54 protein-coding genes and 4 tRNA genes (1 of these 58 only partly in view) are annotated in these 56,104 nt (G+C 61.7%); 42 read left to right on the top strand and 16 right to left on the bottom strand.

Features of this window, described 5'->3' with window-relative positions:
• The 4 genes in view from KHO31_RS03740 to KHO31_RS03725 are tightly spaced (at most 33 nt apart) and all read left to right on the top strand, a layout consistent with a single transcriptional unit that may run on beyond the window.
• Window positions 1-646, top strand: partial view of an RluA family pseudouridine synthase gene (locus KHO31_RS03740; RefSeq protein ID WP_201071090.1) — the 3' portion only. Its footprint begins 389 nt before the window's first position; 646 of the gene's 1,035 nt are visible here — the last part of the coding sequence; the start codon falls outside the window, past its left edge; its stop codon occupies window positions 644-646.
• Window positions 639-1,298: an HAD-IIIA family hydrolase gene (locus KHO31_RS03735; RefSeq protein ID WP_201070176.1), complete on the top strand. Its 660-nt coding sequence runs from the start codon at window positions 639-641 to the stop codon at window positions 1,296-1,298. The genes KHO31_RS03740 and KHO31_RS03735 overlap by 8 nt, the downstream gene beginning before the upstream one ends.
• A complete protein-coding gene (locus KHO31_RS03730; RefSeq protein ID WP_201070173.1) occupies window positions 1,295-1,699 on the top strand; it encodes a Rieske (2Fe-2S) protein in 405 nt (134 codons plus the stop codon). The genes KHO31_RS03735 and KHO31_RS03730 overlap by 4 nt, the downstream gene beginning before the upstream one ends.
• A 33-nt stretch (window positions 1,700-1,732) precedes the next feature.
• Window positions 1,733-2,737 carry a S49 family peptidase gene (locus KHO31_RS03725; RefSeq protein ID WP_201070169.1) on the top strand — a complete coding sequence of 335 codons (1,005 nt, stop codon included), beginning with the start codon at window positions 1,733-1,735 and terminating at the stop codon, window positions 2,735-2,737.
• A 109-nt stretch (window positions 2,738-2,846) separates the two neighbouring features.
• On the opposite strand, the gene KHO31_RS03720 is transcribed toward KHO31_RS03725, so the two are convergent.
• Together KHO31_RS03720 and KHO31_RS03715 are read right to left on the bottom strand one after the other, a co-directional pair.
• Window positions 2,847-3,566 (bottom strand): SAM-dependent methyltransferase, encoded by a 720-nt coding sequence (locus tag KHO31_RS03720; RefSeq protein ID WP_201070166.1) that lies wholly within the window; start codon window positions 3,564-3,566, stop codon window positions 2,847-2,849.
• A complete protein-coding gene (locus KHO31_RS03715; RefSeq protein ID WP_201084674.1) occupies window positions 3,563-4,180 on the bottom strand; it encodes a Maf-like protein in 618 nt (205 codons plus the stop codon). The genes KHO31_RS03720 and KHO31_RS03715 overlap by 4 nt, the downstream gene beginning before the upstream one ends.
• Before the next feature lie 247 nt (window positions 4,181-4,427).
• Here KHO31_RS03715 and KHO31_RS03710 point away from each other — a divergent pair, with 247 nt between their 5' ends.
• From KHO31_RS03710 to nagZ, 22 genes are all read left to right on the top strand, one after another.
• Entirely contained in the window at window positions 4,428-5,072 is a 645-nt protein-coding gene (locus KHO31_RS03710; RefSeq protein WP_201070160.1) for a DUF177 domain-containing protein, read from the top strand.
• 101 nt (window positions 5,073-5,173) lie between these two features.
• On the top strand, window positions 5,174-5,353 hold the full coding sequence (gene rpmF / locus KHO31_RS03705) for a 50S ribosomal protein L32 (protein ID WP_006051932.1): 180 nt from the start codon (window positions 5,174-5,176) through the stop codon (window positions 5,351-5,353).
• 172 nt (window positions 5,354-5,525) lie between these two features.
• Window positions 5,526-6,632, top strand: a complete 1,107-nt coding sequence (gene plsX / locus KHO31_RS03700) for a phosphate acyltransferase PlsX (RefSeq protein ID WP_201070158.1) — start codon at window positions 5,526-5,528, stop codon at window positions 6,630-6,632.
• On the top strand, window positions 6,632-7,621 hold the full coding sequence (locus tag KHO31_RS03695) for a beta-ketoacyl-ACP synthase III (RefSeq protein ID WP_201070156.1): 990 nt from the start codon (window positions 6,632-6,634) through the stop codon (window positions 7,619-7,621). The genes plsX and KHO31_RS03695 overlap by 1 nt, the downstream gene beginning before the upstream one ends.
• 111 nt (window positions 7,622-7,732) lie before the next feature.
• Window positions 7,733-8,668 carry an ACP S-malonyltransferase gene (fabD, locus tag KHO31_RS03690; protein WP_201070155.1) on the top strand — a complete coding sequence of 312 codons (936 nt, stop codon included), beginning with the start codon at window positions 7,733-7,735 and terminating at the stop codon, window positions 8,666-8,668.
• Between the two features lie 72 nt (window positions 8,669-8,740).
• The gene (fabG, locus tag KHO31_RS03685) at window positions 8,741-9,490 is read left to right on the top strand and encodes a 3-oxoacyl-ACP reductase FabG (RefSeq protein WP_201084673.1); all 750 of its coding nucleotides are present in this window, start codon (window positions 8,741-8,743) and stop codon (window positions 9,488-9,490) included.
• A 151-nt stretch (window positions 9,491-9,641) separates the two neighbouring features.
• The gene (gene acpP / locus KHO31_RS03680) at window positions 9,642-9,881 is read left to right on the top strand and encodes an acyl carrier protein (RefSeq protein WP_004197638.1); all 240 of its coding nucleotides are present in this window, start codon (window positions 9,642-9,644) and stop codon (window positions 9,879-9,881) included.
• A 327-nt stretch (window positions 9,882-10,208) separates the two neighbouring features.
• Window positions 10,209-11,447, top strand: a complete 1,239-nt coding sequence (gene fabF / locus KHO31_RS03675) for a beta-ketoacyl-ACP synthase II (protein WP_172173055.1) — start codon at window positions 10,209-10,211, stop codon at window positions 11,445-11,447.
• Between the two features lie 118 nt (window positions 11,448-11,565).
• A complete protein-coding gene (locus tag KHO31_RS03670) occupies window positions 11,566-11,949 on the top strand; it encodes a protein YgfX (RefSeq protein ID WP_201071088.1) in 384 nt (127 codons plus the stop codon).
• Between the two features lie 101 nt (window positions 11,950-12,050).
• Window positions 12,051-12,650, top strand: a complete 600-nt coding sequence (gene rpoE, locus KHO31_RS03665) for an RNA polymerase sigma factor RpoE (RefSeq protein ID WP_006051939.1) — start codon at window positions 12,051-12,053, stop codon at window positions 12,648-12,650.
• An 84-nt stretch (window positions 12,651-12,734) separates the two neighbouring features.
• Window positions 12,735-13,361 (top strand): sigma-E factor negative regulatory protein, encoded by a 627-nt coding sequence (locus tag KHO31_RS03660; RefSeq protein WP_201084672.1) that lies wholly within the window; start codon window positions 12,735-12,737, stop codon window positions 13,359-13,361.
• Window positions 13,362-13,365: 4 nt separating this feature from the next.
• Window positions 13,366-14,409, top strand: a complete 1,044-nt coding sequence (locus KHO31_RS03655; RefSeq protein ID WP_201070152.1) for a MucB/RseB C-terminal domain-containing protein — start codon at window positions 13,366-13,368, stop codon at window positions 14,407-14,409.
• Window positions 14,410-14,446: 37 nt separating this feature from the next.
• Window positions 14,447-15,964 carry a DegQ family serine endoprotease gene (locus tag KHO31_RS03650; protein WP_201070150.1) on the top strand — a complete coding sequence of 506 codons (1,518 nt, stop codon included), beginning with the start codon at window positions 14,447-14,449 and terminating at the stop codon, window positions 15,962-15,964.
• Window positions 15,961-16,224, top strand: coding sequence for a glutaredoxin family protein (locus KHO31_RS03645; protein ID WP_201070147.1), 264 nt, complete (start codon window positions 15,961-15,963; stop codon window positions 16,222-16,224). Before KHO31_RS03650 ends, KHO31_RS03645 begins: the two co-directional genes overlap by 4 nt.
• Window positions 16,225-16,428: 204 nt before the next feature.
• The gene (gene lepA / locus KHO31_RS03640) at window positions 16,429-18,222 is read left to right on the top strand and encodes a translation elongation factor 4 (protein WP_201070144.1); all 1,794 of its coding nucleotides are present in this window, start codon (window positions 16,429-16,431) and stop codon (window positions 18,220-18,222) included.
• Window positions 18,223-18,240: 18 nt separating this feature from the next.
• Window positions 18,241-19,134 (top strand): signal peptidase I, encoded by an 894-nt coding sequence (lepB, locus tag KHO31_RS03635; RefSeq protein ID WP_201084671.1) that lies wholly within the window; start codon window positions 18,241-18,243, stop codon window positions 19,132-19,134.
• Window positions 19,135-19,298: 164 nt separating this feature from the next.
• Complete coding sequence (gene rnc / locus KHO31_RS03630; protein ID WP_201070138.1) at window positions 19,299-20,432, top strand: ribonuclease III; 1,134 nt, start codon at window positions 19,299-19,301, stop codon at window positions 20,430-20,432.
• Between the two features lie 55 nt (window positions 20,433-20,487).
• On the top strand, window positions 20,488-21,387 hold the full coding sequence (era, locus tag KHO31_RS03625) for a GTPase Era (RefSeq protein ID WP_120303335.1): 900 nt from the start codon (window positions 20,488-20,490) through the stop codon (window positions 21,385-21,387).
• Window positions 21,374-22,294: a DNA repair protein RecO gene (gene recO, locus KHO31_RS03620; protein ID WP_201070135.1), complete on the top strand. Its 921-nt coding sequence runs from the start codon at window positions 21,374-21,376 to the stop codon at window positions 22,292-22,294. The genes era and recO overlap by 14 nt, the downstream gene beginning before the upstream one ends.
• A complete protein-coding gene (gene pdxJ, locus KHO31_RS03615) occupies window positions 22,291-23,055 on the top strand; it encodes a pyridoxine 5'-phosphate synthase (RefSeq protein WP_201070132.1) in 765 nt (254 codons plus the stop codon). Before recO ends, pdxJ begins: the two co-directional genes overlap by 4 nt.
• Window positions 23,056-23,071: 16 nt before the next feature.
• Window positions 23,072-23,515: a holo-ACP synthase gene (acpS, locus tag KHO31_RS03610; RefSeq protein ID WP_201070129.1), complete on the top strand. Its 444-nt coding sequence runs from the start codon at window positions 23,072-23,074 to the stop codon at window positions 23,513-23,515.
• 70 nt (window positions 23,516-23,585) lie between these two features.
• Entirely contained in the window at window positions 23,586-24,614 is a 1,029-nt protein-coding gene (gene nagZ / locus KHO31_RS03605) for a beta-N-acetylhexosaminidase (protein ID WP_201070127.1), read from the top strand.
• Window positions 24,615-24,731: 117 nt separating this feature from the next.
• On the opposite strand, the gene KHO31_RS03600 is transcribed toward nagZ, so the two are convergent.
• The 4 genes from KHO31_RS03600 to earP all read right to left on the bottom strand — a co-directional run bounded on the left by KHO31_RS03600 (window position 24,732) and on the right by earP (window position 29,072).
• A complete protein-coding gene (locus tag KHO31_RS03600; RefSeq protein WP_201070124.1) occupies window positions 24,732-26,114 on the bottom strand; it encodes a sigma-54-dependent transcriptional regulator in 1,383 nt (460 codons plus the stop codon).
• 311 nt (window positions 26,115-26,425) lie between these two features.
• Complete coding sequence (locus KHO31_RS03595; RefSeq protein ID WP_176105468.1) at window positions 26,426-26,632, bottom strand: CsbD family protein; 207 nt, start codon at window positions 26,630-26,632, stop codon at window positions 26,426-26,428.
• A gap of 283 nt (window positions 26,633-26,915) precedes the next feature.
• A complete protein-coding gene (gene efp / locus KHO31_RS03590; protein WP_201070122.1) occupies window positions 26,916-27,473 on the bottom strand; it encodes an elongation factor P in 558 nt (185 codons plus the stop codon).
• Between the two features lie 405 nt (window positions 27,474-27,878).
• Window positions 27,879-29,072 carry an elongation factor P maturation arginine rhamnosyltransferase EarP gene (gene earP / locus KHO31_RS03585; RefSeq protein ID WP_201108087.1) on the bottom strand — a complete coding sequence of 398 codons (1,194 nt, stop codon included), beginning with the start codon at window positions 29,070-29,072 and terminating at the stop codon, window positions 27,879-27,881.
• A gap of 232 nt (window positions 29,073-29,304) precedes the next feature.
• Between earP and uvrC the strand changes: the two genes are divergently transcribed.
• The 5 genes from uvrC to KHO31_RS03560 all read left to right on the top strand — a co-directional run bounded on the left by uvrC (window position 29,305) and on the right by KHO31_RS03560 (window position 33,003).
• A complete protein-coding gene (gene uvrC / locus KHO31_RS03580; RefSeq protein WP_211622790.1) occupies window positions 29,305-31,521 on the top strand; it encodes an excinuclease ABC subunit UvrC in 2,217 nt (738 codons plus the stop codon).
• Between the two features lie 210 nt (window positions 31,522-31,731).
• Complete coding sequence (pgsA, locus tag KHO31_RS03575) at window positions 31,732-32,325, top strand: CDP-diacylglycerol--glycerol-3-phosphate 3-phosphatidyltransferase (RefSeq protein WP_201070120.1); 594 nt, start codon at window positions 31,732-31,734, stop codon at window positions 32,323-32,325.
• 287 nt (window positions 32,326-32,612) lie between these two features.
• Window positions 32,613-32,688, top strand: a tRNA-Gly gene (locus KHO31_RS03570).
• Window positions 32,689-32,750: 62 nt separating this feature from the next.
• Window positions 32,751-32,826 (top strand) — tRNA-Gly (locus tag KHO31_RS03565).
• 103 nt (window positions 32,827-32,929) lie between these two features.
• Window positions 32,930-33,003: transfer RNA gene (locus tag KHO31_RS03560), tRNA-Cys, on the top strand.
• Between the two features lie 180 nt (window positions 33,004-33,183).
• On the opposite strand, the gene KHO31_RS03555 is transcribed toward KHO31_RS03560, so the two are convergent.
• Window positions 33,184-34,200: a hypothetical protein gene (locus KHO31_RS03555; protein WP_236071072.1), complete on the bottom strand. Its 1,017-nt coding sequence runs from the start codon at window positions 34,198-34,200 to the stop codon at window positions 33,184-33,186.
• 563 nt (window positions 34,201-34,763) lie between these two features.
• On the opposite strand from KHO31_RS03555, the gene KHO31_RS03550 reads away from it, so the two are divergent.
• From KHO31_RS03550 to KHO31_RS03540, 3 genes are all read left to right on the top strand, one after another.
• Complete coding sequence (locus KHO31_RS03550) at window positions 34,764-35,168, top strand: hypothetical protein (RefSeq protein WP_201070116.1); 405 nt, start codon at window positions 34,764-34,766, stop codon at window positions 35,166-35,168.
• Between the two features lie 47 nt (window positions 35,169-35,215).
• Window positions 35,216-35,974 carry a TraB/GumN family protein gene (locus tag KHO31_RS03545; protein ID WP_211622786.1) on the top strand — a complete coding sequence of 253 codons (759 nt, stop codon included), beginning with the start codon at window positions 35,216-35,218 and terminating at the stop codon, window positions 35,972-35,974.
• A 94-nt stretch (window positions 35,975-36,068) separates the two neighbouring features.
• Window positions 36,069-36,572 (top strand): GNAT family N-acetyltransferase, encoded by a 504-nt coding sequence (locus KHO31_RS03540; protein WP_201070113.1) that lies wholly within the window; start codon window positions 36,069-36,071, stop codon window positions 36,570-36,572.
• A 75-nt stretch (window positions 36,573-36,647) separates the two neighbouring features.
• Here KHO31_RS03540 and KHO31_RS03535 read toward each other — a convergent pair whose 3' ends face one another.
• Genes KHO31_RS03535 through KHO31_RS03525 form a run of 3 tightly spaced genes read right to left on the bottom strand, consistent with a single transcriptional unit; the run spans window position 36,648 to window position 38,582 of the window.
• A complete protein-coding gene (locus KHO31_RS03535; protein ID WP_201070111.1) occupies window positions 36,648-37,532 on the bottom strand; it encodes a cytochrome c oxidase assembly protein in 885 nt (294 codons plus the stop codon).
• Window positions 37,533-37,541: 9 nt separating this feature from the next.
• Window positions 37,542-38,003, bottom strand: coding sequence for a copper chaperone PCu(A)C (locus tag KHO31_RS03530; RefSeq protein ID WP_201070109.1), 462 nt, complete (start codon window positions 38,001-38,003; stop codon window positions 37,542-37,544).
• Between the two features lie 18 nt (window positions 38,004-38,021).
• Window positions 38,022-38,582: an SCO family protein gene (locus KHO31_RS03525; RefSeq protein WP_201071084.1), complete on the bottom strand. Its 561-nt coding sequence runs from the start codon at window positions 38,580-38,582 to the stop codon at window positions 38,022-38,024.
• 475 nt (window positions 38,583-39,057) lie between these two features.
• Here KHO31_RS03525 and otsB point away from each other — a divergent pair, with 475 nt between their 5' ends.
• Together otsB and otsA are read left to right on the top strand one after the other, a co-directional pair.
• Entirely contained in the window at window positions 39,058-39,807 is a 750-nt protein-coding gene (gene otsB / locus KHO31_RS03520; protein ID WP_201070107.1) for a trehalose-phosphatase, read from the top strand.
• A gap of 55 nt (window positions 39,808-39,862) precedes the next feature.
• Complete coding sequence (gene otsA / locus KHO31_RS03515; protein WP_211622784.1) at window positions 39,863-41,323, top strand: alpha,alpha-trehalose-phosphate synthase (UDP-forming); 1,461 nt, start codon at window positions 39,863-39,865, stop codon at window positions 41,321-41,323.
• Between the two features lie 100 nt (window positions 41,324-41,423).
• Here the strand turns inward: otsA and KHO31_RS03510 are convergent, their stop codons facing one another.
• On the bottom strand, window positions 41,424-43,259 hold the full coding sequence (locus tag KHO31_RS03510; RefSeq protein ID WP_201070103.1) for an ABC transporter ATP-binding protein: 1,836 nt from the start codon (window positions 43,257-43,259) through the stop codon (window positions 41,424-41,426).
• Window positions 43,260-43,952: 693 nt separating this feature from the next.
• On the opposite strand from KHO31_RS03510, the gene KHO31_RS03505 reads away from it, so the two are divergent.
• From KHO31_RS03505 to KHO31_RS03495, 3 genes are all read left to right on the top strand, one after another.
• Window positions 43,953-45,017 carry a glycosyltransferase family 4 protein gene (locus tag KHO31_RS03505; protein ID WP_201070100.1) on the top strand — a complete coding sequence of 355 codons (1,065 nt, stop codon included), beginning with the start codon at window positions 43,953-43,955 and terminating at the stop codon, window positions 45,015-45,017.
• Between the two features lie 275 nt (window positions 45,018-45,292).
• Window positions 45,293-46,147 carry a hypothetical protein gene (locus tag KHO31_RS03500; RefSeq protein ID WP_201070097.1) on the top strand — a complete coding sequence of 285 codons (855 nt, stop codon included), beginning with the start codon at window positions 45,293-45,295 and terminating at the stop codon, window positions 46,145-46,147.
• A 156-nt stretch (window positions 46,148-46,303) separates the two neighbouring features.
• On the top strand, window positions 46,304-46,768 hold the full coding sequence (locus tag KHO31_RS03495) for a DUF2214 family protein (RefSeq protein ID WP_201070094.1): 465 nt from the start codon (window positions 46,304-46,306) through the stop codon (window positions 46,766-46,768).
• A gap of 194 nt (window positions 46,769-46,962) precedes the next feature.
• On the opposite strand, the gene KHO31_RS03490 is transcribed toward KHO31_RS03495, so the two are convergent.
• The 5 genes from KHO31_RS03490 to KHO31_RS03470 all read right to left on the bottom strand — a co-directional run bounded on the left by KHO31_RS03490 (window position 46,963) and on the right by KHO31_RS03470 (window position 51,589).
• Entirely contained in the window at window positions 46,963-48,840 is a 1,878-nt protein-coding gene (locus KHO31_RS03490; RefSeq protein WP_211622782.1) for an ABC transporter ATP-binding protein, read from the bottom strand.
• Window positions 48,841-49,343: 503 nt separating this feature from the next.
• Window positions 49,344-49,418, bottom strand: a tRNA-Val gene (locus KHO31_RS03485).
• A 48-nt stretch (window positions 49,419-49,466) separates the two neighbouring features.
• The gene (dnaQ, locus tag KHO31_RS03480; RefSeq protein WP_201070090.1) at window positions 49,467-50,201 is read right to left on the bottom strand and encodes a DNA polymerase III subunit epsilon; all 735 of its coding nucleotides are present in this window, start codon (window positions 50,199-50,201) and stop codon (window positions 49,467-49,469) included.
• A gap of 81 nt (window positions 50,202-50,282) precedes the next feature.
• Window positions 50,283-50,729 (bottom strand): ribonuclease HI, encoded by a 447-nt coding sequence (gene rnhA / locus KHO31_RS03475; protein WP_169485743.1) that lies wholly within the window; start codon window positions 50,727-50,729, stop codon window positions 50,283-50,285.
• A complete protein-coding gene (locus KHO31_RS03470; protein ID WP_201070088.1) occupies window positions 50,726-51,589 on the bottom strand; it encodes a class I SAM-dependent methyltransferase in 864 nt (287 codons plus the stop codon). Before KHO31_RS03470 ends, rnhA begins: the two co-directional genes overlap by 4 nt.
• 19 nt (window positions 51,590-51,608) lie before the next feature.
• Here KHO31_RS03470 and gloB point away from each other — a divergent pair, with 19 nt between their 5' ends.
• From gloB to KHO31_RS03455, 3 genes are all read left to right on the top strand, one after another.
• Window positions 51,609-52,400, top strand: coding sequence for a hydroxyacylglutathione hydrolase (gloB, locus tag KHO31_RS03465; RefSeq protein ID WP_201070086.1), 792 nt, complete (start codon window positions 51,609-51,611; stop codon window positions 52,398-52,400).
• 157 nt (window positions 52,401-52,557) lie between these two features.
• Entirely contained in the window at window positions 52,558-54,252 is a 1,695-nt protein-coding gene (locus KHO31_RS03460; RefSeq protein WP_201084613.1) for a transglycosylase SLT domain-containing protein, read from the top strand.
• Window positions 54,253-54,454: 202 nt separating this feature from the next.
• Window positions 54,455-55,696, top strand: coding sequence for an MFS transporter (locus KHO31_RS03455; RefSeq protein WP_201070081.1), 1,242 nt, complete (start codon window positions 54,455-54,457; stop codon window positions 55,694-55,696).
• Window positions 55,697-56,104 lie beyond the last annotated feature (408 nt).

The following is a 56,104-nucleotide window of genomic DNA, read 5'->3' as shown; positions in this document are numbered from 1 at the left end:
CGAACAGATGCGCGAAGCGCGGCCGCAGGCGAAATTCCTCGAATTGGTGCATCGGCTGGATCGTGAGACGTCCGGTATCTTGATGCTCGCCAAGAAACGCTCCGCGCTGGTCAATCTGCACGAGCAGATTCGCGAGAACAAGATGGATAAGCGCTACTATGCGTGCGTCCACGGCGAGTGGGCGAGCGACTGGGGTCGTCGCCGCGCAGTCAAGGAGCCGCTGCATAAGTATTTGACCGCGGACGGCGAACGGCGTGTGCGCGTCCAGGCCGATGGACTTGCGTCGCACACGGTCTTCAATCTGATCGACCGCTGGCCGGAGTACGCGCTGCTGGAGGCGGAACTGAAGACCGGTCGGACGCATCAGATTCGCGTCCACTTGCAGCATCTGGAGCTGCCGATCGTCGGCGATGCCAAATACGGCGACTTCGCGCTGAACAAGGCGCTGGCCCGCGCCAACGCCAAGCCTGGCCTGAAGCGCATGTTCCTGCACGCCTACCGTCTTAAGCTGACGCACCCGGCAACCGGCGCGCCCGTGCAGTTCGAGGCACCGCTGCCGGCCGAATGCCGCAGTTTCGTTGCACAGCTCAATGAATTACGTGAATTACGAAGTGGGTCAAACCCGGAGACGACACCGCATGGCTAGAGAGCAATTTGATCTGATCGTCTTCGACTGGGACGGGACGCTGATGGATTCGACCGCGCACATCACGCGCAGCATCCAGTCGGCATGCCGCGATCTCGGTCTGCCGGTTCCCGCCGATGAGGCCGCCAGCTACGTAATCGGCCTCGGCCTGCGCGACGCGCTGCAAATCGCTGCGCCCACGCTCGATCCGGCTGATTACCCGCGTCTGGCGGAGCGCTATCGCTTTCACTATTTAGTGAAGGACCAGACCACCGAACTGTTCGTCGGCGTGCGCGAGATGCTGCAGGAATTGCGCGATCAAGGTTATTTGCTGGCGGTGGCGACCGGCAAGAGCCGCGTCGGGCTGAATCGCGCGCTTGACCAGTCGCGCCTGACCAGCCAGTTCGACGGCACTCGCTGCGCCGACGAAACCTTTTCGAAGCCGCATCCGGCCATGCTGCACGAACTCACGCGTGAACTGGGGCAGGATCCGGCGCGCACGGTGATGGTCGGCGATACGACCCACGATCTGCAGATGGCGATCAATGCCGGCGTCGCGGGTATCGGTGTCACATACGGCGCGCATCCTGCTGGCTCGTTGACGGCTTTGTCGCCGAAATTCGTTGCGCCGAGCGTGAGCGCGTTGTCCGGCTGGCTGCGAGAGAACGCATGAGCACGGCCACGACCGAAGCGGTGGCTCAGGCCGTTCGCATTTGTGCGTCCGAAGAGCTGGTCGACGGCGGCGCGGGCGTGCGGCGCGCGGCGAGGCTTGGTGGTGGCGACGTCGTGGTATTTTTTGTTCGCTATGATGGTCGTGCGTACGGCTATCTGAATCGCTGCGCTCACGTGCCGATGGAGCTCGACTGGGCTGAAGGGCAGTTCTTCGAATCGTCCGGTTTATACTTGATGTGCGCTACACATGGCGCGATTTACGCGCCTGATACGGGCAAATGCGTTGGCGGTCCGTGCCGCGGCGGCCGGTTGCGCCCCGTCCAGGTTGACGAGCGGGATACACCTGAAGGCCGCGCCGTGTTCTGGCTGCCGGACGGCGAACTGCGCCCGGCCACGCCCTGATTTTTTCTCTCTTCGATCTTTCCACTGCACCGCATGTCCGACAATTTGACTCCCGATCCGAAGGAACCGTCCCTGACAGGCCGCCCCCGCACGCCTGCCGATGAGCCGGGCTGGGAGCGCGCCGCGCTCGAGCGCATCGCGCTTGCGGCAATCACCGAGCAGCGCGCGGCACGCCGCTGGAAGATCTTCTTCCGCTTTGTGTTCCTGATCCTCGTGCTGCTGGCGGTATGGGGCGCCTTCGATTTCTCCGGCGACAAGGTTTCGACCACCGGCCGGCATACAGCAATGATTACGCTTGACGGCGAAATCTCCGCTGATACGAACGCGAACGCGGAAGATATCAACACTGCGCTGGAAAGCGCTTTCGACGACGCGGGTACGGCAGGTGTGATCCTGCGCTGTAACAGCCCGGGCGGCAGCCCGGTGCAGGCGGGCATCATCTACAACGAGATTCGCCGGCTGCGCGCTAAGTATCCGTCGATTCCGTTGTATGTCGTGGTCGGCGACATGTGTGCGTCGGGCGGCTATTACGCGGCCGCGGCGGCCGACAAGATTTACGTGGACAAGGCGAGCATCGTCGGTTCGATTGGCGTGCTGATGGATAGCTTTGGCTTCACCGGTTTGATGGATAAGCTGGGGATCCAGCGCCGTCTGCACACTTCGGGTGAGAACAAGGGATTTTTCGACCCGTTCTCGCCGGAAACGCCGAAGATGGACGAACATGCGCAGGACATGCTCGATCAGATCCACGCGCAGTTCATCGACGCCGTGCGTGAAGGCCGTGGCAAGCGCCTGCACGAAACGCCGGACATGTTCTCGGGCCTGTTCTGGACCGGACAGAAGAGTGTCGAACTGGGACTCGCAGACGGTTTCGGTGACGCGGATTACGTCGCGCGCGACCTGTTCAAGGCGCCGGATATCGTCGACTACACGGTCAAGGAGAGTATTACGGACCGCGTGGCGCGCAAGTTCGGTGCGGCGGTCGGCAGTGGCGCCGTTCACGCGATGGCGCTCGGCGGGAAGATGAGCCTGCGGTGATCTGATGCAAGAAAAGCCCCGTGCGGTCGAAAGTCGATCGCACGGGGCTTTTTGCTTTTTGCCGTTAAATCATGATCGGTGTGTCGATCAATTTGAGGCGCATCAGCGATCAGACGGCGAGGATCAGGAAAATTGCCGGCCGCTTGTGCAGATCAATAGCGGTTTTCTTCCTCCAGTCGGCCACGGTCCGGCTGGCAATGGTTTCCGTCTCCAGCGTCAGATCGACGGCGACGCATACCAGCGTGGACGGCGCGCACGTCGCCAGCAACGTGTCGAGCAGCGCGCGATTCCGGTAGGGCGTCTCGATAAAGATCTGCGTTTGCTTTGCTTTGCGCGACTGCTGCTCGAGGTCGCGCAGCCGCTTGGCTCGTTCAGTGGCGTCGACCGGCAGATAGCCATGGAACGCAAAACTCTGGCCATTCAGGCCGGAAGCCATCAACGCCAGCAGAATCGAACTCGGTCCGACAAACGGCACGACCTTCACGCCGCGCTCATGCGCGCGGCGCACTAGCAGGGCGCCCGGATCGGCGACTGCCGGGCAGCCCGCTTCGGATACCAGACCCGCATCGGTGCCGGCCAACAGCGGTGCGAGCAGTTTGTCGATCTCACCGGCCGGTGTATTGACATTCAATTCGCGAATTTCGATTTCCTGGATCGGCTTTTCGGTGCCGACCTTCTTCAGGAAAGCGCGGGTGGTTTTCGCGTTTTCGCCGATGTAATAGTCGAGCGACGCCGCGCGGGCGCGCACCGGCGCTGGCAGGACGGCGTCGAGCGCGTCGGCATCGCCTTCGCCGAGCGTGTTCGGGATCAGATACAAAGTACCGCTCATAGCGTCCTCAGGAGTGGGTAGCCGGCGGCGAGCAGCATGCGCGACAGCGCGATCAGCGGCAGGCCGACCAGCGCGGTCGGGTCGTCGGAATGAATCGCCTCGAGCAGGGCGATGCCGAGGCCTTCGGATTTGGCGCTGCCCGCGACGTCGTACGGTGTTTCGGCGCGCAGATAGGCATCCAGTTCCGCGTCCGGCAAATCCCGGAACTGCACGCGCGTAATGACATCGGCCGATTGCGCCGCCCCCGAGCGGCTGTCGAACAGGCACAGTGCACTATGAAACAGGACTTCGCGGCCGCGCATTGCCTGCAACTGGGCGAGCGCCTTGTCATGCGTGCCGGGTTTGCCGAGCTGCAAGCCGTCGTAGGTGGCAACCTGATCGGAGCCGATGACGAGTGCAGCTTCGCCAGCGCCAAGCTTGTCCGTCACCGCTCGGGCTTTGGCCTCGGCGAGTCGCAGAGCGGTCACTTCGGGCGTTTCGCCGGCGAGCGGCGTCTCGTCGATCGCCGGCACGATGACATCGAATGGAACACGCAGTCGCTCGAGCAACTCGCGACGATAGGGCGAACTCGACGCCAGAATCAGGCGTGGCGGGCGATTGGGGGAATCTGGCATGGTCAACCAACGGCTAGAGAGGCGGGTCGTACGGGCTTGTGCGAAGTTCGCACGTGTACGGGCTTAAGTGTTTGACTCGAAAAGACAAAACGGATATGATTTCGGGCTTTTCATCGGTATGCTATTGCGCATGCGGTTCTGCCGTGTGGGCAATGGTATGGGCAATACATAGCAGCGCACGAGTTCCGCGGGCTACTTTGCAAACCGGTTTACTCTCGGCGAAATCCTTGCCGACGCAGGAGCGCACATGACTCAACATCCTGGCAACCCTGCAGGTCTATCCGACCCGCATGATCTCGATCTTTTCGAATTTGCGCGGAGTGGGCGTCAGGCCGCGGGTGTCGTGCGCGTCTCGCAACTGCCGCGCATGTTAAACGAAGTCCCGGCAGAAGCGCCAGACCGCGATGCCGCGTTCACCTGGCAAGCCGAAGGGGCGACGCAGCCGGAATTGCAGGACGACGGCACCGAGGGTCCGCAGCCTTATCTGAGGCTCGCGATTCACGGCGCTGCATGGCTCGAATGTCAGCGGTGCATGACACCGTATTTGCAGCCGTTCAATGTCGATGCAACTTACCGGATCGTCAACACTGAGGCGGAAGCCGAAGAGTTTCCGCTCGACGAGGATGAAGTCGAAGTGATCGTGGGCTCACGCCAGTTCGATCTCATCGACTTGATCGAAGAAGAGTTGCTGCTTTCCTTGCCGCTCGTGCCCAAGCATGAGATTTGTCCCGAAGTGCACGAGAGCCTCGTCTCTGGTGTGGCCGGAGCAGAAGGCGAGGGCGACGAGGCTGCGCCGGACGAAGCTGGTGAGGGCGGTGAGCCCGAGCGGCCCAATCCGTTTGCGGCGCTCGAAAGTCTCAAGCGCGGTGAGCCGGACGACAAGAAGCATTGAACAGTTGCATGGGAGCGCGAAGCGGGCGCATTGGCCATTCGGTCAATGGCGGACACCGGGTCGGGCTGTGTTAGAATTCGGAAAATTTTTAGGAGTTAGTTATGGCAGTTCAACAAAATAAGAAGTCGCCGTCGAAGCGCGGCATGCACCGTTCGCACGATTTCCTGACGGCAGCACCGCTGGCCGTGGAACCGAGCACGGGCGAAGTGCATCTGCGTCACCACGTTAGCCCGAACGGCTACTATCGCGGCAAGAAAGTCGTCAAGACGAAGAACGACTAATCGTTCCACTGCGTTGCGCCCCTTGGCGTTTCGCGTGGCGATCGGCTCGCTTGACATTTTCCCGGCTCGGCAAAAAGGCGGCATTTAACTGCCGCTTTTTTGCGTCGATCGCGGTTGACGCTTTTGCGCTTACTGCGGTCCCATGCAGGGCGCCTGAAATTCGTCGCACTCCATGACAGTAAAGCTCACGATAGATTGCATGGGAGGCGACCACGGCCCGTCCGTGACCGTTCCCGCTGCCGTCAACTTCGTTCGTTCGCATCCCGATGCTGAGTTGCTGCTCGTCGGCATTGAAAATGCGATTCGTGCGCAGCTAAAGAAGTTGAAGGCTCAGGACCTGCCGGCGCTGACCGTCGTGCCTGCTTCCGAGATCGTCGCCATGGACGATTCGGTCGAAGTCGCGCTGCGCAAGAAAAAAGACTCATCCATGCGCGTGGCGCTGAATCGCGTCAAGGAAGGCGAGGCGCAAGCCTGCATTTCCGCTGGCAACACCGGCGCGCTAATGGCGGTTTCGCGCTATGTGCTGAAAACGCTGTCGGGCATCGAACGCCCGGCCATCGCGTTCGCCATGCCCAATCCCACTGGCTACACGACGATGCTCGACCTGGGCGCCAACGTCGACTGCGAGCCGCAGCATCTGCTGCAGTTCGCGGAGATGGGGCACGCGCTCGTGTCCGCGCTCGAGGGCAAGGAGCGGCCCACCATCGGCCTGCTCAACATCGGCGAAGAAGTCATCAAGGGCAACGACACCATCAAACGTGCCGGCGAACTGCTGCGCGCGAGTACACTTAACTTTCACGGCAACGTTGAGGGCAACGACATCTTCAAGGGCACGGTCGACGTGATCGTCTGCGACGGTTTTGTCGGCAATGTCGCGCTGAAGACGTCGGAAGGCCTCGCGCAGATGCTCTCCGATATCATCAAGGAAGAGTTCGGCCGCTCGTGGCTCACCAAGGTGATGGCGGTGCTCGCATTGCCGGTATTGATGCGCTTCAAGAAGCGCGTCGATCACCGGCAATACAATGGCGCCGCACTGCTGGGCCTGCGTGGGCTGGTGATCAAAAGCCACGGCTCGGCGGATGCCTACGCGTTTGAGTGGGCTATCAAACGCGGGTATGATGCCGTCAAAAACGGCGTGCTGGAACGCCTTGCGCGAGCAATGGAAGAGAACGCAGGTTCTCTCGAACAGGCGGCGCGCGACGCAAGCGGTGCGGGTCACGCAAGCCCGATCGCAGGCCAGCCAGCCGAGCCCTACGCTGCGCAATCCTCGAAGGCATAATGGCTCAATCGACAATTTATTCCCGCGTGTTGGGCACCGGCAGCTACCTGCCACCCGGACGCGTCACCAATCAGGATCTGGCTGAACGTCTTGCCAAGCAGGGCGTCGAGACGAGTGACGAATGGATCGTTGCCCGCACGGGCATCCATGCGCGCCACTTCGCCGAACCGGATGTCACCACCAGTGATCTGGCGCTGATCGCATCGCAACGCGCGATCGAAGCGGCGGATATCGATCCGCAATCCATCGACCTGATCATCGTTGCAACCTCCACGCCCGACTTTGTGTTCCCGAGTACGGCGTGCCTGTTGCAGAACAAGCTCGGCATCAAGAACCACGGCGCGGCATTCGACGTGCAGGCCGTCTGTTCGGGCTTCGCTTATGCGGTGGCGATGGCAGACAGCCTGATTCGCGGCGGTCAGCATCGCACAGCGCTCGTGATCGGCGCGGAAACCTTCTCTCGCATTCTCGATTTCAAGGACCGCACCACCTGCGTGCTGTTCGGCGACGGCGCGGGCGCGGTGATCCTGCAGGCGTCGGAAGAACCGGGTGTGTTGGCGAGCGCATTGCACGCCGACGGCAGTCATTCGAACATTCTCTGCACGCCGGGCAATGTGAACGGCGGTGTGATCGAGGGCAGCGCGTTTCTGCATATGGACGGGCAGGCTGTGTTCAAGCTCGCGGTCAATGTGCTCGAAAAGGTTGCGATCGAGGCACTCGCAAAAGCAGATCTGTCGGCCGACCAGATCGACTGGCTGATTCCGCATCAGGCCAATATCCGCATCATGCAAAGCACCTGCCGTAAGCTCGGCTTGCCGCAGGAACGCATGGTCGTCACGGTGGGCGAGCACGGCAATACGTCGGCTGCGTCCATTCCGCTCGCATTTGACGTCGCAGTGCGCGACGGCCGCATCAAGCGCGGCCAGAACGTGCTGATCGAAGGCGTCGGCGGCGGCTTTACGTGGGGCGCGTCGGTTATCCGCTACTGATAGCGGCGACGTTATGGCGAGCGCTCTTCGCAGCGCTCGGATACGCTTGAGCGCGCTCGCCATCAACTGGGCGCTCCACCCACATCTGACAACATCGATTTTGGGGACGATATGAAATTTGCGTTCGTTTTTCCCGGGCAAGGTTCGCAGTCGGTCGGCATGCTCAACGCATTCGCCGATCACGCAGTCGTGCGTGAGACGGTTCAGGAAGCGTCCGATGCACTCAATCAGGACCTCGGCAAGCTGATCGCCGAAGGCCCCGTCGAAGATCTGAACCTCACTACCAATACCCAGCCGGTCATGCTGACCGCCGCGTATGCGATTTACCGTGCGTGGCAGCAGGCGGGCGGCCCGAAGCCGGCCATCGTCGCCGGCCATAGCCTCGGCGAATACACCGCGCTGGTCGCGGCGGGCGCGATCGCGTTTCGCGATGCTGTGCCGCTCGTGCGTTTTCGCGCGCAAGCCATGCAAACGGCGGTGCCGGTCGGCGTCGGCGCCATGGCCGCGATTCTCGGCCTCGATGACGACACGGTGCGCGCGGTTTGCGCCGAAGCGTCGGTCGCGGGTGTCGTCGAAGCGGTGAATTTCAACGCGCCGGCGCAAGTCGTGATCGCCGGTCACAAGGCTGCGGTCGAAAAGGCTTGCGAAGTCGCGAAGGCGAAGGGCGCCAAGCGCGCGTTGCCGCTGCCGGTATCGGCGCCGTTCCACTCGTCGCTGCTCAAGCCGGCGTCGGATCAATTGCGCGAGTATCTTGCCAGCGTCGACGTGCAAGTGCCGTCGCTTCCGGTGATCAACAACGTCGACGTCGCGGTGGTCAACGAGCCGGCAAAGATCAAGGATGCGCTGGTGCGTCAGGCAGCCGGTCCGGTGCGCTGGGTCGAAAGCGTGCAGGCGATGGCGGCGCAAGGCGTCACGCACGTGATCGAATGCGGTCCTGGTAAGGTCCTTGCGGGTTTGACAAAGCGCATCGACGGCAATCTGATCGGCGCTTCGGTGTTCGACCCGGCTTCGCTCGAAGAAACGCTCAAGCTGGTGCCGGCGGGCTGAACAGCCCGCCATTGGCTGCAAGCCTGACATCAAGAATCAATCAGCCCTCCGAAAGGGCATCCGGACTGACAGATGGAAAAGACTCTCGACAAGCAAATCGCAATCGTAACGGGCGCGTCGCGCGGCATTGGCCGTGCAATCGCGATGGAGTTGGCGCGCCAGGGCGCGACGGTGATCGGCACGGCGACCAGCGAAAGCGGCGCGGCAGCGATCAGTGAAGCCCTTCATGCGGCTGGCGTGAACGGTCGCGGCGCGGTACTCAACGTCAACGACGCCGCCGCAGTCGAAGCGCTGATCGACGGCACCGTGAAGGAATTCGGCGCGCTGCATGTGCTCGTGAATAACGCCGGCATCACGCAAGACCAACTCGCGATGCGCATGAAGGACGACGATTGGGATGCGGTGATCGACACCAATCTCAAGTCAGTCTTCCGTCTGTCGCGCGCGGTGCTGCGTCCGATGATGAAGGCGAAGGGCGGCCGTATCATCAACATCACGTCGGTGGTCGGCTCGGCCGGCAACCCGGGGCAGGTCAACTACGCAGCCGCGAAAGCGGGCGTAGCAGGCATGACGCGCGCACTTGCACGTGAGATCGGCAGCCGCGGTATCACCGTCAATTGCGTCGCGCCGGGCTTCATCGACACCGACATGACCAAGACCCTGCCGGAAGAGCAGCAAGCCGCACTGAAGACGCAGATTCCGCTCGGCCGCCTGGGCAGCCCGGACGATATTGCGCACGCTGTTGCATTCCTGGCGTCGCCGCAAGCGGGTTATATCACCGGTACGACACTACATGTGAACGGCGGAATGTACATGTCGTAACCAAATTCGGTTACTATCCGCGCCTTGATGCGTTTGCAAATGCGTAAGGCGCATGCCTTGACAGGAACCCGATGCGCCGCTTTTTTGCCGGGTCAAACCTGATAAAATGCGCGCACCTGTATTTTTGAACTTCTTTTCCCTTGGAGGGGTAATGGACAATATCGAACAGCGCGTCAAGAAGATCGTCGCAGAACAACTGGGCGTCGCAGAAGCTGAGATCAAGAACGAAGCTTCGTTCGTGAACGACCTCGGTGCCGATTCGCTCGACACCGTTGAACTCGTGATGGCCCTCGAAGACGAATTCGGCATGGAAATTCCGGATGAAGAAGCCGAGAAGATCACCACCGTTCAGCAAGCGATCGACTACGCTCGCGCGAACGTCAAGGCCTAAAGTCATTCGCGCCTGCGTTTCTGCGTTGGCGGAGTATGACGCCCTGCCGTGTCGGTTTCCGACGCCAGCAGGGCTGGCGCTTTTTGCCGTGCAGGAGCCAGCGATGCTGACAGCGCAAATTTCCGCGCGATTGCCGATTTTCAAGAAAACGCCGGGCCGCCCCGCGTTTTCCGCCCCGAAGGAAATCCCCTTGGGGGATTGCCCCCCTCGGGGGCGCCTGGTGCGAAGCGCCGGGTGTGGGGGCGGCTAACAGCCACAGGGCACACAGGGCAGGTTCCTGTGGCCGCTGTGGCTTTTGCTTTTGTCATCTATGAAAAAGGGGTTACCGTGAGCCGCCGTCGTGTTGTTGTTACAGGCCTGGGGCTGATTTCGCCTGTTGGCAATAATGTTGCCGACGGCTGGGCCAATCTGGTCGCCGGCAAGTCGGGTATTGCCAATATCACGAAGTTCGATGCGTCGAACTTTTCGACTCGTTTCGCCGGCGAGGTGAAGGGCTTCAATATCGAGGACTACATCCCCGGTAAGGAGGCGCGCCATATGGATACGTTCATCCATTACGGCGTCGCTGCGGGCATCCAGGCGATGCAGGACAGCGGCCTCGAAGTCACCGACGAGAATTCGGAGCGCATCGGCGTGGTGGTCGGTTCGGGCATCGGTGGCCTGCCGATGATTGAAAACACGCAGACCGAACTGCTGAATCGCGGCCCGCGCCGTATTTCGCCGTTCTTCGTGCCCGCCTCGATCATCAACATGATCTCGGGCCACCTGTCGATCAAGTTCGGCATCAAGGGTCCGAATCTGGCGATCGTGACCGCATGTACCACGGGTCTGCACTGTATCGGCGAGGCTTCGCGCCTGATCGAATACGGCGACGCCGACGTGATGATCGCCGGCGGTGCAGAATCCACCGTGTCGCCGCTGGGTGTCGGCGGCTTTGCGGCGGCGCGTGCGCTGTCGCAACGCAACGACGATCCGGCAACGGCGAGCCGTCCGTGGGACAAGGATCGCGACGGTTTCGTGCTGGGCGAGGGCGCCGGCGTGATGGTGCTTGAAGAGTACGAACACGCGAAGGCACGCGGCGCGAAGATTTACGCCGAAGTCAGCGGCTATGGGATGAGCGGCGACGCCTATCACATGACCGCTCCGCTGGAAGACGGTGACGGCGCGCGCCGTTGCATGCTGGCCGCGATGAAGAACGCTGGCATCAATTCGGATCAGGTGAACTACCTGAACGCGCACGGCACGTCCACGCCGCTCGGCGACCTGGCTGAAACCACCGGCATCAAGCGCGCTTTCGGTGACCACGCCAAAGACATGGTCGTGAATTCGACCAAGTCAATGACAGGTCACCTGTTGGGCGGCGCTGGCGGTCTGGAATCGGTGTTCACCGTGCTGGCCGTGCATCATCAGGTGTCGCCGCCGACGATCAACATCTTCAATCAGGATCCGGCCTGCGATCTCGATTACTGCGCAAACACCGCGCGGGAGATGAAGATCGACGTCGCGCTGAAGAACTCGTTCGGGTTCGGCGGCACGAACGGCACGCTGGTCTTCAAGCGCGCCTGATCGCCCGATCGCGTTGGTGACACGCCAGTCGAAAACGCCGGCTTGCCCGCCGGTTTCCCTCGAATCGGCAACGCCCGGTGGGGCGCCGCAACGGATTACGTTGCGGCGCTCCGTCTTCATGCGCGCTGCTTTGGGGGCATTCGTCCTGATTGCGACGCTGGCCGCCTACACCTGCTTCACGTCGCATCTGGGCGCCTGGCAGGCGGTTCCGTTGACGCTTGCCGTGTGGGCGCTACTCATGCTCTGTGCGGTAAAACATGAGCATGCGCAGCCCGTTGCGCTGAAAATCGGCCCGGACGGACTGTCTGCCTGGAGCCGGGGCGGCAATTTGCTGGCGCAGGGTCGCATTGCCGGCTGTTCGCAATGGAGCGGTCGCCTGCTCGTTCTGGCGCTGATGCCGGACCATGGGCGCTCACGCACGCTACTTCTTGCCGCTGACGCGCTTCCAGCGTCTGTCTTTCGCGAGCTGGCCGTGCTGGGCCGGCGTGGCGCCGGCGCCTGACTGTAACGACTGTAACCGCTGTTACCGGAGTAACGTGCCGAGATGATGGGGACGCTACAATGGTCCCCCGCCATGCGCCCTATAGTTAACGGATTTATCAGGTGAGCGAAAAAGAAATTGATCAGGTGCTGGTCGAGCGCGTCCAGAAGGGCGACAAGGCCGCGTTCGAGCTTCTGGTCTCCAAATACCACCGCAAGATTCTCCGGCTGATCTCCCGCCTTGTGCGGGATCCGGCCGAAGTGGAAGACGTCGCTCAGGACGCCTTTATCAAGGCGTACCGGGCGTTGCCGCAGTTTCGCGGTGAATCGGCCTTTTACACGTGGTTGTACCGGATTGCGGTCAATACCGCGAAGAACTACCTTGCGACCCAAGGGCGGCGCGCACCGACTTCGACCGAAGCAGATGCTGAAGAAGCTGAAACTTTCTCGGACGCCGACCAACTAAGGGATATCAACACGCCTGAGTCGATGTTGATGAGCAAGCAGATCGCTGAGACGGTCAATGCTGCAATGGCGGTTTTACCGGAAGAGTTGCGCACCGCCATTACTCTTCGTGAAATTGAAGGTTTGAGCTATGAGGAAATCGCTGAGATGATGGGTTGCCCAATTGGCACAGTCAGATCACGAATTTTTCGCGCTCGCGAAGCCATTGCGGCAAAATTGCGTCCGTTGCTTGACACACCTGAAGGCAAGCGCTGGTAAATATATCGGCCCGCCGGGCGGGGCACGGGTGCAATATCTGGATTAGTGGTGTCACTACGGGGTATTTGTAAGATGGGGAGCATCATGGGGTCGGTCTCGATGCAATCGCAAGCCAGCTCGCGCGGCGAGCGTCTGTCCGCTTTTGTCGACGGTGAGTTGTTCGGCGAAGAGCATCTGAACACGTTTGTTTCCGAACTGGACGGCCAGGATCGTGCCGCCTGGTCGTGCTATCACCTGATCGGCGACGCCCTGCGTTCCGACGATCTGGCGGTCAGCCCGGCGGCGAGCAGCGCGTTCCTGAGCGGCTTTGCCGCACGTTTCGACAACGAGCCGCACGTGCTCGCGCCTGCCGCAATGCCGGTCGCGCGCCGTTTGCTGGCACTGCGTCGCCGCGTCGTGCCGGCCTTTGCCGTCGCCGCTGCCGCTGCCACGTTGACGTGGATCGTCGTGCCGCAGTTGCAAGGCGTGCCGGGCGGCCCGGGCATGGCGCAAGTCGCATCGCTCCAGTCGCACGGCGATTCGCTGCAACGCGTGGCCATGGCATCTGTGCCCGTCGCTACGGTCCAGCCGGTCGCGCAGGACGCCAACATCATCCGTGACGCAAGTCTCGACCAGTATCTGGAAGCTCACCAGCAATTCGCGCAACAACCGGTCATGCCGGGCTCGATGCCGCTGATTCGCGCTGCCGCAGTTTCTACGCAAGGCCAATAGTTTGATGCAGACTCCGCGGTTGAATAAAACGACTATCTGGGGGCGGCTGCCGGCATTTCTGTTCTGCGCAGCCGTATTGTTGTCCGCTACACCGCGGGTCTTTGCACAAACCGACGATCCCCTCGTCGCCCGTCGCACGGCCGCGGAGCTGCTCGATCGAATCCATCAGGCCGCCCAGCAGCAGAACTACGAAGGCGCGTTCGTCTATCAGCGCGGCAGTTTCGTTCAGACGTCGCGGATCGCGCATTACGCGACTCGCACGGACGGCGAATTCGAGCAACTCGAAAGTCTCGACGGCAAGCCGCGCAAAATGCTTCGCCACAACGAAGAGCTCTACACGTTCGTGCCTGAGCGGCATCTGTGCGTGGTCGAAAAGCGCCAGAACAAAGATTCGTTTCCCGCGCTGCTGGCTGTGAGCGGGGAGCAGGTGCTGTCTGTGTACGAGCCGAAGTTACTCGGCGATGACCGTGTCGCGGGAATCGACAGTCAGGTGATCGAGCTCGACCCGAAAGACGCATATCGCTTTGCTTACAAGCTGTGGGCCGACAAGAAGACCGGTCTACTGCTGCGCGCGCAGACGCTTGATCCGAACGGTCAGGTGCTCGAACAGTTGTCGTTTTCGCAGATTCGCATCGGTGTGCCGGTCGACAAGACCGCCATTGTCAACGGCATTCGTAATACGACAGGCTGGACGGTGGTGCGCCCGCCGGTCGAGCCGGTCGACATGGCTGCGCAAGGCTGGCAGATCACGCCAACGGTGCCGGGCTTCCGCATGATTCGCGAACTGCGCCGCCCAATGGCTGCGCGTGAGGCGGGCCAGCCGACCATTCCGGTCGATCAGGCGGTATTCTCCGACGGCCTCGCGGCCATTTCGGTGTTTGTCGAGCCGGTCGAGAACAACACTCGCAAGGAAGGCGCGGGCAGCAGCGGCGCCACGCACGTGTTGGTCAAGCGGCGCGGCGACTTCTGGATTACTCTGCTTGGTGAAGTGCCCCAGACCACATTGCAGCAATTTGCGTCTGCCATAGAATATAAAGCTCCGAAGTAATCCTCCGAATCACTCGAATCCCTCGGCTTGCTACGATATGACGACTTTCTCGGTGCGCAAATTCCTCGCGGCCGCGGTGGTAGCGGCGTGTTTGCCGCTTGTGCCGCACATGGCGTCGGCCGCTCCCGCCGCCGCCAATCTGCCCGACTTCACTGACCTCGTCGACAAGGTCGGCCCAGCCGTCGTCAACATTCGCACGACCACGCGCGTGTCGAACAGCAGTGCCCGCGGCGGGTTGCCGCCAGGCATGGACGACGGTGACATGTCGGAGTTTTTCCGCCGCTTCTTCGGCATCCCGTTGCCGCAGTCGCCGCAATCTCCCGGTACGCCGCGCGGTGGCGATAACGGTGGGAGCGGTAGCGGCGGCAGCCAGGATTCGCCGGATAACAGCGATCCCGAGCAGAACAGTGGCGTCGGCTCAGGCTTCATTCTGTCGGCGGATGGCTACGTGATGACCAACGCGCACGTCGTGGACGACGCGGATACCATTTACGTCACCCTCACCGACAAGCGCGAATTCAAGGCGAAGCTGATCGGCGTGGACGATCGGACCGATGTTGCCGTCGTGAAGATTAGCGCTGCCAATTTGCCGACCATCACGATCGGCGACTCGAACAAGGTGCGTGTGGGTGAGTGGGTGGTCGCGATCGGTTCGCCATTCGGTCTCGAGAACACGGTGACGGCCGGTATCGTCAGCGCCAAGGGGCGCGATACGGGCGACTATCTGCCGTTCATCCAGACCGATGTGGCCGTCAATCCGGGTAATTCAGGCGGTCCGCTGATCAACATGCAGGGCGAAGTGATCGGCATCAACTCGCAGATCTACAGCCGTACCGGCGGCTTCATGGGCATCTCGTTCGCCATCCCGATCGACGAGGCGATGCGCGTGGCCGACCAGCTGAAAACATCGGGTAAGGTCGTGCGCGGCCGGATCGCGGTGGCGATCGGCGAAGTGACGAAAGACGTGGCCGATTCACTCGGTCTGCCGAAGGCGCAGGGCGCGCTGGTCAGCAGCGTCGAGCCGGGTGGCCCGGCAGACAAAGCCGGCGTGCAGCCGGGCGACATCATCCTGAAGTTCAACGGCCATCCGGTCGATACGGCTACGGATTTGCCGCGCATGGTCGGCGATACGAAGCCCGGCACCAAGTCGACTATTACGATTTGGCGCAAGGGTCAGACGCGTGATCTGCCGGTCACGATTGCCGAGATGCAGCCGGACAAGACCACCAAGGCGGATGATAAAAAGCCGCCGGTGCCGAAGCAGCGCGCCACGAACATGTTGGGTCTTGCCGTTAGCGATATCCCTGCTGACCAGATGAAAGCGCTGAAACTGCACAACGGTGTGCAGATCGACGCGGTAGACGGGCCGGCAGTGCGCGTCGGACTGCAAAAGGGCGACATCGTCCTGCGCGTAGGCGACACGGATATCACGAGCGCGAAGCAGTTCGACGACCTGACCGCGCACCTCGACCCGCAGAAGATGGTCGCGTTGCTGGTCCGTCGCGGCGAGAACACGCAGTTCGTGCCGATTCGCCCGCGCAGCGCGCAGAAATGAAGGTGGTGGCGCCGCTCACGCTCTACGGGCGCGCGTGGTGTCACTTGTGCGACGACATGCGCGCCGCGCTCGAGCCTTTGCTGGCCGAGTTCGGCGCACAGGTCGTCGTGATCGACGTCGACACCGATCCCTTGCTGGAAGCACGTTATAACGAACTTGTGCCGGTTCTGGTCTGCGACGGGGTCGAACTGTGTCACTATCACCTGGACGCGGCACGGGTTCGTGCCGCGCTAACTGCTCGCGTTGCGGCGACGCCCTGAGGTCGCACAAGGGCCCGAACAAAGCCGCTAACGCGCAGCGTTCACCCCAGGTTTCACGTCTCTCCTGAGCCGTCTTTTCCGCCCGAGCCTCGCAAGATGCGCCGGGCGATAGCCTTTTCGGCTAAAATAGATAGGTTTTTCACCTACTTACAAGGCGTGCTCCGCTATTGTCCGAGCGCGCCTTTTTCGCTTGATCGGTACTGAATGGATCATATTCGTAACTTCTCGATCATTGCGCACATCGACCATGGCAAGTCGACGCTCGCCGATCGCATCATCCAGATCTGCGGTGGCTTGTCCGACCGCGAGATGGAATCCCAAGTGCTCGACTCGATGGATCTCGAGCGCGAGCGCGGCATTACCATCAAGGCACAAACCGCCGCACTGACGTATAAGGCCCGTGACGGGCAGATCTACAACCTGAACATGATCGACACGCCGGGCCACGTCGACTTCTCGTATGAAGTCAGCCGCTCGTTGTCCGCATGTGAAGGGGCGTTGCTGGTCGTCGACGCAAGCCAGGGCGTGGAAGCGCAAACCGTCGCCAACTGCTACACGGCGATCGAGCTTGGCGTCGACGTCATTCCGGTGCTCAACAAGATCGACCTGCCGGCCGCGAATCCCGAAAACGCAATCGCGGAAATCGAAGACGTGATCGGCATTGACGCCACCGACGCTACACATTGCAGCGCGAAGACCGGGCTTGGCGTGGAGGACGTACTTGAAGCGCTGATCGCCAAAGTGCCGCCGCCCAAGGGTGATACGGAAGCGCCGCTGCAGGCGTTGATCATCGACTCGTGGTTCGACAACTACGTCGGCGTCGTCATGCTGGTGCGTATCGTCAACGGCACGCTGCGTCCGAAAGACAAGATCCGCATGATGGCGACCGGTGCGCAGTACCCGGTCGAGCACATCGGCGTGTTCACGCCGAAGTCGAAGAATCTCGAGTCGTTGTCCGCGGGGCAGGTGGGCTTCATCATCGCCGGCATCAAGGAATTGGCCGCCGCGAAGGTGGGTGACACCGTCACGCTGGTGAACCGTCCGGCCGCCGAGCCGTTGCCGGGCTTCAAGGAAGTCAAGCCGCAGGTGTTCGCCGGTCTCTATCCGGTCGAAGCGAACCAGTACGACGCGCTGCGTGATTCGCTGGAAAAGCTGAAGCTGAACGACGCCTCGTTGATGTACGAGCCGGAAGTCTCGCAGGCGCTCGGTTTCGGTTTCCGTTGCGGCTTCCTTGGTTTGCTGCACATGGAAATCGTGCAGGAACGCCTCGAGCGCGAATTCGACATGGACCTGATCACCACGGCGCCGACCGTGGTGTATGAAGTCCTGCAGCGCGACGGCACGATCCTCATGGTCGAAAATCCGGCCAAGATGCCGGAGCCCTCGAAGATTGAAGAAGTGCGCGAGCCGATCGTCACCGTGAATCTGTACATGCCGCAAGATTACGTCGGCTCGGTGATCACGCTGTGTACGACGAAGCGCGGCAATCAGATCAACATGCAGTACCACGGCCGTCAGGTGCAGTTGACCTATGAAATCCCGATGGGCGAAGTCGTGCTCGATTTCTTCGATCGTCTGAAGTCGATCTCGCGCGGCTATGCGTCGATGGATTACGAGTTCAAGGAATATCGCGCGGCTGATGTGGTGAAGGTCGACATGCTGATCAACGGCGACAAGGTCGACGCGTTGTCGGTGATCGTGCACCGTTCGCAAAGTCAGTATCGCGGCCGCGAAGTGGCGGCGAAGATGCGCGAACTGATTCCGCGTCAGATGTACGACGTAGCGATTCAGGCCACCATCGGCGCGAACATTATTGCGCGCGAAAACATTAAAGCGTTGCGTAAGAACGTGCTGGCAAAATGCTACGGCGGCGATATTTCCCGTAAGAAGAAACTGCTCGAGAAACAAAAGGCAGGCAAGAAGCGAATGAAGCAGGTGGGATCGGTCGAGATTCCTCAAGAGGCTTTCCTCGCGATCCTGCGTGTCGAAGACAAATAAGACGAACAACGGAACCTTATGAATTTTGCGCTGATTCTTTTTGTGCTCGTCATTTTGACGGGCGTCGCATGGGTCGCAGACAAACTGGTTTTCATGCCGCAACGGCGGCGCGCGGCGGAAGCCGTGGTCGCTGAGTTCGACCGCCAGCAGGCACGCGTCGGTGAGCGTTTCGCCGACGAAAACGCGGCGCAAACGCGCGCGCGTCTGCGTGACGACAAGCTGCGTCAACCGTGGTGGCTCGAGTATTCGGCGAGCTTTTTCCCGGTGATTCTGGTGGTGTTCGTGGTGCGCTCGTTCGTGGTCGAGCCGTTCAAGATTCCGTCGGGTTCGATGGTGCCGACGCTGCTGGTGGGCGACTTCATCCTCGTCAATAAATTCGACTACGGCATCCGTCTGCCGATCACCAACACGAAGATCACCGAAGGCCGTCCGCTCGAGCGTGGCGACGTGGTGGTGTTCCGCTACCCGAAAGACGAATCGGTCGACTACATCAAGCGCGTGATCGGCCTGCCGGGCGACACCGTCGCTTATCAGGACAAGCAACTGACGATCAACGGCAAGCCGGTCCCGGAAACGGCGCTGCCTGACTACCTCGACGAAGAGCGCCTCGGCTATGCGAAGCAATTCGAAGAAGATCTCGACGGCCGCAAGAATGCGATTCTGAATAACCCTGCGGTGCCGCCGTTCATCGTCGGCGCGGAAGATTATCCGTATCGCGATAACTGCACGTACAACGCACGCGGCGTGATCTGCAAAGTGCCGCCTGGCAATTACTTCATGATGGGCGACAACCGCGATAACAGCGCGGATAGCCGCTACTGGGGTTTTGCGCCGGATAAGAATATCGTCGGTCGCGCGTTTTTCATCTGGATGAACTTCAGCAATCTGAAACGCATCGGCCCGTTCCACTAAGCACGCATGCCTTGATTGCACGACACGCCGCGCGGGTGGGTCACATCAGTCGCGGCGTGTTATCACGCTACTTTAAGAACTCGCGGTAACGTCGCTTCACCACGCTTTTTCCGCTGGCCGTCCCGCGTTTTCGCCGGGGCAGGCGCCCGCGTTATACTCTGCCCATGCCCCTATCTCCGTTGGAAAGCCGTCTGCGCTACGAATTTCGCAATGCGGAATTGTTGCGCCAGGCTTTAACGCACCGCAGTCACAGTTCCACGCACAACGAACGGCTCGAGTTTCTCGGCGATTCCGTTCTGAATTGCGCGGTGGCTGCGCTTTTGTTCCAACGTTTCGGCAAACTGGACGAAGGCGACCTGTCGCGCGTCCGCGCCAATCTGGTCAAACAGCAGTCGCTTTACGAGATCGCTCAGGCCCTGAATATCTCCGAAGGGCTGCGTCTCGGTGAGGGCGAACTGCGAAGCGGAGGCTTCCGCCGCCCGTCGATCCTTGCTGACACGCTCGAAGCCGTGCTGGGCGCAGTGTTCCTCGACGGTGGGTTCGATGCCGCCCAAACGGTGATCAAGCGCCTTTACGTGCCGATTCTCGATCACATCGACCCGCGCACGCTCGGCAAAGACGCCAAGACGCTGCTGCAGGAATATCTGCAGGGTCACAAGATCGCGTTGCCTACGTACACGGTCGTCGCGACTCATGGTGCGGCGCACAATCAGCAATTTGAAGTCGAATGCACCGTACCGAAGCTGGAAGTCAAAGTGTCCGGTTCCGGCGCGAGCCGTCGTGCGGCTGAGCAGGCCGCAGCCAAGAAAGCGCTCGACGAGGTGATGGCCGCCGCGCCCGCCGTGGTCGCCAAGTCCAAGCGGTCAAAGGGCGCCCGTGCGGCGAAGAACGCCGAGCCGGAGATCGTGCCTGGCGTGACCGGCGTACAGGCCGCGCTCGATTTGCGCAGCCCGGATCGCAAGAGTGAGCGCGGGGCAGGGCGAAGTGAATCCCGCACCGCGCCGGGCGCGGAGTCGGCAGCCGAACGTCCGACCCTGACTGCGACGTCCGCGCCGCTGGCCGTGATTCGCGCCGCGCACGTGGAATACAGCGGACAGGATAAGCCAGAGCGCGCAGAGAAAGCCGACAGGGTAGCCGAAGCCAAACCGGAAGCCGCCGTCCGCAGCGCCGACAAACACCGCAGCCGCGAAACCACACCCGGCGCAGCCGTGCCCACGCCTGGTGTGCCGGCACCTGTCGAACACGAACCCGGCGTAGCCGACGCGGTGCAAACCCGCGTCGCCGATGCGGGCCATTGATTGCCATCGGCGCGCCATTCCCCGCGCGTCGATCTGAACTTGCCGTAGCCCGAATATGAACGCTCCCACTCCCACTGGTTTTCGCTGCGGCATGGTCGCGATCGTCGGCCGCCCGAACGTCGGCAAGTCCACGCTGATGAACGCGCTAGTCGGCCAGAAAGTCAGTATCACGTCGCGCAAGGCGCAGACCACGCGTCACCGCATCACCGGCATTCATACGTTTGAAGACGCGCAGTACATCTTCGTCGACACGCCGGGTTTCCAGACCAAACACAGCGGCGCGCTGAACCGTTCGCTCAACCGCGCGGTCACGTCTACACTGAGTTCGGTCGACGCGATCCTGTTCGTGATCGAAGCCGGTCGCTTCGGCCCGGACGACCAGAAGGTGCTCGACCTGATTCCGCCGTCGGTGCCCACGTTGCTGATCGCGAACAAGCTTGATCGCGTGACGGATAAGGACTCGCTGTATCCGTTCATGCAGCAGGTGAGTGCGCTGCGCCAGTTCAACGAGATCGTGCCGCTGTCGGCGAAGAATCCGGACGACATCAAGCGTTTGCTGGCGACGATCAAGCCGTTCCTGCCAGAAGGCGCGCCGATCTATGGCGAAGACGACCTGACCGATCGTAGCGAGCGCTTTCTCGCGGCCGAGATCTTGCGTGAAAAAGTGTTCCGCTGGACCGGTGACGAACTGCCGTACACGAGCACCGTACTGATCGACAAGTTCGAAACCGAAGGGCGTCTGCGGCGCATTTTCGCGACCATCATGGTGGAGCGCGATACGCAAAAGGCGATGATCATCGGCCAGAAGGGCGCCAAGCTGAAGCAGATCAGCACCGAAGCGCGCCTCGACATGGAAAAGCTGTTTGACGGTCCGGTGTACCTGGAAACCTTCATCAAGGTGAAGAGTGGCTGGGCTGACAACGAAGCCGGACTCCGCGCGTATGGGTACGAATGACGCGTGGATGACGCTGAATTCCGACGCTGACCCGGACGACTCGGCGCCGGCAGCGCCGGCACGCGAGCCGTCCAAACCGGCTCGCAGTACCAAAAAATCTCCTTCGAGCGCCAGAAGCGCTCAAGCTGCCCAAGGCGCCGAAGGCGAGCCGCGCAAAGCGCTGGCACGTCGCGCGCCTCGACCCTCTGCTTCCGATTACCGGATCGCGGAGCAACCTGCTTTCGTCCTGCACAGCTACCCGTACCGTGAGACCAGTCTGATCATCGACGTGCTGTCGCGTGATCACGGCCGTCTCGCGCTCGTTGCAAAGGGTGCGAAACGTCCGCACTCCGCCTTGCGCGGTGTGCTGCAAACCTTCCAGCCGCTCGCATTGTCGTGGTCGGGCAAATCCGAAGTGCGCACGCTGACCGGTGCCGAATGGGTCGGCGGCATGTTGCCGTTAGCGGGCGACGCGCTGCTCTGCGGTTTCTATGTCAACGAACTGCTGGTCAAATTTTGCGCACGCGAAGATCCGCATCCGCAGCTATTCCATCACTACGTCGTCACGATGACGCGCCTCGCGCATGACGAACCGCCCGTGCAGGTGCTACGCTCGTTCGAACGTGTGCTGCTGCGCGAAACCGGTTATGCGATGGCACTCGATCGCACTGTCGCGCGTAAAGCGGTGCAGGCCGAAGGCCGCTACGTGTTCGACCCGGAGCGCGGCGTACGCGAGGCCTCCGACGATCTGCCAGCGCTTTGGCCGGTGATCGCCGGACAGACCTTGCTGGATATGGAAAAGGACGATTACCATCGAGCGCAGACTGTGGCGCAAAGCAAAACGCTGATGCGCTTTCTGCTCAACACTTACCTTGGTGGCACGCCGCTCGCGACGCGCCAGATCCTGATCGACTTGCAGAACTTATGAGCTTCTTTCTTACGTCGCCGAATGTGATTGACCTGGGCGTGAACATCGATCACGTCGCCACGCTGCGCAATGCGCGCGGCACGTCTTACCCCGATCCGATCCGCGCCGCATTGATGGCTGAAGAGGCCGGCGCCGATGTGATCACGCTGCATCTGCGTGAAGACCGCCGCCATATCGTCGACGCGGACGTGCGCAAGCTGCGGCCGCTGTTGAAAACGCGCATGAATCTGGAGTGCGCGGTCACCCAGGAAATGCTCGACATCGCGTGTGAAGTGCAGCCGCACGACACGTGCCTTGTGCCGGAAAAGCGTCAGGAGCTGACGACTGAAGGCGGCCTCGACGTCGCCGGTCAGTTCGAAGTCGTGCGTGCCGCATGCAAGCAACTCGCCGAAGCGAATTCGCGCGTGTCGCTCTTCATCGATCCGGACGAAACGCAAATCCGCGCTGCGCACGAGGCGGGCGCGCCAGTGATCGAGCTGCACACGGGCCGCTACGCTGAAGCGCACGACCCCACCGAGCAGCAGCGCGAATATGAGCGCGTGGTGCGTGCCGTCGAGTTCGGCGCAACGCTTGGCATCAAGGTCAATGCCGGTCATGGCCTGCACTACACCAACGTTCAGCAGATCGCCGCGATCGAAGGCATCGTCGAACTGAATATCGGCCACGCGATCGTCGCGCATGCGATCTTCGCCGGCTGGGACAACGCCGTGCGCGAGATGAAGGCGATCATGGTCGCCGCCCGTCTCGGCGCAAGCGCTTAACGCCACGGCGGCGCCCATGACGATCTACGGCATTGGTACGGACATCGTTCAGGTCAGCCGCGTGGCCGCGGTGATGACACGCACCAACGGCCGCTTCGCTGAGAAGGTGCTCGGCCCGGACGAGCTGCGCGTCTATCACGCGCGCCACGCGCGTTCGGCGGCGCGCGGTCTCGCATTTCTCGCCACGCGATTCTCGGCGAAAGAAGCCTTCTCGAAAGCGATCGGCCTCGGCATGCACTGGCCGATGACCTGGCGCGCGCTGCAAACGCTCAATAAACCGAGCGGCGAACCGATGGTGGTTGCGTCGGGCGAACTGGCCGAATGGCTCGACGCGCGCGGCATCACGGCGCGCGTGACGATCAGCGACGAACGCGATTACGCCGTGTCGTTCGTGATCGCCGAAACTGGGGACGTGGCGCGAGGGCTGGATGCCCCCCACGCGCCTGCCAGCGACGAATAAAAAATATCTTGAACGCGGCGCACGTCGGCCGTGTCTCTCTTTGCCTCAAGTTTTTTTCTAGCGGAATTCGATGAAACTCACTCCCGGACCGGTAATGCTCGACGTGGTCGGCACAACGCTGAACGACGACGATAGACGCCGCCTTGCCCATCCGATGACCGGCGGCGTGATCCTGTTCGCGCGCCATTACGAGAGCCGCGCGCAATTGATCGCGCTGACCGATTCGATCCGCGCGATTCGCGACGATCTGCTGATTGCCGTCGACCACGAAGGCGGCCGCGTGCAGCGCTTTCGTACCGACGGCTTCACCGTACTGCCGGCAATGGGCAAGCTCGGCACGCTGTGGGACAGCGACGTGTTGCATGCCACCAAAGTGACGACCGCGGTCGGCTATATCCTCGCGGCCGAATTGCGCGCGTGTGGCATCGATATGAGTTTTACGCCGGTGCTCGATTTGAATTACGGCCAGTCGCAGGTGATCGGCGATCGCTCGTTCCATCGCGATCCGCGCGTCGTGGCCTTGCTGGCGAAGAGCCTCAATCATGGCCTTGCGTTGGCAGGCATGAGCAATTGCGGCAAGCATTTTCCTGGGCACGGCTTTGCGCACGCGGACTCCCACGTTGCGATGCCGGTCGACGACCGTTCGCTCGACGAAATCCTGCGCGACGACGTGGCACCGTACGACTGGCTCGGTGTGTCGCTCGGGGCCGTGCTTCCTGCACATGTGGTTTATCCGCAGGTCGACTCAAAGCCGGCGGGTTTTTCGCGTGTCTGGTTGCAGGACATCCTGCGGAAAAAATTGCGCTTCGAAGGCGCGGTCTTCAGCGACGATCTCTCGATGGAAGCCGCGCGCCAGGGCGGCACGCTGACGGAGGGCGCGAGCGCCGCGCTGGAGGCCGGTTGCGATATGGTGCTGATCTGCAATCAGCCGGACGAAGCGGAGAAGGTGCTGGACGCGCTGCGCTTCACGCCGTCGAAGGAATCGCAGCAACGGCTTAAACGCATGCGGCCGCGCGGCAAGGCGCTGAAGTGGAGCAAGCTGGTCGCCGAGCCGCAGTATCTGCAAGCGCAGGCCTTGGTGCGCAGCGCGTTCGCGTGAGCCACGCGTAGTGAACGGATAGGCCGATAACGCATTCGCATCGAGAGAAAACGGCGCCTGTCTCAGGCGCCGTTTTCTATTCAAGCTTGGCCTGCCAGCGAAGCTGGCCTCACACAGTCAGTTCAACCGCATCCGCTGCAGCTTGTTGTACAGCGTCTTCGGACTGATCCCCAGCAGCGATGCCGCACGATGGCGTGTGCCGCCGACTGCATCCAGCGTCGCGCGGATCAGCATTTCCTCGACGTCCGCGAGTGGCGTGCCAACGGTGACCTGTACGCGGCTGCCGTTCAGATCGCGTCCGTTCGCCGAACCCGCTTCATCGGCACGCAATGATTCCAGCACGTCGCCCGACGCGTGATACGCCCGGCGCACGCGATCCTGCAACTCGCGCACATTGCCCGGCCACTCGTACGAGAGGCACTCGCGCAGGAAGGTTGGCGCGACCTGCTTGGCCGCTTCCGACGTACCGCGCGCGCTTGCTTCGTGATTGAGCTCGTCGACGACGGCTTGCGCGATCAACGCCGGATCGTCACCGCGCTCGCGCAGCGGCGGCAGTGTTACAGCGGCTGCTTCGAGACGCAGCGCGAGGTCGCCGTGCAGGCTGCCGTCGGCGACCGCCGCGCGTGGCATCTTGCGCGTCGACGCGATCAGCCGGAAGTCGGTCACCACCTGATTCGTGCCGCCGACCCGCATGAAGGTCTGTGAATCGAGTGCGCGCAGCAGTGCTTCCTGCTGAGCGCGTGGCAGCTCAGCGATTTCGTCGATGAACAGCGTGCCGCCGCTGGCTTGCTCGAACAGGCCCGGCTCGCGCTGCTCGGCACCACCGAACGCGCCGCGTTCGTGACCGAACAGCAAGCTGTCGAGTGAGCGATGCGCCGCGGCGCTGCTCGCCGTCCGGCAATCGAACGTGATAAACGGCCCTTTGCGGCGCCGGCTCATATCATGCAGCGTGCGCGCGGCGACCTGCTTGCCGGTACCGGCTTCGCCGGAAATCAGCACGGCGGCTTCGGTCGGCGCGATATGTTCGATCGTGTCGTACACATGCTGGATCGCGCCGCTGCGACCCAGTAACGAGCCGAAACGACCAAGTTGACGCAGGGACGCGCGTAACGTCTGGACTTCTTCGGTCAGCTCGTACGGACGCGGAATCCGGGCGAGCAGACTACGCAAACGCGGGATATTGACCGGTTTGAGCAGGTAGTCCCAGATGCCGTGCCGCAGGCCCTCGATCGCGCTCTCGACCGTCGCGTTGCCGGTCATCACGATCACGGGCAAGGCGCCGCCGGGCGGATGCGCGGGCAGGTGCTGCAACACGTCGAGCCCGCTGCCATCCGGCAGATTCAGGTCGACCAGCACGACATCGGGGATGAAGCGCGTCAGCGCCGCCCGGGCCTCGGCGATGGTGGTCGCGGTGTCGACGGAGAAGCCGTCGGCGGCGAGGATGGCGGACAGGCCAGACAGGCTGTTGGGATCGTCTTCAACAATCAGGGCATGTGGCATGGCGAGCGCTATTTTTTAGATGGACGGAATACCCGGTACGCTGCGCCAGTACTCTGGCGCGCGACACGGGCGCGATGGCTGGCCGGTACAGTCGGTCGAACGCCTTACCGCGCGGTGAGCGCCTGCCACAGCGGCGGAGCAGCCGCGGGTCAATTGGCATCGGCGCGGTGCAAGTCGTGGGACACGACCTGCACGCGGGGTTCGGGCGATACGACTCATGTAGTTCTAGGTCCTTTGCTTTTTCAGCGGATGCCGGCGCTGACGCGGTGTGACGCGTGGGCGAGGCATCTGTATTTCCTTCATTCGACTGGTCAGAAATCCCGATTGCTGTCGAAGAAACGGCGTACCTCAAGTTCCGCTTGCTCACGGGTCTTGCCGTAACGCTCCTGGATCAGTCCGGCCAGCTTGTCGGCGCGGCCTTCTGCCTTGGTCAGCTCGTCGTCAGTCAATTCACCCCATGCTGCCTTGGCTTTGCCGACCATTTGCTTCCACTTGCCTTCAGCGATGTCGTTATTCATGCCGCATCTCCGGAGTTGAGGAAAAAAGCCATACTGGCCTGTAGTCCGGAGAAGCATGCATTGTGCCAACATCAATTACTTAAGCTTATCAATGGTTTGTACGACGCAAGACGGGAAGCTGGAAGCAACGGACGAGCATTTTTGAGAAATCTGCCGGTAAAGTTTTCCTCAACCATACACGGCGGCGCAAAAAAGAAAAAGCGCCCAAAGTGGACGCTTTTTTTTCGCCATTTTTTATCGCTGCGCCGGACTTGCTCCGGCGCAGGATTCAGGCTGCAGGCGCTTAGGCGCGGCTGCGGTACTCGTGCGTACGCGTGTCGATTTCGATCTTGTCGCCGATGCTGCAGAAGAGCGGCACTTGCAGTTCGAAACCCGTGGTCAGCTTGGCGTTCTTCAACACCTTGCCCGACGACGTATCGCCCTTGACAGCCGGTTCCGTGTAGATGATTTCACGGACCAGCGTGGTCGGCAGTTCGACCGAGATGGCTTTCTCGTTGTAGAACACGACTTCGCAAGCCATGCCGTCTTCGAGGTAATGGAGGGCGTCGCCCATCATTTCGCCTTCGACTTCGAACTGGTTGTAGTCGGCGTCCATGAACACGTACATCGGGTCAGCGAAGTACGAGTACGTGACTTCCTTGCGTTCCAGCACGACGACGTCGAACTTGTCGTCTGCCTTGTACACGTTTTCCATGCCTGCGCCGGTCAGCAGGTTCTTGAACTTCATCTTGACGACGGCGGAGTTGCGGCCCGATTTGTTGTATTCGGCCTTTTGCACGACCATCGCGTCTGCGCCGATCATTACTACGTTGCCGGTGCGGAGTTCCTGTGCGGTCTTCATAAAACAGTCCTGTACGAAATAAGTAGCTTCAACTTTTGCTCAACGGCATACGGCGCAAGCGGCTTCGCTGCTCCTCGCACTACGGCGCGGCGCTGCTTGGAAGCGGCACCTGCCGGGAGCGGGGTGTGGAGCGTGGCCGGCTTGCCGCGGTGATTCGCGGCGAGGCTGCAAACCCGCAACCCCTGCAATCCGTTACCTGCTTTTTACCCTGTGCGGGCGTGATCACGAGTGGCGCCGATCGGCAGGATGCGCCCCTTTTTTGACATTGCGCCACTCACTATCAAACTGAGGGCGGCTCATGCATCTTTCGATGCCAGGGTTCGCCAGCGGTTTTGCTAAGCGTGGCGGTTAAGGTTCACCGCTGCGATCGGGCCGCGCTTGCGTCGTCGGCCGTTGGATAACCGCTTATTTTAACTGAGTTTTTGCGAACAAGGCCAGATTTCCAGCGAGGTCGCCCACTTGGGCCAGTTCGCCGGCCCATTCGGCCGCGCGTTGCTTCAGCGCCGGGCGGTGGCGCTGGAATTCCGCCCAGTCCGGCCGGCCCGCGCCGTTCCATGCATGCCAGAAGCGCGCGAGGGCGTCCCGCGCGTCGGCGGGCAGGGTGCGGGCATAGTGGGCGAGCGCGGCGTCGAGCTTCGGCAGATGGGCGTCGTCGGCCTGGGGGTAGATGTGCCAGATAAACGGTTTGGCCGCCCATTGGGCGCGTACAAACGAATCCTCACCGCGCACGAAATTGATGTCACTGGCCCACAGCAGCGGGTCGTAACCGGCCTGCTCGGTGAAAGCGAGCGCATGGACGCTGAGGCCGCCACGCTCGGCGTGCGAACCGGCGGCGAACGAAGGCAGGCCGAAAAAGCGCGCGACCGCACCCGAAATGCGGCCTTCCGGCACCAGCAGAACGACCGGGTCGGCGCTGTCTCGCCATTGTTCAAGCAGGCTGTCGACAGCGGGGTTTTCGTACGCGAACAGCGAGACGACCGTCGTCGTGGCCGATGGCGGCGCGCGGCCGGTGGTTTTCAGCCACCACGCTTCGCGCTCCGGTTGCGACGCCTCGAAGGCCGCGCGCGCGGCGTCGAGATGCCGCTCTTTCAGCACGCCACCGGTGCCGGGGCCGAGTCCGGGGAAAAAGAAGGTCTTCGTCAGCGGATAGCGTGGATGTGGCGACGGCCGCAGATGGAAATCCGCGACCCAGTCTTCGGCGCTCAGATATTCGAGGTTGAACCAGGCCGGCGCGCGCTCGCGCCGCGCCATCGCGGCAACGTAGATCGGTGGCAACTCGCAGGCGAATGCCTCGATCACGACGTCAGCCACGTCGAGCGTATCGCCCGCGTGGGCCGGTTCGTGCCAGTGTTCGATGACGATGCCGCCGACCGCCTGGCGTGCGCGATCCAGCGCCAGCTGTGGGCACAGCTTCTGGAACGCATGCAGGTCGTCGACGAACACCCGCACCTGCCAGCCGTGCTCGTTCGCCAGTTGCTGCGCGAGACGCCAGCACACGCCGATGTCGCCGAAATTGTCGATGACCGCGCAAAAGATATCGCAGGCGATTGCCGTCGGTGCGATCGCGACTTGTTCGGAAGGGGGCGTAGCGGAGGACATGGTGGCGTGGTTGGGTTTTGCAGGGCTTGGCTAGTGGGTGACGCAACGGGGTTCAGACGCCGGCTTGCACCGACGCATTGCACCATTCGATGCAGCAGGGTTCGAACGCCCGCAGAATGCTCTAAACTGGCGATTCTAAAGCACTCATCCGCGGTTCCGCGCCTCAGTGAGCACTCAGCGCGCAGCACGCAGGCAGAGGTTTCGCGACACTGTCCCAGCCAACCGATTCTGCATGACCGAACCCGAAGCAACCGACGTTTTCGAGCCGAAAAAAGTGCTCGCCCAATTGCCGCATCTGCCCGGCGTCTATCGCTATTACGATACGCAGGGCGCGGTGCTTTACGTGGGCAAGGCGCGCGATCTCAAGAAGCGGGTCTCGAGCTACTTCACGAAGACGCAGCTGTCGCCGCGCATCGCGATGATGGTGACGCGCATTGCGCGCATCGAGACGACCGTCACGCGCTCCGAGGCTGAGGCGCTGCTGCTCGAAAACAATCTGATCAAGGCGCTGGCGCCGCGTTACAACATTCTGTTTCGCGACGACAAGTCGTATCCCTATCTCAAACTGACCGGCCACAAGTTTCCGCGCATGGCGTATTACCGCGGCGCGGTGGATCGCAAGAATCAGTATTTCGGCCCGTTCCCGAGTGCGTGGGCGGTGCGCGAGAGCATCCAGATCCTGCAGCGCGTCTTCCAGTTGCGCACCTGCGAAGATTCCGTGTTCAACAACCGCACGCGGCCGTGTCTGCTGCATCAGATCGGCCGCTGCACGGCGCCGTGCGTCGCGGCGATCAGCGAAGAAGATTACGCACGCGACGTCGCCAACGCGTCGCGCTTTCTGCTCGGCCGGCAGGGCGAGGTGATGAATGAGCTCGAGCAGAAAATGCACGCGTTCGCGAGCGAGCTGAAGTTCGAGCAGGCCGCGGCGGTGCGCAATCAGATGAGTTCGCTGTCGACGGTGCTGCATCAGCAGGCGATCGAGGTCGGCGGCGATAGCGACGTGGATATTCTCGCGGTCGTCGCGCTCGGCGGACGCGTGTGCGTGAACCTCGCGATGGTGCGCGGCGGACGCCATCTGGGCGATAAGGCCTATTTCCCGGCGCATGTGGAAAGCGCCCTGACGGTCGGCGAGGGCGGTCTTGAAGAGGGCGGTGACGATGATTTGTTAGTCGATACGGCGACCGGTGCCGGCCTGGCATCCGGAGAGGCCGCAACCGGCGCGAGCGCATCTTCCGATGCAACCGACGCGCTCTCAATCGCTGAGGAGATGCCGTCCGAAGAGGGTGATGACGAGGAAGACGCTGCGCTCGCGGCTGAAGCGGATGACGTAGCCGAGTCAGAATCCGAATCCGAGTCTGAAGGCGAATCTTCAACGCCATGCAAAGGCCGTGCAACTGCCGGCGGCATCGAATCTGAAGTACTCGAGGCGTTCATCGCGCAGCACTACATCGGCAATCGCGTTCCGCCGGTGCTCGTGGTCAGCCACGCGCCGGCCACGCGCGAGCTGGTCGATGTGCTGATCGAGCAGGCCGGGCACAAGGTGACGGTGCTGCGCCAGCCGCAAGGCCAACGGCGCGCATGGCTCGCGATGGCCGAGCAGAACGCACGGCTCGCGCTCGCGCGCCTGCTCTCGGAACAAGGCTCGCAGCAGGCCCGCACGCGAGCGCTCACCGATACGCTCGGCATGGAGTGCGACGACCTCGCGCATCTGCGTATCGAGTGCTTCGACATCAGCCACACGATGGGCGAGGCGACGCAGGCGTCGTGCGTGGTGTATCACCATCACAAGATGCAGTCGTCCGAATACCGCCGCTACAACATCACTGGCATCACGCCGGGCGACGACTACGCGGCGATGCGTCAGGTGCTCACGCGCCGCTACGAGAAGATGGTCGCGCAAGCGGCTGCGAACGCCGCCGACGAAGCGGCTGAATTGCAAACCGACGCGGCCGCGGACCCGTCGGTCGCACCGGATGCCGCGGAGCCGGCAGCGGCTGGCGGCATCCTGCCGACCATCGTGTTGATCGACGGCGGCAAGGGTCAGGTCGAAATCGCGCGCCAGGTGTTCACTGAACTGGGTCTCGATACCGGCATGCTGGTCGGCGTGGCGAAGGGCGAGGGACGCAAGGTCGGTCTCGAAACCCTGATTTTCGCCGACGGCCGCGCGCCGCTCGAACTCGGCAAGGAAAGCGCGGCGCTGATGCTGGTCGCACAGATCCGCGATGAGGCGCACCGTTTCGCCATCACCGGCATGCGCGCGAAGCGAGGCAAGACACGCCAGACCTCGCGGCTCGAAGAGCTCGAAGGGGTGGGGGCGAAGCGGCGTCAGCGGCTGTTGGCGCGCTTCGGTGGCCTGCGTGGGGTCGTTGCGGCAAGCGTCGAGGACCTGGCGAGCGTCGAAGGGATTTCGCAGGCGCTTGCCGAGCAGATCTACCGGCAGTTGCACTGATTGCCGTGCGCCATGCTGCTTGCGGAGCGGCAAGTGAGCGGCAGATAAGCTGTCGACAACTGGCGCCGAAGCGGTCGGCAAGCGACTGACGGGCGACTGTTAAGGGGTGCTCTGGCGTGGCGCGTGCCAGGTTCCGTGCGCCGCTTTGCTTGTGGCAGGTCTTGTGACACGGCACAATTGCATCTCCCTTGCCAGACGCTGCGCCTGCCCATGCCGTTTAATTTTCCGATTTTCCTGACTTGGCTGCGGATCGTCCTGATTCCGCTGGTCGTAGGCGTGTTTTATTTGCCCGACATGATGATGAGCCCGGCACACCGCAATCTGGCGGCCGCGACGATCTTCATTCTGGCGGCGCTCACCGACTGGTTCGACGGCTATCTGGCCCGCAAATGGAATCAGACCTCGGCGTTCGGCGCGTTTCTCGACCCCGTCGCCGACAAGCTGATGGTGACGGCTGCGTTGCTGGTGCTGGTACAACTGGCACGGATCGATTCGGCAATTGCGCTGGTGATCGTTGGACGCGAGATCGCGATCTCGGCGCTGCGTGAGTGGATGGCGCAGATCGGCGCATCGAAGAGTGTCGCCGTAAATTCTCTCGGGAAGTTCAAGACTGTGTGCCAGATGGTGGCGATTCCGATGTTGCTGTTCTACGGGCCGCTGCCGTTCGGCGGCGGAGTTTCGGTCGATACGCGTGTGTGGGGCCTGTGGCTGATCTATCTGGCCGCGTTCCTGACGATCTGGTCGATGCTCTACTACATGAAACTCGCGTGGCCGCAGATTCGCGATCGGGGTGGTGTTGCCTGACTGGAGACCGATCGGGGCGCAACGCCATGGCGGCTGTTGCGTGTCCGAACGTCGTCGCGAATGTCTCCGCGAATGTCTCCGCGAATGTCTCCGCGAATGTCTCACGAACCGTGAGCGAAATCTTTTCAGTTAAAGACATTCGCAAAAGGGGTTGACACGTTTCAGTCGATTCTCCATAATCTCGTTTCTCCGATGCACGCAGTTCGAAACGTCGGTGGCAGTAAGAGAGTAGTTGCAGTAACAAGGCAGAAGTTAGCAGGTAAAAAGCAGGGCAAAAGCAGCACAATGCGGGAGTAGCTCAGTTGGTAGAGCGCAACCTTGCCAAGGTTGAGGTCGCGAGTTCGAGCCTCGTCTCCCGCTCCAATTTTTGAAGCAACGCGTTGTTTGGCGAAGTAAAAGTGCAAGGCGTTGTGAAGTAGGGCAATGCGGGAGTAGCTCAGTTGGTAGAGCGCAACCTTGCCAAGGTTGAGGTCGCGAGTTCGAGCCTCGTCTCCCGCTCCATACATAAGGGGAAGCAGCGCTTCCCTTTTTGTTTGGTGGGTCGGCCTTACGGTTGCCCACCAGACAAATCTGAGAATCTGCAGCTAGGTTCCAGTCCGCTTGCGGCGCGATAGCAAAGCGGTTATGCAGCGGCCTGCAAAGCCGTTTAGGCCGGTTCGACTCCGGCTCGCGCCTCCAGTAGTTGATGTAAAGAAAAGCCCCGACTTGTCGGGGCTTTTCTTTTTTGCGCGCCATCGTCGCTGGCACTGACCCGGAGCGTCTCAATGCGAGGAGGCGAGTTACAGCACATCGCCCTCGCAGTGATCTGCGCGTTCAGCATGGCGAGCAGACAGTTGTGTCCGCTCGCTCGTCACGACCTCAAAAAACAATCGCCGACTTGATCGATTGAACTGCCGCGCTGTTCAGGAGGTAGTAGCTGTCTTGCGGCGTCCCGCCGCCGAGAGGCGCGAGCTGCAACGTGGTGCCGTCCTTGATCAGGTAGCCCGCATAGATACCGCCGTTGTTCTGATAGTAGACACGGTAGTCGGTCGTCGCCGAGGCCAGCGCTGTGTTGGCGACCCATGCGCGCATTCCGGCGAGCGTCACGATCTGTCCATCGCTGATCTGATAGGTCTTGCCGTCTGTCGTGCTCGCATAGGGAAAGAAATTTTCGAGCGTTGAAATCGTGGCGGAGCACGGTGTCGGATTGGTCCCAGTCGTGGCGGGCGCAAGGCAGTCGTATGTGAAGGCCTCGTCGCCGACCGTGTGCCTGACGACTTTGATGTAGGCCGCACCCATTTGCCAACTGGCCTGCTGGTTGTACAGCGATTGCCCGTTCAATGTATTCGTCAGAACGCCGACGGCGCTGTTCGCGAACAGTTCGGCGGGAGAGGCGGAAATCAGGCCGCTTAGTGGCACGACGCTGTAGCTGGTGCCAAGCAACGTGCGGAGCACTGTTTTACTGTCTGACGCCAGATAATTTATCTGGACATTCGTGCCCGAGTAGCTGATCTGGGCTTGCGGCGGAGACGCGGAGGTATAGACGGCGCCGTTGACGAGTAAGCGTGGCGCCGCGATTGCCGGAACCGTCAGTGCGGACGACACGGACGTGTACGTTTCGGTCATCAGTTGTGGCCCGTTTGCAGGGCTTTGGGCGACGCTCGAGTCCTCGGTATAGAAGACACTGCTCGGGTTGACCGTCAGTGTTCCAGTCGACGATACGCGAATCGACAGGCTTGCGCTCAGATAGTGCATACCGCCGTTTGCCGCGAGCGCGACACTTTCATAACTCTTTTGAGCGTCGCTCAGATTCGACGTGCTTGCTGTCGATCCCGAACCGCCTGACGAGCCGCCACCACACGCAGACAAAATAAATGCGGCGCTCGTGGCCAGCATGAAATGTCGATTTACCAATCGCCTTTTATATACTTTCATTTTTTGATTTTTTGTCTTTCAAATTTATTCTAGTGAATTTTTAAGAACCCCGAATGAAGCATTGATCGCTAGCTGTTCGATGTCGATCATATAAAGTATCTCATGCTGCCTGGCATATTCGGAAAAATCGTTAGATATACGATGCAATGGTTCTTGATGTTTTCAGGTCGTGAAAGAGCGGGCAGGGCAAACCCGCTGTTAATACAACATTCGACCAACAAAAAAACAGATCCGCTACTGCGCTGTCTACCATCGAACAGGCTCCGTCCAGGTGACCGGGCCCACCTATAAAGCGTTCTGGTGTGTGCCCGAGATCGGCCGCTGGGTGAAGTCAGTGGAAGGATATTGCGGCAATAATGGCGTGCGGAACGAGCGCTATACCGGCGAACTGAAGTCGTACAAAAGAAGCTCGGCATGATTGGAATGCGCGCGATTAAACTGTCACCTATTGCTGCGCGAGAAAAGAGCCCCGAAAACGCCGGGGCTTTTTTTCTAATCTTTGTCGACTGCGAACCTGACCAGACATGGCCCTTCCAAACCTCGAGCGCCGCTCCTTCTACCTGCGCCTGATTTACGCGCTGTGCCTCTGCGGCGCCACCTGGACACATCTGCAAGTGGCCTTGATCCACGGACTCTGGTGGGACTACGGCGGCGCGGCGCCGCCGACGCAAATCTACTGGACGTCACTGCTCTTCATCGATCCGCTAACCGTTCTGCTACTACTGTTGAGTCCGAGAGCCGGGTTGATCCTCTGCGTCGCTGTCATCGTGACGGACGTGGTGCACAATTCATGGTTCGCGCTGCATTATCCGATCCGCATGGACCTGTACCTTTCGCAGATCGTCTTCCTGCTGTTCGTCGCGTTCACGATGCGGACCGCCTGGCGAGGGGCCACGAGCCGGCCCGCCGCGCTGCGCACCGTCGATTGAATTGCCCGATTGCCTCTTTGCGCAATTGCCTGTCCACACGAGGCTGCATGTACCTACAACTCACCGGCACCAACGTCCGTCTGCTCGGCTCCATGCATCTGTTTCCGGCGACGAGTCGCAGAACGCCGCCTTGGATCGCCGAAGCCTATGACTGGGCCGAATCGCTGGTCTTCGAATCCGATCCGCCGACGATCCTGCCGTTTCTGAAGCCCGCTTCGCAGGGCGGTGCGGATCAACTGCAGCCCTTGCTATCCGCCGATGCCTGGAATCAGCTACAAGCTGTGTGGCCCGCGGAGGGTCCGTTGGCGCCGCTCGTCGATCTGCGTCCGTGGGCGGCGCTGGTTGTTGCACCGACGCTGTTCCAGCAAGTCGTCGAAGGTGTGGAGCCGCGCATGCTGCGCTCAGCGCTCGCGCAAGGCAAACCGTATCAATATCTCGAGACCGCGCAGGAAGTGGCGGTATCGCTCGAATCGATTCCGCTCGATGCGGTCGGCACCGCGCTCGGCATGCTGATGTCCGATCTCGACGAACCGCAGCGCACGCTCGAGCGAATGCACACTGCCTGGCTGCATGGCGATTTGCAGGCCGTGCACCAGATCGCCGTCGAGTCTCCGATGTTCAACCTGCCCGGCATCCGTCACGCCATTCTGGATGCGCGCAATCGCGCGTGGGCGTCGCGCTTGAAGGATCTACTCGGACGGCCGGAGCGGACATTGGTGGCGGTAGGTGCGTTGCATTTGTGCGGGCCCGGTAACCTGATCGAATGTCTCGCACAGCCCGTCGAGCCGGTTTTCGTAAGCGGCTAGCGGCATTGCGAGCGGCGTAGCCTAAGACCGCCACGCGCGGCATAATTCCACATTGCCGCCGTCCACTAAGGCGCGCCTCCTTTGAAGACCTTCCATGACCGAACCGCAGCAAACCGCCGCCACGCGAGTGGCGCAACTCGAATGGCGCTGGAAAGCGTTCGAAGATCTCACGACCGCTGAAGTCTATGCAATGCTGGCCGCGCGTAGCGCGGTGTTCGTCGTCGAGCAGAACTGCGTGTACGGCGATATCGACGGGCTCGATTCCGATGCCTGGCATCTGTTCGCTTATGGTGCTAACGGCTCCGGTGAAAAAAAGCCGACGCTCGCAGGCTATCTGCGTGTGTTGCTGCCTGACGCCGAAGACACCGATATCCGCATCGGCCGCGTCCTGACAACAGCGGAATTCCGCGGCATTGGCCTCGGCAACGCGATGCTCGAGCGATCGCTCACGCATATCCGGGCGCAGTGGCCCGGTACGCCGATCCGTTTGCATGCGCAGGCGCATCTGCAAGGCTTCTACGGCGCGTTCGGCTTTACGCCGGTGTCGGAGATTCACGAAGAGGACGGCATACCGCACGTGTGGATGCGTTCGGCCTAAGCCAGACGGCAACCGGGCCCGGCGCGTGCGCGCCGACCCGCTTCAAACGCTGCGACTTCAACCGATTCGAAATGATCAGCGGTGGCTGCTCGCAGGCGCTGACGCGGCTTGCGCCAAGCCTTGCCTCGCCTTTGCGTGCCGCTCGCTGCGCAGACGTCCGCGTGCCGACAGCCTCATCCAGTGACGCAACGCCACCAGCGCGCCGATCACGCTCATCATCGAGCCCGGAATCCACAGCAGCAGGCCGCCGATCTGCTGATCGCGCATCGGGCTCAGCCACGTGAAGGCGCGGCCGCAGATCGAATAGATCGGATACAGCTCACGCGGTGTAAAGAAGATAAACGCGCCGAGCATGATCTGCGGCGGAATCGCGGCGATCACCACCAGTACGCGCTTCCCAGGCGACAAACGCGCCGGCGGCGCCGGCCGCGGATCGAGCACGAGCCACCAGAACAGCAAGCCGTCGATCACCATGCTCCAGTTCATCACGCGATAAAGCCGCCAGTCGAGCATCGCCACGAAATGAATCGGCGACATCAACCAGAAGTAGATCAGTCCGACGAACAGCGCGACGGCGACGACCGGATGCATCACCACGTCGAGCAGCTTGCGCACCAACGGGGTTTGCAGCGCAGGCCGCACGAAGCGCTGCCGCCAGCTGAATGGAATGCCCGCGCGCAACGCCGCGCCCGGATAAGACAGGGCGATAAAAAACGGCCCGAGGTGATGCAGCACCAGATGCTGCGCGCGATGCATGAAGAACTCATGCTCGAAGAAATAATCGAGCCGCGTATGCAGCGCGATATACAACGCGACCAGCCCGAACCAGAAGGAAATGCGCCGGAGAATCGACACCTTCGCTTTGTGCGCGCCGCGTACAAACAGGATCGCCGGTACGAGCAAGGCGATCACGACGGTCGGCGAAAACTCCCAGGGATCGAGCCAGTAGAACAGGTTCATCGTAGCGCGTTACTTGGTCTGGGCGGGCGACTTGACGGCGAACGGCGTATCGAGCGTTTCGCCGTCGGAGAACTTCAGCGTCAGATGCACGGTGTCGCCTGGTGCGACCTTGTGCTTCGCGTCTTCGAGCATCACGTGGTAGCCACCGGGCGCGATCGCGACCTGGCCGTGCGCGGGCACCGTCAGCCTGTCGACCATCACCATCTTTTGCGTCGAACCGTTGGACACCGTTTGATGCAGCATTGCGTCGCCGTAGTCGTTGCTCGAAATGTCGATGAGGTCGACCGGCTTGTCACTTGCGTTCACCAGCGTCACGTAGCCGGCCGCGGGCAGGTTGTTAGGCAGCCAGCGCACCCACGCGTCTTTGGCGCTGATCGCGTTAGTACCAGCGGCAAACGCGGCCGTTGCGAAACCGAATGAGAGAGCGACGGTGCAGCTTAGTGCGGCGAACGTTTTGATCTTGATCGACATGGTTGAACTCAGGAAGGGTCAGGAACGGTCATCAATGATACGGCGCAGGTCTTGCGCGATCGCATCAGGAGTATCGTGATCGGTGGCGAGCAAGCGAGCGTGGCCCTGCTGATCGAACACGTAGACGGCCGAGCTATGGGTGACTTCGTAATTGCCGTTGGGGTCGCGCTTTTCCATCTGATAGGCGACCCGGTAACGCTTGGCGAGCGACTCGATTTGCCAGTCCGTGCCGGTCAGGCCCTCGGCGTGTTGCGAGTCGAAGGCACCGACGTAGTCATGCAAGGCTTTTGGCGTATCGCGCGCCGGGTCGACCGTGATGAACAGGATGCGCACTTTTTGCGCGTCCGGGCCGAGCTTGCCGAGCACCTGCATCAGGCGGCCCATCGTTTCAGGGCAGACGTCCGGACAGTGCGTGTAGCCAAAGTAGACGAGCGAGGTGCGGCCCTTAAACGAATCACCGGTTACGGCGCGGCCGTCGTCGCCGGTCAGCGTGAAATCGAGATCCGGCAGGTGGCCGGTCACATTGGTCAACTGGAACGGTTCGGTGCGATGCGTGCAGCCGGTTAGCGCGCCCACCATGACGGCCAAGGCGACCAGGCGTCCGGACCACGGCCGGCGCGGCGTTGTGAGATTCGGCTGCTGCTGGTGGGACGAGATGATCGGGAACAAAGCAGGGTTCAATGACTCGATTGAAGAGTGCCGGGTGACGCTGCCCGTGAATGGACGCGGCGTAGTTCGTACAAAGCGCGCGGCCCGTCATCGTGAGCAAATAGGGTCGTCGCTGCAATGGTCTGCGTGGCTGCGACTGTATCGCAAAATGTCTGATGACGTCGTAGAGCGCCGGCGGGCGCATGGTTTGCGAGGCAATTTGACGCAGGCGACTGAAAGCTGGCTGAAGCCGGATTGTTCTCTTTTTGAACGCAATCGTCCGTGGCATCGGCCGTGCCGCCCGGACAGGCTTGCGTCCTGGCTTACTTCCTCGAAAAATTGACGGATGCGCGGTAAGATGCGCACACTTTTCCGGCCGCAGAAGGCTGAAAGGCAAAATTAACCGATGCAAGCACTTCCGGCTGTTCTGTCTCCCAGCGAGACGGCATTTTTCTTCGACTTCGACGGCACGCTCGTCGAACTCGCACCCACGCCGGACGGCGTGCTGGTGCAACCACGCGTCATCGAGTTGTTGAGCGAGTTGCGCAGTCTCACGAACGGTGCGGTCGCGATCTTGTCGGGCCGTGGCATCGACAGCATCGACGGTTTTCTCGGCATGCCCGATTTGCCGATCGCCGGTCTGCACGGTGCCGAGCGGCGCGACGCGAACGGCGACACGCAGCGTATCGGCTTTCACGACGAGCGCCTGTTGCGCATGGAGCAGGTGCTCGCGCAGGTCGTCAACGAACATCCGGGCATGCTGCTCGAAATCAAAGGCGCAGCGCTGGCGCTGCACTACCGCAATGCGCCCGACCGCGAGACGGTGGCGCGCGAGGCGACCGAGCGGCTGGTTGGCGATTACCCCGGCTCGTATGTATTGCAGCCGGGCAAAATGGTCTACGAAATCAAACCGAAAGATGTCGACAAGGGCCGAGCGATGCGCGCGTTCCTGGAGGAGCCGCCGTTCGTCGGCCGCAATCCAGTGTTTGCCGGCGACGATCTGACCGACGAGAAAGGCTTTGCCGTCGTCGATGAGCGCGGTGGCCTGTCGATCAAGGTGGGCGCGGGCGACACGACGGCGCATACGCGCGTCGAGTCTGTCACGATGTTGCTCGACTGGCTGGAATCGATTGTCGCGGCCGCGCGCGGAGCGTGATGGTGACGCCGCATCGCCCAACGACTATGACTTACTGCATCGGGAATCGCGCTTCATGAGCCGACTGATCATCGTATCGAACCGGGTCGCACCTATTTCGGAAGGCGGTCCGGCCGCAGGCGGTCTGGCGGTCGGCGTGTATGACGCGCTGAAGGAAACCGGCGGCATGTGGTTCGGCTGGAGCGGCGACGTGCTCAGCTCGGGCCAGCCGCAGATCAAGGTCGAGGAGCGCGGACCGGTGACCTTCGCGACCATCGCGCTGATGCGCCGCGACTACGACCAGTACTACCGCGGTTTCTCGAACGCCACGCTGTGGCCCGCGTTCCACTATCGCGCCGATCTGCTGCAGTACGACCGGCACGACTTCGAAGGCTATTGCCGTGTCAATGCGTGGCTCGCCCAGCAACTCGTCCCGCTATTGCGCGAAGACGATGTGATCTGGGTCCACGACTACCACCTGATTCCGTTTGCCCAGGCGCTGCGCGCGGCCGGTGTGAAAAATCGCATCGGCTTCTTTCTGCATATTCCGTTTCCGGCTTCGCAGGTGCTGCTGGCCGTGCCGCCGCATCGCGAGCTGGTCGAAGCGCTCTGTTCGTTCGATCTGCTCGGTTTTCAGACGGCGCCGGATTTGCGGGCGTTCTGCGATTACATCGTCAATGAGGCAAACGGTACGGTCGATATGTCGGGCAGCGGCCCGCTGACCGTGCACGCGTTCGGCCGCACCTTGCGCGCGGCGGCTTATCCAATCGGCGTCTATCCGGACGAAATCGCCGAGCTCGCGAAAGCGGGCGAGCGCGGCAAGCCGGTGCGCACGATGAAGACCGCGCTGCATTCCCGCAAGCTGATCATGAGCGTGGACCGCCTCGATTATTCGAAGGGACTGGTCGAACGTTTCCGCGCGTTCGAGCGTCTGCTGGAACACGCTACGGCGCAACGCAACCAGGTTTCGTTCCTGCAAATCGCACCGCCGACGCGCGCCGACATGCACGCCTATCAGGACATCCGCCTGCAGCTCGAAGGGGAGTCGGGGCGTATCAATGGCCGCTTTGCCGAGCTGGACTGGACGCCGATCCTGTACATCCACAAGCAGTACGAGCGCTCCGTGCTAGCCGCGCTGTTTCGCACGGCGCATGTCGGCTACGTCACACCGTTGCGCGACGGCATGAACCTTGTCGCGAAGGAGTATGTGTCGGCGCAGGATCCGGAGAATCCGGGCGTGCTGGTGCTGTCACGCTTTGCCGGTGCCGCGCAGGAACTGGATGGCGCGTTGATCGTGAATCCGGTCGATATTGACGGTATGGCCGAGGCGCTGGCCAAGGCGCTGGAGATGTCGCTTGTGGAGCGTCAGGCGCGTCATCGCGACATGATGGTGCAGTTGCGCGAGAACAACGTGTCGGTGTGGCGCGATAACTTCATGCGCGATCTTCAGAGCGTCGATGGTGCGAAGAGCACCCGAACCGTGAAGGTGCGTGCCGGATCGGGTAAGAAGACCGCGCGCGAAACCACGGTCGGATAGGTGACTGTCGGGCGCGGTTAGTACCGCCCCGGAAGGCAAAAAAGCCGCTCGAAAGCGGCTTTTTTGTTTGGTTCTGAAGTAGCAGAGGGCGGCGCGTTGCTCAGACCACGTGCTGTTCGTCCACCTTCTTGCCGCCGATATGCAGCGTGGTTCCCTTGCCGTGCTGCTTCAAGAGCAGATCGCGATACAGGCCCGGCCGTTGGCGCAACTCTTCCGGACTGCCGTCGTCGATCACCTTGCCGGCGCTCATCACGATGATCCGGTCGAACGTGTTCAACGTCGACAACCGGTGCGCGATCGCTATGACCGTGCGGCCCACCATCAGCCGGTCGAGCGCCTTCTGGATCGCTTCTTCCGATGCGCTGTCGAGTGCCGAGGTGGCTTCGTCGAGCAGCAGGATCGGCGCGTTCTTCAGGATCGCCCGCGCAATCGCGATCCGCTGGCGCTGTCCGCCGGACAGCTTGACGCCGCGGTCGCCGACGATGGTGTCGTACCCTTCCGGCATGGCTTCGATGAAGTCGCTGCAGCGGGCTTCGCGCGCGGCGGCGAGCACTTCGTCGCGGCTTGCTTCAGGGCGGCCATAGGCGATGTTCTCGTACACCGTGCGATGGAACAGGGAAATATCCTGCGGTACCAGCGCGATTGCGTGGCGCAAGCTGTCCTGGGCGATCGCGGCGATGTCCTGACCGTCGATCTTGATGGCGCCGCCCTGCGTCTCATAGAACCGCTGCAGCAGCGCCAGCACGGTGGACTTGCCCGCGCCCGACTTGCCGATCAGGCCGACTCGCTGGCCCGGCTCGATATGCAGGTCGAAGTGATCGAGAATCGGCCGGCGGCGCGGGTAGGCAAACGTCACGCTTTCGAAATCGACCCGGCCGCCTTGCGGCACGAGTTCGGAGGCGCCATCGCGATCCGGCATGCCGTGCGGTTCAAGCAGGGTGCGAACGGCTTCCGCGAGCCGCGCGACGTGCTGCGTGACGTCGACCAGCGCCACGGCCAGATCGCGTGTGCCGTGCAGAATCGTGAAGCCGAGTGAGCTGACCAGCACGATGTCGCCGGAGGTCGCACGGCCTTGATCCCACAGCCACAGTGCCCAGCCCAGCAAGCCCGCCGACAGCAGCGCGGTGATCACCGCATGCAGCAGGCGCAGCTTTTCCAGATACAGCAGGCTCTGCTGGCGCGCATCCATTTCCGCCTTGACGGTTGCGCCGAAACGCTGCTGCTCGCGAATCGTCATGCCGAAGGCGCGCACGAGACCCATATTGCTGATCACGTCGACCAATTCGCCGTCCACTGACGCCGCTTTGGTCGCGAAATGGTGGTGCCGCGCCGAGCCACGCCCGGCAAGTTTATAAAGCACGACCGACAGAATGGCCGAGCACAGCATCAGCCCGCCCGCCATCAGCGGATTCACCGCGGTGATCATCACGATCGCGCCGAGCACCGCGATACACGGCGGCAGTACGTTCCAGGCGGTGGTGTTTTCGGCGGTGTAGACCGCGTTCGAGGTGGCCGTGATGCGGCTCGCCAGCATGCCCGGCTGTTTCTCCGAGTAGTAAGTAGGCGAGTGGCCGCTCAAGTACTGGAACAGATCGCGCCGCAAGTCGCCGGTTACGGCCACGAACGTATGCGCGGCAACCCAGCCGCCGACCCGCCACAGCAGATTGTCCGCTGCGATCAGGCCGACCAGGATGGCGAACGCGCCCCACAGCGGACCGGGATGATGCCGGCCTTCGCCGAGCACGTCGATCAGATGCTTGATCGCATATTGCGAAGCGAGCGCGCAGCCCACGGCCGCAAACACACTGCACAGAACGATCGCATGCGCGAGCGGATGGCGGCGGATAAAGCGGAAAAGAAACGCAAGCGGCCTATGCGCATAGCTCGCAAGCTTTGCGTTCTGGGCATTACGCTGGGCGATGGTTAAGTGTTCCAATTGATCGTGAGGTCGATGTGTTTCGGGTTGTGCTTGCAAGGCATGGGCCACTGCGAAAGAGTTCGCCACGAAGCCGATGCTTCGCATTGTAAACATGCAAAAGCGATTGCGCCCTGTGTATCCGGGCGATGGCGCGATTGATTTCGCGATAGACGACCGCGATCTGATGCTCGCTTGACCTGCCGATGGGGGCGGTGGTTCACGCGAGCTGCGGGCTATTTCGGGATATAATTACAAATTGCATTCAACGCGGTGCGGCATTTCTTCAATGCCTGCCGGTAAAGTTGACGCAGGAACTTACAGCTGCCGTCTTCGGGTCAGCGTTGCAAGCCAGTTGCTACTGTAGAACTGTCTTATAAAACAAGGGTTTGTAAAGTGTTTCGCCTTTGTAACAACGTAAAGACTTTGAAATGTTGTGGTGCAGCGAGATCCCCGGCACCGATAATGCATGCTCTGTTGGCCCACCGAAATATCTGACAGTTTGTCAACGTAGGTGCTTTGTGTGCGTTTACCGGCACATGCGCAGACACTGAACAGCTGATCTGGGCTCACTACCCAAGCGATCCATCGCAGGATTTCTCGAAAGAATCAGGCCCGCGCCGGCATATCCGGCCAGACTGCCCTGGCGAGCAAGCGAGTCGCTTTTACCAAACGCAGTACTTTTGCCTGATTTTTTACGAGGAGTTCTTCATTATGCGAATCGCTCAAATCGCTCCCTTGCACGAGGCGGTTCCTCCCAAGCTTTACGGCGGGACGGAACGCGTGGTGTCCTACCTGACTGAAGCTTTGGTTGAACAGGGCCATGACGTCACGCTTTTCGCAAGCGGCGATTCGCAAACCTCGGCGAAACTCGAAGCTTTCTGGCCGCAGGCGCTGCGCCTCGACCCGACCATTCGCGACGTGATGGCGCCGCACATGCTGCTGCTCGAAGAAGTGCGCCGCCGCGCGGACGAATTCGACGTGCTGCATTTCCACATCGATTACTACCCGTTCTCGCTGTTCGCCCGCCAGCCGGTGCCGTTCCTGACTACGCTGCACGGCCGTCTCGATCTGCCGGAACTGCAACCGATCTTCAATACGTTCAGCGACGTGCCGGTGGTGTCGATTTCGGACAACCAGCGCATGCCGCTGCAACAGGCGAACTGGCTGCAAACCGTTTATCACGGCCTGCCGGAAAACGTGCTCACGCCGATCAAGGACGTCGAGCCGGGCTACCTCGCATTCCTTGGCCGCGTCTCGCCGGAGAAGGGTCTCGACCGCGCGATCCGCATCGCCGGCCAGGCAGGCATGAAGCTCAAGGTCGCCGCCAAGATCGACAAGGCCGATCGTGCCTATTACGAAGAAGTGATCAAGCCGCTGATGGCGCTCCCGCACGTCGAATACATTGGCGAAATCGGTGAAGCCGAAAAGCGTGAGTTCCTCGGCAACGCGCATGCACTGGTGTTCCCGATCGACTGGCCGGAGCCCTTCGGTCTGGTGATGATCGAAGCAATGGCTTGCGGTACGCCGGTGATCGCGTTCAACCGCGGTTCGGTGCCGGAAGTGATCGAAAACGGCGTGTCGGGTTTCGTCGTGGAAGACGAAATCAGTGCTGTTGCCGCTGTGAAGCGCCTGCACACGCTGCCGCGCGCCAAGGTGCGTGCGGAGTTCGAGTCGCGCTTCTCGTCGAAGGTGATGGCGCAGAACTACGTCGCCACCTACGAAGAGTTGCTGCGTCAGAAGCATCGCACGGTGTTGCGCGAAGTCAACGCTAGCTAAGCACAGTAAGTAAAAGCAGTCAGGCCGGCTTGCCGGAGCGCGTTGGGTGCCTTTGGCTCGGCGTCCCCGGCGATCAGGTGGTCCGGCTGCACCCCAACAACGCCCCGCGTGCATCTTGCCCACGGGGCGTTGTTGCATGCGCGCCGCGTTTTGGCACCGTGAGCGGCAGAAAGTGCAGTTTTGAGACCGGTAACGGTGAGCCGGTCTCGGTAATATCCCTATAATGGCCGTGCCGCAAATTTGGCTGCGGCGCCCGCCGACGACAGGAGGATGCTTTGCCGAGAACGAAAGAGACGCGTGCGAACGCGGCGCCCGGCGCCGGAACGATTTTCGCGTTGCGCGCCATCGGTCTCGTGCTCCTTGCTCGCTGGCTTTTTTCGATGGCGCAGATGGACTTGGGCGCATCGCTGTCGGCGATGGTGTCCTCGCCGTGGGCATGCATCAACCTGGTGTTCCTGTTCCTGCTGATCTTCCTGCCGGGCGCGCGCGCCGTGGCCGAGCGTCCCTTTCATCCGCTGCCGCAATGGCTGCGGCAGGCACTGCGCCTGTTTGCTTTCCTCGGATTCCTGTTTGCGGTCTGGTCGGTCGGCGCGTTTGCGGCGAGCGCGGGTTGGCGGCGCGCCGCACAAGCGGTGGCGGCCACCAACGGCTGGCTATTGGCTGCGCCGGCGTTGTACGCGGCCGTCATGTGGATTTGCCGGCCGCGCGCGCTGTGGCGAACCAATATCGCGGCGCGACGCTTTGCAATCGGCCGCTACGCGGTCGCGCTCGATCCGGTCACGCGCACGGTGGTCGTCTGGGCCGAGCGTCGCAAGGTGGGTCAGTACGACGCCCGCGAATTGTCTGTACGATGGGCGGCGGATCACGGCGCAAGCGCGACGCCAACGCCTGCCCCCGCGGTGGCGTTCGGTGTTGCTGGCCAGCCGGGTGGGCCAGCGGCGCCGCTCGGTCCGGTGGGCGCGCCTGCGTTGGCCCGCGGCGGCTTCGGACGACGTCCGAAAATCGAACTGCTATGGGATTCGCCGGCTGCGGCAGGCCACAATCGGCAAACCGTGTTCCGTACCGCGCTGACTACCGAGGGCGATCGGGTCGCCGCGCGTGCGCTCGACACGTCGTTGCGGCAAGTCTGAATCGGGCGCTTTGTGCAGTCGGCCACATCTCGCCGCCGAAGCGGGCGTCGTAGAGTGAGCTGTAGTCGATAATAAGAAGTGAAAAAGTGCCACCCGGCGTTTCGGTGGGTGGGTGAGACCTACATCGATCGTATTGCGTCGTTTGCAGGAGTCGCTATGCTGGTTCGCTGGTTGCTTGCCGCCCTTCATCTACTCGCTTATGGCTTTGCCCTCGCGTCGATTCTCCGGCGCACCTGGTCATTGCGGCGAGCCAGCGTGCCCGCTGCGTTGCGATCCGTATTCCGCTCTGACTCGCGGTGGGGCATTTCGGCGTTGGTATTGATCGTTACCGGTCTGATGCGCGCTTTCGGTGGTTTCGAAAAGGGCGCCGACTATTACCTTCATGAGCCGCTCTTTCACGTCAAGATTACGCTGCTCGTGCTGATACTCATCCTCGAGGTCCCGACGATGCTCGGCCTGATACGTTGGCGAGCTTCTATCAGGAACGGCGCTCCACCCGATTTGCGAAAAGCGCGTACGTATGCACGTTTCAGTGTGGTCCAGACCGTATTGCTGGTGTTGATGGTGTTCGCGGCTACCGGCATGGCGCGCGGTATCGGGCTGCCTGCGGGCGTGGTTTAGTCACGCGTTGGGGGCTCTGGCCGGTTCAACGCCTTGGTTCGCGACACGCCGGGCGCATGCAGTACCGTCGAGCGGATCACACGAGTTATGCCGCGGCCACGGGTGGACGGAGAAGGGCGTGCGCAACGCCAGCAGAAAGTGCCTCTTACCGGCGGCGTCTGCATGGCGTCCCGCACGCACTGCTTGCAGCAATTTTACTTCTCGACCAGCAAGCTTGAATCATCGAGCCGATTCGCCTTCGCGCCATCGGTCTTGTGCATGACCTCCGAATCGTCCAAGTCCTTGATCAGCCCCAGCGCCTGACGTTCGAACAAGCGCCTGTACAGGCCGTTCTCGAGTTTGACTAGCGCCTCGTGACGGCCTTCCTCGATGACCTTGCCTTTGTCCAGCACAAGCAGCCTGTCCAGCGCTCGCACGGTGGAAAGACGGTGCGCCACCACCAGCGTCGTGCGGCCCATCATCAGCCGCTCCATGGCGTGCTGGATCAGCACTTCGCTTTCGCTATCGAGGCTCGAGGTCGCTTCGTCCAGAATCAGGATTGGCGCGTCCGCGAGAAACGCCCGCGCGATTGCCACGCGCTGGCGTTCGCCACCCGAGAGCTTGACGCCGCGTTCGCCCACCAGCGTGTCGTAACCTTGAGGCAGCGCCGCGATAAAGTCGTGCGCACTGGCGAGCCTCGCGGCGCGCTCTATCTCGGCGCGGCTCGCACCGGGCCGCGCATAGGCGATGTTCTCCGCCAGCGAGCGGTGAAACAGCACCGGCTCCTGCTGAACGATTGCGATCTGGCTGCGCAACGACGCCTGCCTCACACGGGCGATGTCCTGACCGTCGATTGTGATCCGGCCTTCCGAAATATCGTACAGCCGCTGGATCAGCTTGATGAAGGTCGTCTTCCCGGAGCCCGAATGCCCGACCAGCCCGACGCGTTCTCCCGGCGCGATGCGCACGGAGAAATTGTCATAAAGTGGCGTGGCTTTCGCACCGTAGTGGAAGGTCACGTGCTCGAAGCGAATTTCGCCTTTGCCGATCACGATCGGGGCCGCGCCGGGCCGATCTTCGATGCCCGGCGGCTGGCTCTCCAGCGATACCAGTTCTTCCATATCGTTGACCGAGCGCTGCAGATTGCGGATGTGCATGCCCACATCGCGCAGATAGCCTTGCAGCATGAAGAACATCGTCAGTGCGAACGTGATGTCGCCGACGCTCGCTTCGCCGCGCACCCACAACAGCAACGCGGCGCCGAGAATGGCGGCCTGGATTGCCACCAGCATGCCGCCCTGCAAGCCGCCGTTGATCGTGCCGCGCATCCACGTGCGGCGCGTGCGATGACGCCACTTGCCGATCACGTGCTCGAGCCGGACTTCTTCGCGCTCTTCAGCGCCGAACGCTTTCACCACGCCATTGCAACTGACGGCGTCGGCGAGAGCGCCGCCCATGCGCGTGTCCCATAGGTTGGCGAGACGTGCAGCGGGCGCAACGAAGCCGAGCGACATAGCCACGGTCACCACGATATACAGCACCGAACCAATACCGACGACCGCGCCCATCATCGGCCAGCGCCAGCCGAGCAGCACCGTCGCGCCGACCAGCATGACCAGCGATGGGAACAGCGCGATCAACAGTGTGTCGTTGAGCAGATCGAGCGCCCACATGCCGCGCGTGATCTTGCGCACCGTAGATCCGGCGAAGCTGTTGGCGTGCCAGTCCGTCGAAAAGCGTTGCACGCGATGAAACGCATTCGCGGCGATCTCGCTCATCATCTTGAGCGTCAGCCTGATGATGTTGAAGAACACGCCTTGGCGAAGGAGCGTGGCGCCGAGCCCGAGCGCGCCCAGCACGCAGAAGGCCGTGATGGCAGCGTGCCACGCGATGGTGTCGCCGGCAGAGCCCGATGCGATCGCGTCGACGAGCCGTCCGGCGAACATCGGAGTGAGTACGTCGGCTAATGCCGAGAGCAGTACCAGCGCCGTAATGACGAAGATGCGCCAAGGCTGTTTGGCCCAGTGAAGGAAGGTGAAGCCGAGGACGTCCTTGAAGGCCTGTCCACGAAAGTCGAGTTTTTTTCTGGTCATTTGCCACGACCCGGTGGCGCGCGAGCGCACCGAGGTTCCAGTCAGAAGCGAAAGGAAGAGACAGTCAAGCGAGCCGGGCTGCGTTGACAACAATGCCGGCAATAAGACTACGGACTGTCTGGGATTTACGCGGACGCCTGTTCAGGCAGAACCGCGTGAGCGACAACGCGACGACTTTAAGGTCGCGAGAACGGTCGTGAGACCATCCCAGGGACGACGATATGCACTGCGAACATGTGACGCCTCCCTGTAGTCGAATGAGGTGAAGAAAGTAGACGGGGCGAGTGCCCGAAAACTGACTATATCAGCAGTATTTAGCGACCGCAATCGTACGAAAGTTCGGTGTTGACTTCGAAGCAGTGCAGGCGCAAGTGCGCATCGACATGCGCCACACGTGATCGATTCAGCGCATGCATGCAATCAGAAGCAAAAGCAAAAGCAAAAAAGCCCTCGACTTTCGTTCGAGGGCTTTCTTTTGCGGTTCTTCGGAAACCCGCGAATTCTGGTGGGTGGTACAGGGATTGAACCTGTGACCCCTGCCGTGTGAAGGCAGTGCTCTACCGCTGAGCTAACCACCCGAAGAGAGCCGAATTATGTCAGGGATTTTTCCACTCGTCTAGTACTTTTTAAGCGGTTTGCTCATCCGCAGCCGGAGCAGGTTCGAGGCGCCACACGCTTGTGCCTTTGATCGCTTTGTCGAGACCGTCGAGCACGGCCTGATGTGCGGCGACTTCGTCTTCGCTCGCGGCAATCACGGTCAGATTCAGCGAATCGATCGCAATGCGCGGCGCGTGCGCATCGCCGCCACCGTGTGAATCGCCGAGCATGTCGATGACGAGGCTTTCCTGGCCGCGTGTCATCGCCAGATAAACCTCGGCGAGCAGTTCCGAGTCGAGCAGCGCGCCGTGCAGCGTGCGGTGCGCGTTGCTGATGCCGAAGCGATCGCACAGGGCGTCGAGTGAATTGCGTTTGCCCGGGAACATCTGCTTGGCGCGCGCCAAGGTATCGATGATCTCGCCGCAGTAGGTTTTCACCGGCGGCAAGCCCAGTAGCGCAAATTCGGCATCGAGAAAGCCGATGTCGAACGGCGCGTTGTGAATGATCAGCTCCGCGTCCTGAATGAAGTCGCGAATCTGATCGGCGATCTCGGCGAACTTCGGCTTGTCGCTCAGGAACTCGGTGGTCAGGCCGTGAACGGCCAATGCGCCCGGATCGCTGTCGCGTTCCGGGTTGATGTAGAAATGCAGGTTGTTGCCCGTGAGCCGGCGGTTCACCATTTCGACGCAACCGAGTTCAAGGATCCGGTCGCCGGTTCGTGCATTCAGGCCGGTGGTTTCGGTATCGAGGATGAGTTGACGCATGTCGGATTAGCCTGCTCTAAAAAAATCAGCAAAGAAGGAGGGCGCGTGCGCCGGTGTCGCTGCGGGGCGTCACAGCACGCATCACATTTCCGCGAGTGACGCGACACCGCGATTGGCCAGTTGATCCGCGCGTTCGTTTTCCGGGTGGCCGTTGTGGCCGCGGACCCAGCGCCATTCGATTTCGTGCTGCGCGACGAGCGCATCGAGCCGCTTCCAGAGGTCGGCGTTTTTTACCGGTTGCTTCGCGGCAGTGATCCAGCCTTTTTTCTTCCAGCCGTGAATCCATTCGCTGATGCCTTTCTGCACGTACTGAGAATCGGTGTGCACGACGGCCTTGCAGGGGCGCTTGAGTGCCTCGAGCGCGGCGATCACGCCCATTAGTTCCATGCGGTTGTTGGTGGTGTTGGGTTCGCCGCCGAACAGTTCTTTTTCCTGGTCGCCGAAGCGCAGCAGCGCGCCCCAGCCGCCGCGGCCGGGATTGCCCTTGCAGGCGCCGTCGGTATAAATATCGATGATGTCGGAAGTCATTGAGTGTGGTTGCGTGTGTTCGGAGTGGCGGCGGGCGCGAGGCCCGCGGCGAGGACAGGTTTCTTCACTTTCAGCGGGCCGACGAGGCGCATGCCGCGCACGCGCTTGATCGCCTTGATCATGTAGGTGGCGCCGAAAATCGGCCACCAGCGGTCGCCGGCGGCTTCCATGAAACCATAGCGGGACAGCCATTGATCGCTGGCGAGCGGCGGACGATAGCAGCCGAAGCGTCCGCGTTCAAGGTCGAAACCCAGCAGTTTGATCCAGTCTTTCAGGCGCGTGAAGGCGATCAGGTCGACTGCCGACGGCACGAACGGCCGGCCGGTTACCTTGCCGACCGATTGCCGTGCGCCCCACAGCGATAGCGAATTGAAGCCGAGAATGATCAGCTGGCCTTCGGGCATCAGCACGCGCTCCGCTTCGCGTAGCAGCCGGTGCGGGTCGCTCGTGAATTCCAGGGTATGCGGCATCACGATCAGGTCGACGCTTTGTGCTTCGAACGGCAGGTCGAGCAGGTCGCACCAGACCGTGCTACGCCCGGCTGGCGCCGACAGACCCGCGGGCAGACCTGGCGCGGAGCCGTTCCCCAAATCATTCGCCAGGCCATTGCCGGCACGCCCGAGGCCGCGCGGGAAAGCGTAGGGCGCGCTCGCGCCGCTCGCTGCGTCCAGCACGAGTCCGCGGCACGGCATGCGGTTTTCGCGCAAGGCGTCGAGCTGAGGTAGGCCGAGTTGCAGCGCATGGTAACCGAACACGTCGGACACCACGCGATCGAGCTGGGTCTGTTCCCACTCGAGTACGTAGCGGCCGGGTGGCGAGTCAGTCCAGGCGGGCCAGTCTATAATCGCTCGGTCAGTCATATCAAAGAATGCGTCGCCTATGAATGCGCTCGAGTACGTACCGGTCCCGGCGTTTGATGACAATTACATCTGGGTCGTTTCCGACGGGCATCACGCGGTGGTCGTCGATCCGGGTGAGGCCGCCCCCGTTCGCGCCTATCTGGCGAAACGGGGTTGGCGGCTGAGCGCTATTTTACTCACGCACCATCACCAAGACCATGTCGGTGGGGTGGCCGATCTGCTGAACGGCCAGGCCGTTCCCGTGTACGGCCCCGCCGGTGAAGCGATCCAGCACCTCACGCATCGTCTCAAAAACGGCGATCACGTGACGATTGCGGCGCCCGCACTCGAATTCAGCGTGCTCGACGTGCCTGGCCACACGAGCGGCCATATCGCCTATTTTCAGGCCGCCGACCCGCGCGGCACGCCACATGTGTTTTGTGGCGACACGCTGTTCGCGTGCGGCTGCGGCCGGTTGTTTGAAGGCACGCCCGGGCAGATGCTGGCGTCGCTGGATTCGCTCGCCGCGCTCCCGGGCGCGACCGAGGTTCACTGTGCACACGAGTACACGTTGTCGAACATCCGCTTCGCGCTCGCCTGCGAGCCAGGCAACGCCGAACTGCAAGCCTGGCGTGACAAAGCGAGCGAATTGCGCGCGCGCCATGTGCCGACGCTGCCCACCACAATCGCCCACGAACGCGCGGTGAATCCGTTTTTGCGCGCCGGCAACCCGGCGATTCAAGCAAGCTTGCAAGAACAGTTGCACGAAAAAGTGCCTGATCGTTTAGCGGCATTTACGCTGATGCGCGAATGGAAGAACCGCTTCCGGTGACCTGGTCTGCATTCGGGTATTGCTCACGCGAAGAATCGCAAAAATACGCCAAGCCCAAGATTTCCTTGATTTTTTTCGTCATTTTCCGATTGACGTAAACGTTGCCGTTTCGTACTATCGGCTGCAAATTCCAGCCCTTGTGGAAGCCGAGACGTTCATGCGATTTATCTTTAGTGCGTTGTTGGTCCTGACACTCGCCGCTTGCGCGAGTCAGGGACCGGCGACGAATAGCCTCACCACCGCAACAAATCCTGCCAGTCAGCAAGCCGTAGCCGACGCCCTCCGCAAGACAGCCTCCGCCAAAGAGACGATCAACGTCGACCAAGGCTCGGTCAATCAACTGACGAGCGCGGACGCCGACCTGTGGGGCCGTATTCGCCGTGGTTTTCAAATGCCGGATCTGCAAACCGACCTCGTCGACATGCAGGTCAACTGGTATGCGCAGCGCCCGGACTACGTGCAGCGCATGACTGAGCGCTCGCAGAAATACCTGTACCACATCGTCGAAGAGCTCGAAGCGCGCCATATGCCGACCGAGCTCGCCTTGCTGCCGTTCATCGAATCCGCGTACAGCCCGCAGGCGCTGTCGGTGGCGAAGGCCGCCGGCATGTGGCAATTCATGCCGGGTACGGGCCGGACCTACAACCTCAAGCAGAACATGTGGCAGGACGAGCGCCGCGACGTGCTGGCCTCGACCAGCGCCGCGCTCGACTACCTGTCGCGTCTGCATGACATGTTCGGCGACTGGCAACTGGCGCTCGCCGCTTACAACTGGGGCGAGGGCAACGTGCAGCGCGCGATCGCCCGCAACGAAGCGGCGGGCTTGCCTACCGACTACCTCAGCCTGCGCATGCCGAACGAGACGCGCAACTACGTGCCCAAGCTGCAGGCGGTGAAGAACATCGTAATGAATCCGCAGATGTACGGGCTCACACTGCCGTCGATTCCGAACCACCCGTATTTCGTGACGGTCACGACCTCGCACGACATCGACGTGGACACGGCGGCGAAACTCGCGAATCTCTCGCCCGATGAATTCCGCTCGCTGAACCCGTCGTTCAGAAAACCGGTGATTCTCGGCGCCACCCAGCCGCAAATTTTGCTGCCGTTCGATAACGCGAGCGCATTCGAACGCAATCTGAAGACGTACTCCGGGTCGCTGTCGTCGTGGACCACGTACACGGTCACCGAGCGTGCTGCGCCCGCGGCGATCGCGCAAAAGATCGGTGTCGACGCCGACACGTTGATGGAAGTGAATAAGATTCCGGTCGGCATGCGGCTGAAGCCGGGCTCCACGATCGTGGTGCCGCGTGGTTCGGACGACGACGAGGACATTAGCGCCGACGTCGCCGAAAGCGCCGTGCTCGCCATGGAGCCGGACGTCCCCGATACCCGCAAGATGCTGATCCGCGTGCGCCGCAATCAAACGATGGCCGCCATCGCCGTGCGTTACGGCGTCTCGATCGGTCAGTTGAAGGCGTGGAATCGCACGCATCGCGATCAGGTTTCGCGTGGTCAGGTGATCGTGCTGCACGTGCCGGTGGGCAAGGCGATGCCGAGCGAACCCGGTCCGGAGCGCATCGCGACCGACGTGCAAGGCGGCGGCGTAGAGAAGATCGGCACCCGCGTCGCAGACACGAAGAGCGATTCGCGCTACGATAAGAAGAAGGGCCGTGGCCGCTCCGCCGTTGTGAAGGTGTCTGAACCGGTGGGTCAAACCAGCAAGCCGACAGCGTCCGGCGCCAGCAAGGGCAAGGTGACGAAAGTGTCGGCTTCCACGTCCAGCAAGGCGTCGAAGGCCGCGGCAGATAGCCGCCCGAAGACCGTGGCCAACGCGAAGAAGGGTAAGTAGACCAAAAAGCGGCACCCACGGTAGTGACCACATGCGTTGCGGGGGCAGCGCATGAATTGCGCTCCGATCACGCACCGTGTTATTCCGACGCCGTCACCTATGGTGACGGCGTTTTTCATTCTGCAGATCAATTCAGGCGAAGTTTGCGCATTTCATTTATCTTTCGTGCTTAGGCCAAAGTCGGCCGCTCATTTCAAAGCTTATGTCGTCGACCCAGTTGCGCGTTTTTCTCCTGTTTTCCGCCGGTTACTTTGTTTCTTACGTGTTTCGCGGCGTCAATCTCGGCTTTGCACCCTTTATCACACACGATCTCGGTTTGTCGGCCACTGATCTCGGCTTGCTGACCAGTCTGTATTTCCTCGGCTTCGCGGGCGCGCAGATTCCGGCCGGCGTGCTGCTCGATCACTTCGGCGCGCGTCGGGTGACTGCGGTCACCTTGCTATTTGCCGCGCTGGGAATCTGGGTATTCGGCGCGGCGCACAGTGTCGGCATGATGATGGTTGGGCGTCTGCTGATCGGCGTCGGTGTGTCTGTGTGTCTAGGCGCCGCCTTCAAGGCGCTGGCACAGCATTTCGCGTCGGCACGGCTGCCGCTGATGAACGGGCTGGTGATGGCGATCGGCGGTTTCGGCGGTGTGATGGTCGGCTCACCGCTCACGTGGGTGCTGAGTTTCGCCAGTTGGCGTGCGGTCTGTGTCGGCCTGGGTCTGCTGACGGTGCTGGTGGCGGTGGCGCAGTGGACCCTCACGCCGGACACCAAGGAAACCCATCACCAGGCAAGTCTCGGCGCCCAGTTCAAAGGCACTTTGCACATCCTGAAGAGCGCTGCATTCTGGAAGATCGCGTCGTTCTCGGTCGTCACTCAGGGCGTGTTCTACGCGATGCAATCGCTGTGGGTCGGCGCCTGGTTGCGTGACGTGCAGGGCTTCGAGCCGCGTGAAGCCGCCGCGCTGGTGTCAGTCCTCGGCTTCGCGATGATGGCCGGCTGCGTGGGCTTCGGCGCGGCCGCGCGCAGCCTCGAGCGGCGCGGCATTTCGCTGTACGTGTTCTGCGGCATCGGTATGGCGCTGTTCGTCGTTACCCAGCTGCTGATCATGTTCAACGTGGCGCTGCCGGCGAGCCTGCTCTGGGCGGCGTACGGGATTTTCGGCGGTACCGGGATTCTCAGTTACGCGGTCATGGCGCGCCATTTCCCTGCGCAAATGATCGGCCGGGTGAATACCACGCTGACACTGATCATTTTTCTGCTGATTTTCGGCTTCCAGATTGGCGTCGGGGCCGTGCTGTCGCGCTGGCCGGCCAGTGGCGGACATTATCCGGCGACCGCACACCTAACCGCCTGGGGCATTCTTGTTGCGCTACAAGTGTTGAGCGCGATCTGGTACGTGTTGCCCAGCCGCACGCGGCTTCAACCGGTGCAGGTGCGAGCCGGGCAGCAGATTTAAGGCTGTCGCGCAGGGCTCCCAGGGGAGTCATATTTACCGGTCCTATCCCGATTCTGGCCCGTGTAAATTTTGTCGAATGGCCGTCGAGCCATATGCAGCGAGGCTTTGACCCGATTCGGATCGTGCCCGGCTACGTCGGCTCCCCATCTCGGATTTGGAGGGAGGGGCAGTTTCACGCTATAATTCCAAGGTTTGAGCTTATCAACCCGCACCCTAGCGCCTACCTCTCCCATACCGTTCATCCGCCGCGCGCTTTTGACGCCCCGCACCCCAGCCGATCCGTCTACACAATGGACTCATCGCGCCCCTTGCGACGTTACCAGCAGTACGCGAGCGAGTCTGCGCGCGCATCCTGTCGGTGCGTTTCGCTGCGGCTCGCAGTCGGATAGACAGGTCGGCAACAGGGTG

This window comes from Paraburkholderia domus, from assembly GCF_905220705.1.
Lineage (GTDB): Bacteria > Pseudomonadota > Gammaproteobacteria > Burkholderiales > Burkholderiaceae > Paraburkholderia > Paraburkholderia domus.
The sequence above is the reverse complement of the archived record's forward strand: the minus strand, read 5'-3'. Positions and strand labels throughout refer to the sequence as shown.

Bases quoted from the DNA above. Each gene is read 5' to 3' on its own strand.
- gloB (WP_201070086.1), top strand. From the start codon at position 51,609: ATGAATGCGCTCGAGTACGTACCGGTCCCGGCGTTTGATGACAATTAC.
- KHO31_RS03460 (WP_201084613.1), top strand. From the start codon at position 52,558: ATGCGATTTATCTTTAGTGCGTTGTTGGTCCTGACACTCGCCGCTTGC.
- KHO31_RS03495 (WP_201070094.1), top strand. From the start codon at position 46,304: ATGCTGGTTCGCTGGTTGCTTGCCGCCCTTCATCTACTCGCTTATGGC.
- lepA (WP_201070144.1), top strand. From the start codon at position 16,429: ATGGATCATATTCGTAACTTCTCGATCATTGCGCACATCGACCATGGC.
- KHO31_RS03540 (WP_201070113.1), top strand. From the start codon at position 36,069: ATGACCGAACCGCAGCAAACCGCCGCCACGCGAGTGGCGCAACTCGAA.
- KHO31_RS03710 (WP_201070160.1), top strand. From the start codon at position 4,428: ATGACTCAACATCCTGGCAACCCTGCAGGTCTATCCGACCCGCATGAT.
- KHO31_RS03645 (WP_201070147.1), top strand. From the start codon at position 15,961: ATGAAGGTGGTGGCGCCGCTCACGCTCTACGGGCGCGCGTGGTGTCAC.
- lepB (WP_201084671.1), top strand. From the start codon at position 18,241: ATGAATTTTGCGCTGATTCTTTTTGTGCTCGTCATTTTGACGGGCGTC.
- KHO31_RS03595 (WP_176105468.1), bottom strand. From the start codon at position 26,632: ATGAATAACGACATCGCTGAAGGCAAGTGGAAGCAAATGGTCGGCAAA.
- otsA (WP_211622784.1), top strand. From the start codon at position 39,863: ATGAGCCGACTGATCATCGTATCGAACCGGGTCGCACCTATTTCGGAA.
- pdxJ (WP_201070132.1), top strand. From the start codon at position 22,291: ATGAGCTTCTTTCTTACGTCGCCGAATGTGATTGACCTGGGCGTGAAC.
- efp (WP_201070122.1), bottom strand. From the start codon at position 27,473: ATGAAGACCGCACAGGAACTCCGCACCGGCAACGTAGTAATGATCGGC.
- era (WP_120303335.1), top strand. From the start codon at position 20,488: ATGAACGCTCCCACTCCCACTGGTTTTCGCTGCGGCATGGTCGCGATC.
- KHO31_RS03735 (WP_201070176.1), top strand. From the start codon at position 639: ATGGCTAGAGAGCAATTTGATCTGATCGTCTTCGACTGGGACGGGACG.
- KHO31_RS03525 (WP_201071084.1), bottom strand. From the start codon at position 38,582: ATGGTGGGCGCGCTAACCGGCTGCACGCATCGCACCGAACCGTTCCAG.
- KHO31_RS03695 (WP_201070156.1), top strand. From the start codon at position 6,632: ATGGCTCAATCGACAATTTATTCCCGCGTGTTGGGCACCGGCAGCTAC.
- rnc (WP_201070138.1), top strand. From the start codon at position 19,299: ATGCCCCTATCTCCGTTGGAAAGCCGTCTGCGCTACGAATTTCGCAAT.
- KHO31_RS03545 (WP_211622786.1), top strand. From the start codon at position 35,216: ATGTACCTACAACTCACCGGCACCAACGTCCGTCTGCTCGGCTCCATG.
- KHO31_RS03530 (WP_201070109.1), bottom strand. From the start codon at position 38,003: ATGTCGATCAAGATCAAAACGTTCGCCGCACTAAGCTGCACCGTCGCT.
- KHO31_RS03490 (WP_211622782.1), bottom strand. From the start codon at position 48,840: ATGACCAGAAAAAAACTCGACTTTCGTGGACAGGCCTTCAAGGACGTC.
- acpP (WP_004197638.1), top strand. From the start codon at position 9,642: ATGGACAATATCGAACAGCGCGTCAAGAAGATCGTCGCAGAACAACTG.
- KHO31_RS03550 (WP_201070116.1), top strand. From the start codon at position 34,764: ATGGCCCTTCCAAACCTCGAGCGCCGCTCCTTCTACCTGCGCCTGATT.
- KHO31_RS03555 (WP_236071072.1), bottom strand. From the start codon at position 34,200: ATGCTGGCCACGAGCGCCGCATTTATTTTGTCTGCGTGTGGTGGCGGC.
- KHO31_RS03470 (WP_201070088.1), bottom strand. From the start codon at position 51,589: ATGACTGACCGAGCGATTATAGACTGGCCCGCCTGGACTGACTCGCCA.
- KHO31_RS03655 (WP_201070152.1), top strand. From the start codon at position 13,366: ATGCAGACTCCGCGGTTGAATAAAACGACTATCTGGGGGCGGCTGCCG.
- nagZ (WP_201070127.1), top strand. From the start codon at position 23,586: ATGAAACTCACTCCCGGACCGGTAATGCTCGACGTGGTCGGCACAACG.
- KHO31_RS03720 (WP_201070166.1), bottom strand. From the start codon at position 3,566: ATGAGCGGTACTTTGTATCTGATCCCGAACACGCTCGGCGAAGGCGAT.
- fabG (WP_201084673.1), top strand. From the start codon at position 8,741: ATGGAAAAGACTCTCGACAAGCAAATCGCAATCGTAACGGGCGCGTCG.
- uvrC (WP_211622790.1), top strand. From the start codon at position 29,305: ATGACCGAACCCGAAGCAACCGACGTTTTCGAGCCGAAAAAAGTGCTC.
- KHO31_RS03725 (WP_201070169.1), top strand. From the start codon at position 1,733: ATGTCCGACAATTTGACTCCCGATCCGAAGGAACCGTCCCTGACAGGC.
- KHO31_RS03660 (WP_201084672.1), top strand. From the start codon at position 12,735: ATGGGGTCGGTCTCGATGCAATCGCAAGCCAGCTCGCGCGGCGAGCGT.
- KHO31_RS03715 (WP_201084674.1), bottom strand. From the start codon at position 4,180: ATGCCAGATTCCCCCAATCGCCCGCCACGCCTGATTCTGGCGTCGAGT.
- KHO31_RS03730 (WP_201070173.1), top strand. From the start codon at position 1,295: ATGAGCACGGCCACGACCGAAGCGGTGGCTCAGGCCGTTCGCATTTGT.
- earP (WP_201108087.1), bottom strand. From the start codon at position 29,072: ATGTCCTCCGCTACGCCCCCTTCCGAACAAGTCGCGATCGCACCGACG.
- fabD (WP_201070155.1), top strand. From the start codon at position 7,733: ATGAAATTTGCGTTCGTTTTTCCCGGGCAAGGTTCGCAGTCGGTCGGC.
- KHO31_RS03670 (WP_201071088.1), top strand. From the start codon at position 11,566: ATGCGCGCTGCTTTGGGGGCATTCGTCCTGATTGCGACGCTGGCCGCC.
- rpmF (WP_006051932.1), top strand. From the start codon at position 5,174: ATGGCAGTTCAACAAAATAAGAAGTCGCCGTCGAAGCGCGGCATGCAC.
- recO (WP_201070135.1), top strand. From the start codon at position 21,374: ATGGGTACGAATGACGCGTGGATGACGCTGAATTCCGACGCTGACCCG.
- KHO31_RS03600 (WP_201070124.1), bottom strand. From the start codon at position 26,114: ATGCCACATGCCCTGATTGTTGAAGACGATCCCAACAGCCTGTCTGGC.
- dnaQ (WP_201070090.1), bottom strand. From the start codon at position 50,201: ATGCGTCAACTCATCCTCGATACCGAAACCACCGGCCTGAATGCACGA.
- KHO31_RS03535 (WP_201070111.1), bottom strand. From the start codon at position 37,532: ATGAACCTGTTCTACTGGCTCGATCCCTGGGAGTTTTCGCCGACCGTC.
- plsX (WP_201070158.1), top strand. From the start codon at position 5,526: ATGACAGTAAAGCTCACGATAGATTGCATGGGAGGCGACCACGGCCCG.
- pgsA (WP_201070120.1), top strand. From the start codon at position 31,732: ATGCCGTTTAATTTTCCGATTTTCCTGACTTGGCTGCGGATCGTCCTG.
- acpS (WP_201070129.1), top strand. From the start codon at position 23,072: ATGACGATCTACGGCATTGGTACGGACATCGTTCAGGTCAGCCGCGTG.
- rnhA (WP_169485743.1), bottom strand. From the start codon at position 50,729: ATGACTTCCGACATCATCGATATTTATACCGACGGCGCCTGCAAGGGC.
- KHO31_RS03650 (WP_201070150.1), top strand. From the start codon at position 14,447: ATGACGACTTTCTCGGTGCGCAAATTCCTCGCGGCCGCGGTGGTAGCG.
- otsB (WP_201070107.1), top strand. From the start codon at position 39,058: ATGCAAGCACTTCCGGCTGTTCTGTCTCCCAGCGAGACGGCATTTTTC.
- KHO31_RS03505 (WP_201070100.1), top strand. From the start codon at position 43,953: ATGCGAATCGCTCAAATCGCTCCCTTGCACGAGGCGGTTCCTCCCAAG.
- KHO31_RS03455 (WP_201070081.1), top strand. From the start codon at position 54,455: ATGTCGTCGACCCAGTTGCGCGTTTTTCTCCTGTTTTCCGCCGGTTAC.